This is a genomic window from Mesorhizobium sp. M0659 (assembly GCF_040320605.1).
Lineage (GTDB): Bacteria > Pseudomonadota > Alphaproteobacteria > Rhizobiales > Rhizobiaceae > Mesorhizobium.
In genome coordinates, this window is sequence record NZ_JAMYPY010000017.1 from 56,561 (window position 1) to 114,231 (window position 57,671).

The 57,671-nt window shown below is 58.7% G+C and carries 51 protein-coding genes and 5 pseudogenes (1 of these 56 cut by a window edge); 32 read left to right on the forward strand and 24 right to left on the reverse strand.

What is annotated here, in order from left to right; all coding sequences use genetic code 11:
- A protein-coding gene (locus NKI31_RS23880; RefSeq protein ID WP_352652691.1) for a hypothetical protein crosses the window boundary here: on the reverse strand, positions 1-340 show its 5' portion. The gene continues 5 nt to the left of window position 1, outside the view; the window shows 340 of its 345 coding nt (coding positions 1-340); its start codon is at positions 338-340; the stop codon falls past the left edge of the window.
- Positions 341-755: 415 nt separating this feature from the next.
- Between NKI31_RS23880 and NKI31_RS23885 the strand changes: the two genes are divergently transcribed.
- From NKI31_RS23885 to nadE, 5 genes and pseudogenes are all read left to right on the forward strand, one after another.
- Positions 756-1,133: a hypothetical protein gene (locus NKI31_RS23885; protein WP_023807591.1), complete on the forward strand. Its 378-nt coding sequence runs from the start codon at positions 756-758 to the stop codon at positions 1,131-1,133.
- Positions 1,134-1,201: 68 nt separating this feature from the next.
- Positions 1,202-1,303: pseudogene (locus NKI31_RS23890) on the forward strand (SDR family NAD(P)-dependent oxidoreductase); the annotation flags it as partial.
- A 192-nt stretch (positions 1,304-1,495) separates the two neighbouring features.
- Positions 1,496-1,615: pseudogene (locus tag NKI31_RS23895) on the forward strand (zinc-binding dehydrogenase); the annotation flags it as partial.
- 67 nt (positions 1,616-1,682) lie between these two features.
- Positions 1,683-1,937, forward strand: a complete 255-nt coding sequence (locus NKI31_RS23900) for a hypothetical protein (RefSeq protein ID WP_023704496.1) — start codon at positions 1,683-1,685, stop codon at positions 1,935-1,937.
- 699 nt (positions 1,938-2,636) lie between these two features.
- Positions 2,637-3,253: pseudogene (nadE, locus tag NKI31_RS23905) on the forward strand (NAD(+) synthase); the annotation flags it as partial.
- Between the two features lie 184 nt (positions 3,254-3,437).
- Here nadE and NKI31_RS23910 read toward each other — a convergent pair.
- Positions 3,438-3,908 (reverse strand): OsmC family protein, encoded by a 471-nt coding sequence (locus NKI31_RS23910; protein ID WP_352652692.1) that lies wholly within the window; start codon positions 3,906-3,908, stop codon positions 3,438-3,440.
- Between the two features lie 26 nt (positions 3,909-3,934).
- Complete coding sequence (locus NKI31_RS23915; protein ID WP_352652693.1) at positions 3,935-4,249, reverse strand: DUF1272 domain-containing protein; 315 nt, start codon at positions 4,247-4,249, stop codon at positions 3,935-3,937.
- A 57-nt stretch (positions 4,250-4,306) separates the two neighbouring features.
- On the opposite strand from NKI31_RS23915, the gene NKI31_RS23920 reads away from it, so the two are divergent.
- The 4 genes from NKI31_RS23920 (at position 4,307) to NKI31_RS23935 (ending at position 8,577) form a co-directional block, all read left to right on the forward strand.
- A complete protein-coding gene (locus NKI31_RS23920; protein ID WP_352652747.1) occupies positions 4,307-5,296 on the forward strand; it encodes a GlxA family transcriptional regulator in 990 nt (329 codons plus the stop codon).
- Positions 5,297-5,952: 656 nt separating this feature from the next.
- Positions 5,953-7,221 (forward strand): phospholipase D-like domain-containing protein, encoded by a 1,269-nt coding sequence (locus tag NKI31_RS23925; protein ID WP_352652694.1) that lies wholly within the window; start codon positions 5,953-5,955, stop codon positions 7,219-7,221.
- 31 nt (positions 7,222-7,252) lie between these two features.
- Positions 7,253-7,510 (forward strand): hypothetical protein, encoded by a 258-nt coding sequence (locus NKI31_RS23930; RefSeq protein WP_352652695.1) that lies wholly within the window; start codon positions 7,253-7,255, stop codon positions 7,508-7,510.
- Positions 7,511-7,767: 257 nt separating this feature from the next.
- The gene (locus NKI31_RS23935) at positions 7,768-8,577 is read left to right on the forward strand and encodes an SDR family NAD(P)-dependent oxidoreductase (protein ID WP_352652696.1); all 810 of its coding nucleotides are present in this window, start codon (positions 7,768-7,770) and stop codon (positions 8,575-8,577) included.
- A 152-nt stretch (positions 8,578-8,729) separates the two neighbouring features.
- On the opposite strand, the pseudogene NKI31_RS23940 reads toward NKI31_RS23935, so the two are convergent.
- Both NKI31_RS23940 and NKI31_RS23945 read right to left on the reverse strand, forming a co-directional pair.
- Positions 8,730-9,001, reverse strand: a pseudogene (locus NKI31_RS23940) (integrase); the annotation flags it as partial.
- Between the two features lie 782 nt (positions 9,002-9,783).
- A complete protein-coding gene (locus NKI31_RS23945; protein WP_352652697.1) occupies positions 9,784-10,011 on the reverse strand; it encodes a DUF1127 domain-containing protein in 228 nt (75 codons plus the stop codon).
- Positions 10,012-10,130: 119 nt separating this feature from the next.
- Here NKI31_RS23945 and NKI31_RS23950 point away from each other — a divergent pair, with 119 nt between their 5' ends.
- Positions 10,131-11,036, forward strand: a complete 906-nt coding sequence (locus NKI31_RS23950) for a transcriptional regulator GcvA (RefSeq protein WP_352652698.1) — start codon at positions 10,131-10,133, stop codon at positions 11,034-11,036.
- 250 nt (positions 11,037-11,286) lie between these two features.
- Here the strand turns inward: NKI31_RS23950 and NKI31_RS23955 are convergent, their stop codons facing one another.
- Together NKI31_RS23955 and NKI31_RS23960 are read right to left on the reverse strand one after the other, a co-directional pair.
- Positions 11,287-12,348, reverse strand: a complete 1,062-nt coding sequence (locus NKI31_RS23955) for a lipopolysaccharide biosynthesis protein (RefSeq protein ID WP_352652699.1) — start codon at positions 12,346-12,348, stop codon at positions 11,287-11,289.
- A gap of 433 nt (positions 12,349-12,781) precedes the next feature.
- The gene (locus NKI31_RS23960) at positions 12,782-13,534 is read right to left on the reverse strand and encodes a hypothetical protein (RefSeq protein WP_352652700.1); all 753 of its coding nucleotides are present in this window, start codon (positions 13,532-13,534) and stop codon (positions 12,782-12,784) included.
- A gap of 187 nt (positions 13,535-13,721) precedes the next feature.
- Here NKI31_RS23960 and NKI31_RS23965 point away from each other — a divergent pair, with 187 nt between their 5' ends.
- The gene (locus NKI31_RS23965) at positions 13,722-14,231 is read left to right on the forward strand and encodes a heme-degrading domain-containing protein (RefSeq protein WP_352652701.1); all 510 of its coding nucleotides are present in this window, start codon (positions 13,722-13,724) and stop codon (positions 14,229-14,231) included.
- 10 nt (positions 14,232-14,241) lie between these two features.
- Here NKI31_RS23965 and NKI31_RS23970 read toward each other — a convergent pair whose 3' ends face one another.
- From NKI31_RS23970 to NKI31_RS23980, 3 genes are all read right to left on the reverse strand, one after another.
- The gene (locus tag NKI31_RS23970) at positions 14,242-15,159 is read right to left on the reverse strand and encodes a glycosyltransferase (protein ID WP_352652702.1); all 918 of its coding nucleotides are present in this window, start codon (positions 15,157-15,159) and stop codon (positions 14,242-14,244) included.
- A gap of 65 nt (positions 15,160-15,224) precedes the next feature.
- Positions 15,225-16,349 (reverse strand): glycosyltransferase, encoded by a 1,125-nt coding sequence (locus NKI31_RS23975; RefSeq protein ID WP_352652703.1) that lies wholly within the window; start codon positions 16,347-16,349, stop codon positions 15,225-15,227.
- Positions 16,346-17,302 (reverse strand): NAD-dependent epimerase/dehydratase family protein, encoded by a 957-nt coding sequence (locus NKI31_RS23980; protein ID WP_352652704.1) that lies wholly within the window; start codon positions 17,300-17,302, stop codon positions 16,346-16,348. The genes NKI31_RS23975 and NKI31_RS23980 overlap by 4 nt, the downstream gene beginning before the upstream one ends.
- Before the next feature lie 203 nt (positions 17,303-17,505).
- Here NKI31_RS23980 and NKI31_RS23985 point away from each other — a divergent pair, with 203 nt between their 5' ends.
- The gene (locus tag NKI31_RS23985; RefSeq protein WP_352652705.1) at positions 17,506-19,104 is read left to right on the forward strand and encodes a hypothetical protein; all 1,599 of its coding nucleotides are present in this window, start codon (positions 17,506-17,508) and stop codon (positions 19,102-19,104) included.
- A 28-nt stretch (positions 19,105-19,132) separates the two neighbouring features.
- Here NKI31_RS23985 and wecB read toward each other — a convergent pair whose 3' ends face one another.
- From wecB to NKI31_RS24015, 6 genes are all read right to left on the reverse strand, one after another.
- Positions 19,133-20,257 carry a non-hydrolyzing UDP-N-acetylglucosamine 2-epimerase gene (gene wecB, locus NKI31_RS23990; RefSeq protein WP_352652706.1) on the reverse strand — a complete coding sequence of 375 codons (1,125 nt, stop codon included), beginning with the start codon at positions 20,255-20,257 and terminating at the stop codon, positions 19,133-19,135.
- Positions 20,250-21,260 (reverse strand): polysaccharide biosynthesis protein, encoded by a 1,011-nt coding sequence (locus NKI31_RS23995; protein WP_352652707.1) that lies wholly within the window; start codon positions 21,258-21,260, stop codon positions 20,250-20,252. Before NKI31_RS23995 ends, wecB begins: the two co-directional genes overlap by 8 nt.
- A 21-nt stretch (positions 21,261-21,281) precedes the next feature.
- Positions 21,282-22,154 (reverse strand): dTDP-4-dehydrorhamnose reductase family protein, encoded by an 873-nt coding sequence (locus tag NKI31_RS24000; RefSeq protein ID WP_352652708.1) that lies wholly within the window; start codon positions 22,152-22,154, stop codon positions 21,282-21,284.
- Between the two features lie 17 nt (positions 22,155-22,171).
- Complete coding sequence (locus NKI31_RS24005) at positions 22,172-23,467, reverse strand: glycosyltransferase family 4 protein (protein ID WP_352652709.1); 1,296 nt, start codon at positions 23,465-23,467, stop codon at positions 22,172-22,174.
- Positions 23,464-25,467 carry a polysaccharide biosynthesis protein gene (locus NKI31_RS24010; RefSeq protein ID WP_352652710.1) on the reverse strand — a complete coding sequence of 668 codons (2,004 nt, stop codon included), beginning with the start codon at positions 25,465-25,467 and terminating at the stop codon, positions 23,464-23,466. The genes NKI31_RS24005 and NKI31_RS24010 overlap by 4 nt, the downstream gene beginning before the upstream one ends.
- Before the next feature lie 682 nt (positions 25,468-26,149).
- Positions 26,150-26,821, reverse strand: a complete 672-nt coding sequence (locus tag NKI31_RS24015; RefSeq protein WP_352652711.1) for a GntR family transcriptional regulator — start codon at positions 26,819-26,821, stop codon at positions 26,150-26,152.
- Between the two features lie 138 nt (positions 26,822-26,959).
- On the opposite strand from NKI31_RS24015, the gene NKI31_RS24020 reads away from it, so the two are divergent.
- From NKI31_RS24020 to NKI31_RS24080, 13 genes are all read left to right on the forward strand, one after another.
- Complete coding sequence (locus NKI31_RS24020) at positions 26,960-27,547, forward strand: amino acid synthesis family protein (RefSeq protein WP_352652748.1); 588 nt, start codon at positions 26,960-26,962, stop codon at positions 27,545-27,547.
- Complete coding sequence (locus NKI31_RS24025) at positions 27,540-29,336, forward strand: alpha/beta fold hydrolase (RefSeq protein WP_352652712.1); 1,797 nt, start codon at positions 27,540-27,542, stop codon at positions 29,334-29,336. The genes NKI31_RS24020 and NKI31_RS24025 overlap by 8 nt, the downstream gene beginning before the upstream one ends.
- Before the next feature lie 5 nt (positions 29,337-29,341).
- Complete coding sequence (locus tag NKI31_RS24030; RefSeq protein ID WP_352652713.1) at positions 29,342-30,391, forward strand: LLM class flavin-dependent oxidoreductase; 1,050 nt, start codon at positions 29,342-29,344, stop codon at positions 30,389-30,391.
- Entirely contained in the window at positions 30,391-31,866 is a 1,476-nt protein-coding gene (locus tag NKI31_RS24035; protein WP_352652714.1) for an aldehyde dehydrogenase, read from the forward strand. The genes NKI31_RS24030 and NKI31_RS24035 overlap by 1 nt, the downstream gene beginning before the upstream one ends.
- 83 nt (positions 31,867-31,949) lie before the next feature.
- Positions 31,950-32,954, forward strand: coding sequence for an ABC transporter substrate-binding protein (locus NKI31_RS24040; protein WP_352652715.1), 1,005 nt, complete (start codon positions 31,950-31,952; stop codon positions 32,952-32,954).
- Positions 32,955-33,021: 67 nt separating this feature from the next.
- Positions 33,022-33,882 (forward strand): ABC transporter permease, encoded by an 861-nt coding sequence (locus NKI31_RS24045; RefSeq protein WP_352652716.1) that lies wholly within the window; start codon positions 33,022-33,024, stop codon positions 33,880-33,882.
- A 1-nt stretch (position 33,883) separates the two neighbouring features.
- A complete protein-coding gene (locus tag NKI31_RS24050) occupies positions 33,884-34,684 on the forward strand; it encodes an ABC transporter permease (RefSeq protein WP_352652717.1) in 801 nt (266 codons plus the stop codon).
- On the forward strand, positions 34,681-35,757 hold the full coding sequence (locus NKI31_RS24055; protein ID WP_352652718.1) for an ABC transporter ATP-binding protein: 1,077 nt from the start codon (positions 34,681-34,683) through the stop codon (positions 35,755-35,757). The genes NKI31_RS24050 and NKI31_RS24055 overlap by 4 nt, the downstream gene beginning before the upstream one ends.
- An 877-nt stretch (positions 35,758-36,634) precedes the next feature.
- Positions 36,635-38,296, forward strand: a complete 1,662-nt coding sequence (locus NKI31_RS24060; RefSeq protein WP_352652719.1) for a hypothetical protein — start codon at positions 36,635-36,637, stop codon at positions 38,294-38,296.
- The gene (locus tag NKI31_RS24065) at positions 38,280-39,506 is read left to right on the forward strand and encodes a PAN domain-containing protein (protein WP_352652720.1); all 1,227 of its coding nucleotides are present in this window, start codon (positions 38,280-38,282) and stop codon (positions 39,504-39,506) included. Before NKI31_RS24060 ends, NKI31_RS24065 begins: the two co-directional genes overlap by 17 nt.
- Positions 39,507-39,862: 356 nt before the next feature.
- Positions 39,863-41,365, forward strand: a complete 1,503-nt coding sequence (locus tag NKI31_RS24070; RefSeq protein ID WP_352652721.1) for a winged helix-turn-helix domain-containing tetratricopeptide repeat protein — start codon at positions 39,863-39,865, stop codon at positions 41,363-41,365.
- A gap of 187 nt (positions 41,366-41,552) precedes the next feature.
- Positions 41,553-42,386 (forward strand): thermonuclease family protein, encoded by an 834-nt coding sequence (locus NKI31_RS24075; RefSeq protein ID WP_352652722.1) that lies wholly within the window; start codon positions 41,553-41,555, stop codon positions 42,384-42,386.
- 240 nt (positions 42,387-42,626) lie between these two features.
- Positions 42,627-43,319: an SOS response-associated peptidase gene (locus NKI31_RS24080; RefSeq protein WP_352652723.1), complete on the forward strand. Its 693-nt coding sequence runs from the start codon at positions 42,627-42,629 to the stop codon at positions 43,317-43,319.
- Between the two features lie 202 nt (positions 43,320-43,521).
- On the opposite strand, the gene NKI31_RS24085 is transcribed toward NKI31_RS24080, so the two are convergent.
- Together NKI31_RS24085 and NKI31_RS24090 are read right to left on the reverse strand one after the other, a co-directional pair.
- On the reverse strand, positions 43,522-44,364 hold the full coding sequence (locus NKI31_RS24085; RefSeq protein ID WP_352652724.1) for a plasmid partitioning protein RepB C-terminal domain-containing protein: 843 nt from the start codon (positions 44,362-44,364) through the stop codon (positions 43,522-43,524).
- Positions 44,358-45,962 (reverse strand): recombinase family protein, encoded by a 1,605-nt coding sequence (locus NKI31_RS24090; RefSeq protein WP_502899199.1) that lies wholly within the window; start codon positions 45,960-45,962, stop codon positions 44,358-44,360. Before NKI31_RS24090 ends, NKI31_RS24085 begins: the two co-directional genes overlap by 7 nt.
- 115 nt (positions 45,963-46,077) lie before the next feature.
- On the opposite strand from NKI31_RS24090, the pseudogene NKI31_RS24095 reads away from it, so the two are divergent.
- Positions 46,078-46,481 (forward strand): annotated as a pseudogene (locus NKI31_RS24095) (type II toxin-antitoxin system HicB family antitoxin).
- Positions 46,482-46,679: 198 nt separating this feature from the next.
- Positions 46,680-46,997: a YMGG-like glycine zipper-containing protein gene (locus tag NKI31_RS24100; RefSeq protein WP_023690487.1), complete on the forward strand. Its 318-nt coding sequence runs from the start codon at positions 46,680-46,682 to the stop codon at positions 46,995-46,997.
- Positions 46,998-47,100: 103 nt separating this feature from the next.
- On the opposite strand, the gene NKI31_RS24105 is transcribed toward NKI31_RS24100, so the two are convergent.
- Entirely contained in the window at positions 47,101-47,370 is a 270-nt protein-coding gene (locus NKI31_RS24105) for a hypothetical protein (protein ID WP_352652725.1), read from the reverse strand.
- 158 nt (positions 47,371-47,528) lie between these two features.
- Between NKI31_RS24105 and NKI31_RS24110 the strand changes: the two genes are divergently transcribed.
- Positions 47,529-47,696 (forward strand): hypothetical protein, encoded by a 168-nt coding sequence (locus NKI31_RS24110; protein WP_352652726.1) that lies wholly within the window; start codon positions 47,529-47,531, stop codon positions 47,694-47,696.
- Between the two features lie 217 nt (positions 47,697-47,913).
- Here NKI31_RS24110 and NKI31_RS24115 read toward each other — a convergent pair whose 3' ends face one another.
- The 3 genes from NKI31_RS24115 to NKI31_RS24125 form a co-directional block, all read right to left on the reverse strand.
- A complete protein-coding gene (locus tag NKI31_RS24115; protein ID WP_352652727.1) occupies positions 47,914-48,819 on the reverse strand; it encodes a YihY/virulence factor BrkB family protein in 906 nt (301 codons plus the stop codon).
- Between the two features lie 130 nt (positions 48,820-48,949).
- Entirely contained in the window at positions 48,950-49,234 is a 285-nt protein-coding gene (locus tag NKI31_RS24120) for a hypothetical protein (protein WP_352652728.1), read from the reverse strand.
- Positions 49,235-50,244: 1,010 nt separating this feature from the next.
- Entirely contained in the window at positions 50,245-51,126 is an 882-nt protein-coding gene (locus tag NKI31_RS24125; protein ID WP_352652729.1) for a class I SAM-dependent DNA methyltransferase, read from the reverse strand.
- Between the two features lie 153 nt (positions 51,127-51,279).
- Between NKI31_RS24125 and NKI31_RS24130 the strand changes: the two genes are divergently transcribed.
- The 3 genes from NKI31_RS24130 (at position 51,280) to NKI31_RS24140 (ending at position 54,342) form a co-directional block, all read left to right on the forward strand.
- The gene (locus tag NKI31_RS24130) at positions 51,280-51,477 is read left to right on the forward strand and encodes a hypothetical protein (RefSeq protein ID WP_352652730.1); all 198 of its coding nucleotides are present in this window, start codon (positions 51,280-51,282) and stop codon (positions 51,475-51,477) included.
- Positions 51,478-52,449: 972 nt separating this feature from the next.
- Positions 52,450-52,653: a CsbD family protein gene (locus NKI31_RS24135; RefSeq protein WP_023673385.1), complete on the forward strand. Its 204-nt coding sequence runs from the start codon at positions 52,450-52,452 to the stop codon at positions 52,651-52,653.
- Between the two features lie 573 nt (positions 52,654-53,226).
- On the forward strand, positions 53,227-54,342 hold the full coding sequence (locus NKI31_RS24140) for an acyltransferase family protein (RefSeq protein WP_352652731.1): 1,116 nt from the start codon (positions 53,227-53,229) through the stop codon (positions 54,340-54,342).
- Between the two features lie 37 nt (positions 54,343-54,379).
- On the opposite strand, the gene NKI31_RS24145 is transcribed toward NKI31_RS24140, so the two are convergent.
- Positions 54,380-55,570, reverse strand: coding sequence for an acyltransferase family protein (locus NKI31_RS24145; RefSeq protein ID WP_352652732.1), 1,191 nt, complete (start codon positions 55,568-55,570; stop codon positions 54,380-54,382).
- A gap of 551 nt (positions 55,571-56,121) precedes the next feature.
- Here NKI31_RS24145 and NKI31_RS24150 point away from each other — a divergent pair.
- Positions 56,122-56,559 (forward strand): nuclear transport factor 2 family protein, encoded by a 438-nt coding sequence (locus tag NKI31_RS24150; protein ID WP_352652733.1) that lies wholly within the window; start codon positions 56,122-56,124, stop codon positions 56,557-56,559.
- A gap of 33 nt (positions 56,560-56,592) precedes the next feature.
- Here the strand turns inward: NKI31_RS24150 and NKI31_RS24155 are convergent, their stop codons facing one another.
- Positions 56,593-57,099 carry a GNAT family N-acetyltransferase gene (locus tag NKI31_RS24155; protein ID WP_352652734.1) on the reverse strand — a complete coding sequence of 169 codons (507 nt, stop codon included), beginning with the start codon at positions 57,097-57,099 and terminating at the stop codon, positions 56,593-56,595.
- Positions 57,100-57,671 lie beyond the last annotated feature (572 nt).

Sequence of the window (57,671 nt, forward strand, 5' to 3'; positions counted from 1 at the left end):
GCGAAGCAGGTTGAGTTGGCGGCGTTCCTGGCTGATCCCCGCCAGTGCTTGATCGCGGCGTGGGATCCTTGTCGAGCTTGGGATTTCGGTCCACCGGTTCGCCATTCACATCATCGGCCTTGGAGTTTGCAGGGTCCGTTTGGCCAGGATTTGGGCTGTAAGTATCTGGCGATGGAACCCGGCTGTTTTGTTGTGTCGCCGGTGTCTTAGCCTGCTCGCCATAGATTTCAGCGATCCCCCAGGCAATGAGCGCCAAGACAAGGCCGGCCAAGAGCACGCCAAGGACCGGTCGCCCCAAGCCACCCTGCCTGGCCCGCTTTTCCGGAATGTTTCTGCTCATGATCGCAACCTTGGGCTAAGAGGAGTGGCCCGCGCTCCAGGAGCGAAGACGCGAGACGGTCAAGAGTTCCGGACGTTGGCCATGCGGCGAACAGGGAACTCGCTGCACATACCGAACTCGCTGGCGCTGTTGATGTTCCCACGGAATACAAACAGCGCGCCGCCTGGAGCCGGACTGGCAATTTGGGTTGGAGTGGCTGGAACGAGCCAGTTCAAGGTCAACCAGCGGCGGTGTGCGTAAGCAGGCATTGCGAGCCAGACTGGAACTTTGCCGAATCTGCCGCGCTGCCGACCATGGCCGATTACAACGAGACCACCAATCCGGTGCTGACTGGTTGCAAGGCCCGCGTTGCCACCAGGGACATCTGTTTGAAGGCTATCTGAAATTTGCTCCTGGTTGTTGGCGATTCCGCCCGATGGAACATCCTGATCCGCTCGCGGTTGGGGAAGCCCGGGCCAGCGGCAGGAGCATCATCATGAACGTCGAACGTAACCCGGCCGAAGACAGAGGCGATATTCAGTCTGGGGTGACAGAGGACAAGACGCCGGGATTCGACCCGGCGGCGGCGCCTATGGAAACCGATGCCGAAGCGGCAGACACCGGCGCCGTGCCGGTTCCCGCAGCGACGGGCACGCCGGCTTTCGCTAATCAAGCAAGCTTCGCCAATGCGATGCGGCGGCCGGACGACGAGCGCGCCCCGGCCCCGAGTAAAAACGGCCCGGTGCTGGCCATTGTCGCGCTTGTCGTCGTTGCCGCCGTCGTGTTCGTTGTCGCCGCGATGCTGGCGCGATAGCAGATCCTGCGCTTGCGCCAAACCTCTGCCCTGCGAAGCGATCAGGGATGCGGTCGTCGCAGCAGGCGATCAGCGGCTGGAAAAACAAGCTGCAGGTTGCAGCGGCGCATGGCACGCCGGCCGGCACCCTGGCCGAGCAGCATTGCGGCATGGCCGAACCCGGCTCGGCCGCCAAGGTTGAGGCCGGATGCTCGTTCGAAGCAGGAACATTTCACATCAAGCCAAGTTCGGGCTTGCAGAGCTTGTCGTCAAGGAACAGCACATGAAGGCCCTCACATGGCACGGCAAAGGCGAGATACGCTGTGAACAGGTGGCCGATCCGACGATCCAGGATGAACGCGACATCGCTGCAGAAAGTTCAGAACGGCGATATCGACCCGTCATTCCATCGCGCTGGCCTCAAGGCCGGGCCCGAACTTTACAAAACCTTCCGCGACAAGGAGGACGGCTGCATCAAAGTCGTGATGCGCCCGCACGGCTGACCGTTCTGCCCCAGTGGCCCGACTTTGTTGTCCGGCCGTCTGCATGCTGAAAAGGCGAGAGTTGAAAATGGCCAAGGACAAACCCGTATCGACAAACCCGGCCGCCACACCTCCGGTCAGATCGCCTGATGCCGCCGGCCTGCCACATCCCCGTCGCGACGCTGAAAACAGCGATTCCGGCGCCAAGCCGACGGCGCCCAAGACCGCTGGCGCCCAGCAAGCGTCCAGATCGCCGCTCGACAGCCGCATTGCAAATCGCAATGCCGGCCGTCCTCGTCAGGCAGGCACGACGCCTCGGCCGACCGACGAACCGCTGGAGTAAAATGAAACCTAAGCTGCGGCGCGTGTATCCGCACCGCGGTGTGTGTGCAGTCGGGCTCTTCCTGCCCTGCCGACTGCGCCATACAGGTCTTGATCTCTCGTGGATCGTCGGGATCGGCAATCAAGACTTTAGCGGGAATTCGATGGTACCGTTGGCTGGGATCACCTAAGACCGTATGCTACTGAGTTTATTTGATTTTTCCCGGTTTCAAGGACCGATTTGTATCACAATAGGTATCACAATACGTAGCACATTTACTGATGCTTGGTGGGCCCAAAGAGAGGTACGCGGCGCATCTGTTTTGAGACAGTCGGCGTTGATGCTTGCCCAGCGTTCGGCGATGCGCGCGCCGAAACCCATCGCCTGCAGCACCTCGACATTGCGCCGTGTCGCCTCGGCCAATGCGTTGTGTGCCGCGGCATGGCGGTTCGCCTCTTTTGCGGGTTCTCGCGTACGGGCCTCGGCAAGCAGCGTCAGGACTGAACAGAATGACGGCGCTGACGAGCGCTGTCATGCCGATCCAGAAATGGAAGAGGAAACAGATGCCGAGATAAAGCGGAATCCACGGCAAAAGTGCGGTCGGGCCGGCTCTCGACAGGAACGACCGAACTTGGTCGAGATCGCGTAGCGACTGCATGCCATCGCCAGCGAGCTTGGTGCGCAGAGGCCGTCGCATCAGCGCCGTGTAGACCTGACCGCTCAGGCGTGCGTCCAGACCCCTTAGCCGTCCGGCTCCCATACGGCAGGCAGGCCGACGAGAGTGACGCCCAGCGGGCACGTGACACAATTCGAGCTGACGAGGTGCACAGGTCGATATCAAGCCAGCTGCCGACGCAATGCTCAAGTCGATCAAGCTTGCTGATGTTGAGCTCGGCGATGTCGGCCGAGTGGATTTCTTGCTAGGCAACATCAAGGCTCGTCAGCGAATGATCGCCCAGTTTGCGCTCGCGGCCACCAATCGAGGACTGGTCATCGGAGCCGACGACGCCGCAAAGGCCTTGATGGGTTTCTTCACCAAGTTCGGCGACGGAGCCGCGGATATTCTTCCGCTTTCTGGCTTAAACAAACGCAGGGTTCGCGCACTAGCGGCGCACTTGGGCGCTTCGCCAGCTCTCATAGACAAGGTGCCGACAGCCGACTTGGAGAACCTCGTCCCACTTCGCCCTGACGAAGGTGCATACGGCGTGACGTATGAACAGATCGACGATTTCCTCGAAGGTAAGGAAATCGACGACGCTGCACAAAGGCGGATCCTCCATGTTTACTCCGGCACAGCCCATAAGCGCGCACTTCCGGTGACCTCCGATTTCTCGTGATAACTGCCAGGTCGGGAGCCGACCTTCGTGAAGCATTACTTGGCTAGCGGAGACGTTGCGCTGCAGAGATGATCGAATGCCAGAACGGCGCCGACTAAAACCGTGCTGCCGGACGCCGCTCTGTCATTTGGCTTCGTTGCCGCAACAGCTGAAGCCTGCCGGGCAAGCGGAACCGGCGCATCAGTCAAGTTCTCACGTATACGGCCTCAATCATAATTGGGAAGTTCACCGAACGCGCGATGTAGCAGACTTCATGTATTCGATGATGGATAGCGTCAGCCTTGTCCAAATCGGCGCCGGCTTCGACATGGATTTTGGGTCTCAGTTTCACGCCAATGAATCGGCCGGCACCAGTTGGCTCGCTCTCTCCATGGCCGACAGGCTCATCTGAATAGGAATGCACGACAATTCCGGCATCGCTGGCGAAATGTAGGTACCAAAGCATGTGACACGCCGACACCGACGCAAGAAGCAGATCCTCTGGATTCGGCTGCGCCGGATCGCCACCAAGCAATGGATCATTTGAACAATGAATGACTGCCTTGCCGGGCGTTTTAACGTCCCATGTGCGGTCATAGCCGCGATAAGCTCTCGTACCCTGCCCGCGATTGCCGGTCCACTCGATCGCGCAGGTATAATCGTGTTTCTTGAGCATGCTGGTCACTCCATCGCACACTGTCTCTATCTCTCCTCGGGCGGCACCCCTCGCAATCGCTGGCTAAGTTCCCCAACTTCCTGCGCTGTCCACCTGGAATATCTACGCGCAGTACTGGCCGGATCAAAGCTTCGCCCCAGACGCGAGCCTGGTCGCCACTCACCGAAGGGCCGGAGGGGTCTGGTGGAAAAGTTGCCGCCGCAGGTCGGACAGACGTTTTGCAAAATCGTATCGACGCAGGCCGCACAGTAAGTACATTCATAGCTGCAAATGCGCGCGTTCAGACTTTCGGGCGGCAAGTCGCAATCGCACCATTCACAATTTGGGCGAAGCTCCAGCATAGGCTCCCCTTTCTGAATGTCTGGATGTCACAAACCAGGCATGGCATAAATGCCAACATGCCCTCGGATTCTGCCACCCCGTTAATCGTGTTCGTATTGTTCGACCGCACGAAATTGCTCGACGTCACGGGGCCTCTCCAGGTGTTCAATGACGCTAAGACTCCCAGCGGGGCACCAGCATACCGGACCCTGCTTGTCTCCGAATGTGGCGGTCCGGTCGTCACGGACACAGGCATCGCTCTCAGCACGCGACGTTTGACCGAATGCAAGGATGTTGAGATCGATACCCTTCTCGTTTCCGGAGGTGATGCCGCACTGCAAGTTGCGCAAACTAGTGCGCTCTGCGACTGGCTGATCGAGCAAAGCCGGCATGTACGCCGCCTCGGCTCCATATGCCTGGGCGCGTTCATCCTGGCCGGCTGCGGTTTGCTCGATGGCCGTCCGGCAACCACTCACTGGGAATATTGCTCGCAGCTGGCTGCGCGCTTTTCGCTGGTCGAGGTCAGATCCGATCCAATCTTCGTTCGAGCGGATCACATTTGGACTTCGGCCGGCGTCACAGCCGGCATCGACATGGCGCTAGCGATGGTGGAACAGGACCTTGGGCATACAGCAGCTCTGGCGCTCGCGCGGGACTTGGTGCTTTTCTTAAAGCGCCCCGGTGGTCAATCGCAGTTCAGCATCGAACTTCGGTGGCAAGCACACGACTGTGCCGGCCGGTTTGATGGCTTGCACAAGTGGATGCGCGACAATCTTCCTACCGACCTTTCTGTGCCCGCATTGGCCTCGTTCATGGCGATGAGCCCGCGAAATTTCGCCCGTGTCTATACGAAAACCACGGGACAAAGCCCCGGACGAGGCGTCGAGGCCCTTAGGGTTGAAGCAGCGCGGCGTTTGTTGGAGAGCAGCACTTTTTCAGTCCAGCAGATCGCGCACCGGGTCGGGTTCGGCGACGATGAACGGCTTAGGCGCGCTTTCGTCAAAGCTCTTGCGGTAGCGCCCTACGATTATAGGCGGCGCTTTAGCTCGCAGTTGCTACCGGAGTAGTGGCGCCGGCAGACTTGCGGGTGACGGTTGATTTTGATCCGGTTACCCCATGCAATTTGCCCCGGCTCAACAGCATCTTCCTGACCGTTGACCTTGGCATAAGCGCGATTACGCGCCATTAGTCAGCTTTCAGGAGCGGCTCCTGGAATGGGACACCAGCGATCCTCCTCTGCCCAGAGGAGTATAACCGCAAATTGCGCTAAGCTGTTGAGGCCTGGGTCCTGGCGCAGCAGCGCGATTTCCTCAGTGTACTCCGCTGTGCTTGGCGCAGCAAAGGCTATATGTCCGCGCTGACGATGTGGCGAACCCCTTCCGACGTCTTATCCTTGGCCTCACCAGCCTTGCCTTGGGCCTGCTGGTCTGTCTGGAAACTTTGTCTTGCCGTCGGGCGTCTGATTCGGTGGCCCGGACTCGGTCTTCTATCTCGATGTTAACGCGGCTGAGGCAGATGCTCTTCTGATCGCTGGCGATGCAGGGAACCTGCGCGGCCTTCCTGAGTTTTTGATGATGAAAATTCCATCGGTCGCAAGCGCTGACTCATTAATCGAGGCAGCGAACTCTCCTTCCATCATTGGCGTGGACCGGATCGAGCTGACAGGGTCCAACATGCGACCTCTAAGGTTTATAGCTGGCCTGCAACCTCGGGAGCGGGCCGTTTGCACAAACTGATCTATATTGCTGTTGCCGCCATCGGCAGCCTACTCACGCTGCTGGCCATTAATCTCACTCCCGAGGCCCGCGTTTTGCGATCGATCGTGCCATATCGATTCGATTCATCGGACCCCCAATTCGCCAGGACCATGAGTAGTTTCTCGCAAGGGCAGATGTTCAGGACGAATGCCGTCGAGACGCTCGTCAACGGAGACATGATATTTCCATCGATGCTGGAAGGGGTTCGAGCAGCTCGTTCGACCATTGACGTGGAGACCTACATCTACTGGTCGGGTGCTGTCGGCTACGAGTTCGCGACGGCACTGGCGGCGAAGGCTAAGCAAGGCGTTGAGGTCCGGGTCCTGGTCGACTGGGTCGGCAGTTTCCCCTTCGATGAAGACTTGATCCACGTTATGACGAGCGCCGGCGTCAGGTTCGAGCGTTATCGACCCATCCACTGGTACACGATCGATCGCGTAAACAATCGTACCCACCGCAAGCTGCTGGTCGTGGATGGGCGCGTCGCGTTCACGGGTGGTGTCGGGATTGCCGATAACTGGCGCGGAAATGCGCGCAGCCCTGATGAATGGCGCGACACGCACTACCGCATTGAAGGCCCGGCGGTGTCTGCCTTCCAGGCAGCGTTCGGGCAGAACTGGTTGGGAACGACCGGAGAGACATTGCAGGGCGAGAAGTTCTATCCTCCACCCGTGCCAGCGGGAGCGCTTGATACCCAATTGATTCTGTCTTCACAGCCGAACGGCTCCGCGGAAATGGAACTTATGATGTTGGCAGCGATGGCTGCAGCTCACGACCACTTGCGCATCGGCATGGCGTATTTCGTGCCGGACGACACTGCCCAACAGCAAATCCTGGATGTCAGGAAACGGGGCGTATCCGTTGATGTGATCGTGCCAAATTCGCTGACGGACGTGCCGCTGACAAGAAAAGCCTCGCGCTACTTCTGGGGCTCATTGCTTAAGGCCGGTGTACGAATCTTTGAGTTTCAGCCCACTATGTACCACCCCAAACTCTTGATAGTCGACGAAGCCTGGACGAGCTTTGGCTCAGCCAATCTAGACGAGCGATCCCTCCGGCTGAACGATGAAGCCATGCTGAACGTTTACGGCAAGGATTTCGCAGATACCCAAATCGATTTGTTTGATCAAGATCTTCGGAGATCCAGGCAAATCAGCCTGGACGAATGGCAAGCTCGACCATTGCGCGAGAAAATCGCGGACTGGCTTGCGGCCCGGCTCAGGTCGCAGCTTTAACGGCGTCTCCCGGCCAGCCAAGCGGCAAAGCGTGCGCGGCCTTCTTCCCGTTCCAGCCCATCCGACACCGATCCGCGATGGAGCCGGCAATCTGATCGGTGCGGTCAACATGCTGTTTGCCCTCACCGATCCCGAGCGGGCCAAGGAGGCCAGGAACCATCTGTCGGCCATCGGCCGCTCGGTGACCATGCTGATCCCGGATGACCATCAGGACGAGGAACCCCGGATCCTTGAACGCATCCGCCGTCGCGAAACATACGAAACGGTACTTGGGCGTTTGCCTGCGTAGGGCCGCCCGAACCCGTCACACCAGGAGCAATCCCTGCAAGGCGAAGGTCCCGGCGCAAACGCTCGTTGCTGGACCTAGTCGAGGATCGCCGCAATCTGCGCTCGCAACCGGCACTCTCGCCAATGCCCGCTTCGGCGGGGAAATGATCTGAGGCGGAACCGGGCGCATACCGACTTGGTGAGTACAAAACCGATCGCAGACGATATTGTTGGCCAATCAGAGATCAATTCATCGGCACGATACATTGGGAGGACGGCATGACCAATTCCACCGGAAGTTCTTTGGGCGTGGCTATCATTACCGGCGCATCCTCAGGAATCGGCCGAGTTTTTGCCGAGCGCCTGGCCAGCGACGGATACGATATCGTGCTCGTCGCCCGGCGACGCGACCGGCTCGAGGAAGTAGCCCGCGAGGTCAAGGCCCGCGGCGCCTCCGCGGAAGTCATCATCGCCGATCTGGCGCGCTCGGAAGGCGTCGACACGGTTGAGCGGCGGATCCGGGCCGGGGATATATCGCTGCTCGTCAACAACGCCGGTTTCCAGACCTACGCGCGGTTCGTCGACCTCTCGATCGACCGCGCCGGGGAGGAGGTCGCCGTCCAGGTAACTGCGGTCATGCGTCTGTCGCATGCGGCACTTCCTGCGATGATTGCACGCGGCGAAGGGGCCATCGTCAATGTCTCCTCCATGCTCAGCTTCAGCGGAAGCCTGAACCACCCGTTTTTGCCCAAGCGCTCGGTATATGCCGCCACGAAAGCCTTCATCACGACGTTCAGCGAGCTTCTCGGGGCTGAACTCCAGGGCACAGGTGTTCGCGTACAGGCACTTTGTCCGGCGGTCGTCAGGACAGAATTCCATGACATCGATGGCAAGCCGGTCCTCAGGCCCAAGGTGCCAGTGATGGAGCCGGCCGATGTCGTCGAGGCATCCTTGGCCGGCCTTCGGCAGGGAGACACGATTTGCATCCCGGCATTGGAGGAAAGGGACAGGCTCTCCGCCGTCGCGGACGCAAATCGCGCCTTGTTCGATGCCGGTCGCGGGTCCGAACTCGCGTCTCGCTATCGCTGACGCCAGTCTGCAGGTTGCCTGACGGTCAGCCTTTCTCAGGCTCATCTTAGGTTCCCAGTCCGATCATCCCAACGACGCGGGTGGCCCGAGCCGGTGCCAGCCCATGCTGGATTTGGGTGCTGACCGCAGCGATGGCAGCTCTCGCCGGTTGCCCCATTTGAGCGCCAGAGGACCATCGCGCGAGTACGGATTTCCGGTCCTATAACAAGGTTGCCTATTTTGATCTTCACGAGATCGCAGCCGCGCAACTTGCTATCGATCGCCAAATCGAAGAGCGCTCTGTCTCCCACATGCCGTTCCCGATCGAGGAAAAACGTATCGCCCATATCTGTCGAGGTTTCAGAGGGCGTTTCGTTCCGATCTTCTTGCCTGCATTCCATGCGCGCCGGTCGGAGGCGGCGAGGTCGTAGCAAGAATTTCCCATTTCGTTTCTCCTTCGGCCATGATCGGCCACCGCAGAAACGCCGGTAGACGGTTAGGGGGCCGATTCTAGTAAGACAGCTTTCACGAACTGCCCTGCGAAACCGGCCGCTAACCAGTAGAGTGCGTTGGACCGAATAGTCAGGCGATTCGGCTTCCAAGCGGATTTCTATGCCTATGCGCGTCGTCCGCTTCGCCCACGGCCGTACGCGCAGCGCCAAAACACTAGTACATTCGGAGGGTTTTGCGTACCTCTGCGCAGCGCCGCGATGCCTTCCCTGTGCCTGCCGTCCGTCAACAGGATGCGGCCCTGCATGCCTCGATCGGATCACCAGCAACCAGTCCTTTGCTGCCGGCCAGCAGCATCAGCGGATCGGCATGGTTGGAGCCGCATTCGAAGGCTCGGCGATACGCGCGGTCCGCTCCTGCAATGTCGCGAGGAGATCGCCAAGGCAGTTACAGCCGACGCTGTCCATCGGATCGCAGAAGCGCGTTTTCAACCGCCGTCCGCCAGTTCTCGATCGAGCCCTGCGGATCGTTGCTGAAGCCGTTGGCACCCTCGAACAAATAGGCATTAGGCACCGAGGTCAGCACTCGTCGCAAATCTGTCGATCCTGGCCTGGTGTGGTTTGTCGCAGGTAGGGTGCGCCTATTGGAAGCGATCAGGCGCTCGACCGCGGGCTTGGCTGGCGCTGCCCTAATCGACTCGCGACTTGCTTCGCTGATTTGACGAAGACACGACCGATCGCGCGCGGTCCGGGAGGATGTCGACCTCAGTTGAGAAAATTAGGCCTGCCACGGCCACTTTGCACATTCCTTGCGAACCTGCGCAGGTCTCAGATCCACGTCTGCCAACTGATGGTCTTCGAGTTCGGCCAGTTGTTCCCGTTGGCGATGTATCTCGATCCAGCGCGCCACCGACGCCATCGAGCGCACCAATTTTTCCAGGACGCGATGGGCACTTTCCTGTGGCGGTGAACGCTTCGGCGTCTCAATCAGCAGGGGGTTCAGCATTTCTAATCCTTCCGCAGTGCGCTGGTTGACGCATGGTGGGGAAATGCTCCAATCTTCCCGAGGATGCAAAGCATGGTTTCTCGCGCTTGGCCCAATTTTTCTCATGACATGGTGCGAAATTGGCCCGCCGACTGCCATCACTCAACGGCCTCAAAGCCTTCGAGGCGGCGGCGCGCCACGAAAGCTTCACCAGGGCCGCGGACGAACTTTCCGTGACGCAGGGCGCGGTGAGCCATCAGGTGAAGGCCCTCGAACTCGAATTGGGCGTTAGGCTGTTCGATCGCGAGCGTCAAAAGCTGAAAATTACACGGGCCGGCCTCTCCTATCTGGAGGTGGTGCGCGATGCCTTCGACCGCATCGCTCTCGGCACGGAGCGCATCCAGCATTTATCTCGGGCCGGAGCGTTGACGGTCAGCACGTCGCCCGACTTTGCCGCCAAGTGGTTGGTGAACCGACTTGGCAGGTTTGCCGAGGCGCATCCGGACATCGATCTCAGGATTTCCGCAACCATGCATCACGTCGACTTCGCCAGAGAGGACGTTGATCTTGCCGTGCGGCATGGCGATGGCAATTGGGCGGGGCATGATGTTGTTCGCCTGTGCTCCGAGCAACTGTTCGCAGTCTGCAGTCCCAAACTTCACCGACGGATTCGCGAGCCGTCCGATGTGCTGAAATTCCAGTTGCTGCACCTTGATGACCGAAAGGACTGGTCGGAATGGCTCGAGGCCGCTGGCGTCGTCGATGCCGAACTCTCCCACCGACCGGTCTTGAACCGCGCCAGCATGGTCATAGACGCGGCTATCGACGGTCAGGGTATCGCGCTCGCCCGCACCACGCTTGCGGCGTGGGACCTCATCAATGGGCGCCTCGTAAGACCATTCGACACAGATCTGCGACTGTCCAAGACCTACTGGATCGTCTGCCCCACGGCCACGTCGGCGCTCCCCAAAATCACGACATTCCGCGACTGGCTGTTGGCCGAGGCCGCCGATGACGTACGTTACCTTAAAACTCTAGCTCAATAGGCCCCGCACTTTCAGACTCGCGACCTCCAGTGCGGTTCCCACTAAACGTCCGCTTTTAGGCGCAGGCGCAGCCAATTTGATGACCGACATGGTGCGCAAAGCAGTCACTGTCAGCAGCCCAGTGTACGGGGGGATAGGGATGTTATGGGTTATACTGGAACCGGGCGCTCATCGCTTCAATGAACTGCCGTCCGAAGATGAACATCAGCGATGAAGATGTTTGGCTCTCTCGGCCTAAGGTTCATATTGCCTATGTGTGTGGGTGCGGAACAGGTTTCCTGCGCAACAGCGCCAAGACTGTAGCGTCCACGTTGAACCTTTCCCGAACCCGCTTGGCGAAGAAATAGACTTGGAGCACGTTGCACACCGCCGCTGCAGCGGCGAGCCAAAAAGGGCCTCCAGCCAAAATGCCCAGGCAACATAGAGCAACAGTTGCGACACCCGTGACAAGGGTGATGCGAAAGGCGACCCTTTCGTCGCCCAGGACCATTAGCAAAATACCTGAGGAACCGCCGAGAACGTGCCCGAGTTGGCCGGCACCTAGTATCAGTGCGAGCCAGAGAGAATTTTCATAATGTGGATTCCAAAGATGGACCAGGGTGTAGCCAAGAGTTGCAAGGCCGGCATACATTAGAAAAGTTAGTAGGGTCGCCACTGAAACCAAGGGCCGCAGCGCTTTCTGGAGACCCGTGTGATCGTTAAGCGTCCAGAGGTGAACGGCTGTGGGTGCAAAGGCCGAATTGGCGATGCTCAACGGCATGATGAGCACTGTCGAAATCCGCAGGGCGATGCCGTATTGCGCGATCTCCTGAAGACTGCTGAACAGCGCCAATAGGATCATGTCCACCTGAGACAGCCCAAACAACACTAAGGTGGTCGCTAGATTGGGCAGGGTCCGGTGGATGATTGCTCCCGTGCCAATGGGTTCTTTGGCTGACTCGCTCCAACGTCGGCAAGACGAAGAAATGCTGAAGGCTCCAACTCCCGCAGCAATCGCATATCCGGCAAGGCTGCATAGGAGCACCTGATGCAAATCTGGTTGCAGGCGAGTCGTTAGGGCGAAAGCCAGGAAGAGAGCGACCACCGTGCTCGGAAACGCCATAAGAAAGGCTGAACTCCTGATCGAATGAACTGCTCTGAGCAATTCCACTTGCACAGCTCCAAGTGCGGCGCATGGGACCTGCAACGCAACTATCGCCAGCACCCCGTGCCAAATCGCGGCGTCTTTCCCGAATGCAATCCATGGATCGGCAAGCCAAAAAGCGCATGCGACCAGGAGGCCAAATCCGCCTACGATGCCTTGGATCTTCATGATGACGTCTCGCGCACGCCCAAAATCGCCTTGAGCTGCAGCGGCTGAAACGAGTGCTGGGGCCGTAAACGTAAGACCCATCATCGCCAGAATTGCGAACCCAGATGTGAGAATCTGAGCGATGAAGTATATGCCGACCTTGTCTTGCGATAGGCCGAGAGGGAGAAGAAGCGAACTGCCTAGCCCTGCCGCCAGTATTGCTACGCGGCCTGCAGCCGCGGCCCCACTGGCCCTCAACATGGAAGGCAGATTTGCTCTTCTAAGCGGGGCAGAGATTGGGTCGGTCTGCCGGCCGTTCATTCAGTTGCCACATGGCCTGAAACGATGCGAAATTGACAGGGTGAAATCGTTAGCGGAAAAGAGTGACCCGACATCCTTAGCGGCAGACCTTGGCACACAATGCAGGGTTCGGTACTCCAATTCGGAACAGCGATCATCCAACGAAAAACCTAGCCCATTGCGTCCGGGCGAAATGGTCCTTCAACTCCGCGTAGTTCTCGAGGATATCGGATTGAGAACCGGACCGCTGCCTCCTGAAAGGGCTATGCAGCGGAACTTTGCGCAAATTGAGGAACTCCAGCGAGCGAAACACACCCGACCCGTCGACCAACTCTTCGTAGGTAACATGCAGGTTGGGCAGAGTCTCTACTGTCTGCGCGAGTGTCGAATCCCACTCTGTCCATTTTTGAAACGCTTCCGCCACATCTGCCGGTTCGGCCGCAAAATGGGTGATCTTCATTGAACCGCGGTCGGACCTCCAGGCGTTGTTAATCTGCGCTAGCTTGAATGATATGTATTGGTCCAAGAGATTGTCTCGTGAGAGGCGGATAACTTTGTATCCAAACGCCTCAAACGCTTCTCTCGCTTCTGGATGCTCGACCAGTGACAGATACGGCATTTTGAAGCCGATTGCGGCGCTTTTTTTCTTGTGCAGCTTTCGACTCAGATATGCCGCGACGTCTCGTTGTCGAGAATTTCTATACGATATCGTGCGACGCCTTACCAAATCCGCTAGCAAGCGAACGGTGGGAGAGAATAACTCACCCTCGCAAGTTGCGTCCGGGTGAGAGTCGATTAGGCCCTGCAAATAGCTGGAACCCTGTCTGCCAACGAAAACTATTGCAAAGAATGTTTGGGTGCCCATCGCCGTGCGATTCGAATTTATGATGCGGTCGATCGTTAACAACGTCTAGCAATCGCCATGGGCTTTTAACAGCCTCTTTGACAGTCAAAGGGAGGTCGCGTGGCTTTACCCACAAATGTCTGCAAGCTTCAAATATATGATGGTGTCGCGAGGCCGTGCGTTTGTAGCGGGCATTGTGCATCGGAATGATGTCATATAACGGCGAGTTGCATTGGATGGAGATGAGGCTATGGAGCCAAATCCAGGAGTTGCACGGGACATCGCAAGAATCGTCCACCAGGAAACGGCTCTTATTTTCGAACGTTTCGACGAAATGATTGCGTTTGAGATCGGCTGCGCAATCCGAGCCGACGCTCTTGTCGAGAAGCAACCCATCGTCGTGGAGCTCCGATTGTGGGACCGGGGTTTGTTCTATGCCGCTCTTCCGGGGGCAGCCCAATTCACTGCGGAATGGGCGCGACGCAAGCTCAATAGCGTCAGAATGTTTCACAAGAGTTCGTATCGCTTAGCTCTTGAGCAACAGCGTGCCGACCGGACCTTTCCGCCAGGATATGGCCTTGATCCGGCTGACTATGTTTTGGCCGGCGGAGCTTTTCCGATTCGTGTCCGAGCGGTGGGCGTGATCGGCGCCATTTCAGTCTCAGGTCTAAGTCAACGCGCCGACCACGAGTGTGCAGTGTCTGCTCTCGGCGCACATCTCGGTAAGGAAAGGAGTTCGTTGGCGCTAGATCCTGAATAGGCGACAGGATTTACTTCGCGGAAAACGCGCCGCGCGCTATTAGCAAGATATGTTTCAGTGCCTTCAGCGACGCCAGCGTCGGTGGATGCAAGGAAGCCGCGGCGAGCCGGCGCAGGGCAACTCCTGTTCGACCGGAACGGCCATGGATCGCTGCTGAAAGAAGACTGGCGTTTGCCCTGGTCTCGCGCTCCCACCTCCGAATGTCGTCGGGTAAGTCTTTCCGCAGAAAGAAGGCATCGATCATCAGTTGAGGTTCGTTTCCTCTCTCGAATGAAACAGAACTGTAGGTCGTTGATGCGCTATGCATTCTAAATTCAGCGAGCACCTCCGGCAGATGATAGAAGCTGCCTTCCAACCCCATCCGGAGGAAAAAATCGAGATCGGGTATCTGACGTAGATCCGAACGCCAAGCTCCAGCTCTTTCATAGGCGCGGCGCCGAAAGAGCGCACCAGGGCCGGGCAGGCAATGGAGCCTCGCGTAGAGAGCGCGTCGCGAATAATCTGGAGGTCGCAGCGTCGAGCGAAACACCGAACGTTCGTTTATGATGTGAAAGTCAGGGTAAACGAGCACGATTTCAGGACGTGCCATCAACTCCTCGACACATCGTCGAATAGCGGCAGGGAGAAGACGGTCGTCTGCGCTAACATAGCCAAGCACCTCCCCGGTGCTCATCGCCCATCCTTCCGTCATGGCTGCACTCTGGCCAGCGTTGGCTTGCCTGTGCGATTTCACTTTCGCGCCGAAGCTGGCCACGACATCGCTTGTGCCGTCAGTGGAGCCGTCATCCACCACGATGATCTCAAGGTTCGGGTAGTCTTGGATCAAGAGACTTTCGATGGTCTCCCCGATATATCCCATCGCATTGTACGCCGGGACCACTAAAGAAACGCGGGGCGTTGTATCGAGATTCTGTCTTGGTGTGCTCATTTTAAGAAATTGTTTTTCGTTTCTTCTTCTTCTCTAAGCGTTGTCATGCCCCGACGAGAAAATTCCTAATCTAGGCGATTCGCGAGCATGCTTCGGAAGTGTGAAATTAGGCGATCCACGATCAATGGCCACGTAAACTCTCCGCGAACGTAGGTTTGAAGGCTTCGTCCCTTCTCGTCTAGAGAATGACGATCCGCCAACATCGACCGGAGGCCACCTCGGAGCCCCTCCACAGTCGCCGGTACGACGAGGCCACCACCGATGCGCTCAACTTCGTCAAACCCACATTGATCGGTAAGCAACACCGGCGTTCCAGCAACACCAGCCTCCAGCGCGACAAGCGACATAGCCTCGGCGCGCGATGGCACGGCAAGCAACAGAGCTCGCCTATAAAGTTCGCTTCGTTCAATCTCGCCCAGATACCCCGTGAAGACGACCCGATCACCAAGTCGCCTCTCGCTGACGAAGGTCTCCAGGCTGGAGCGCATTCCAAAGTCAGGTCCTGCTATCACCAACCGTACATCGCCGTATTCCGACGCCACATCTGCGAAGGCTTGGACAAGTAGGTCTGGGCCCTTCACCTCGGCAAGACGTCCCACGAACAGGATGTAAGGTGCTTCCAGTCTAGAAGGCGAATGGGAGACGGCCTCGGCATCCTCCTCCACCCCGTTGGGGACGACGGCTACACGGTCTTCTGCAAGCCGAAATCGTTCAAGAATTTGGCCTCGCTCTAGCGGAGTAACCGCAACCAGCAAGCTGGCATGGCGAATTACCCGCTTTCCAAAGAGGATGTGAAAAAGACGCGCTATCGGGCGCGGGTGCTCGAGGCCAACGAACTCGCCAGCAGCGGAGAATGCGTAGGGCTTGCCGAACTGCGATGCCAAAAACGCGGTGGCGATCGAAAGAAGGTTCCAATAGCCAAGAATGTGCACAGCATCTGCTCGGCGCACGCTTTGGGCGAGCCGAAGAGGGTTGATAAACGGCACCGTGAAACGCAGGCGAACTGAACCCGTCGCGTATACCCGGATGCCGCGCTGGCGAAGGTTTTCCGCCAAGTCACCGTCCTGCATGGTAGCGATCTCACACCGACATCCCTTCGCCGCTAAGTGAGCCGCCAGGCGTCGCGTTCGTTCTGCGGTTCCTCCGCCTTTTTGGGAATCGAGGGATATGGTGGTGAGAAGTATGTTCATTCGGCGCGCCTTCCGATCTCGCCGGCCAGATGCTGAGCATATTGCTCCAATCGGTCCGCGAATGCCTCGGAAGGCAACCCGAGCTCGGAGGCCTTTCTGTGTGAAAAACGCCGGTCAATGTTCCGATCCGGCAGGCCTCGCATACGAAGGAGCAACCTCAGTAACGATCTCGGCGCTGTAGCGCCAATCTTGGGTAGGTCACGATGAAACGCCGCCGCAAGACTATCCTGAACGAAGGCAAAATTGTTTTTAGGGTCGTGGTCGTCCGTAACGAGCACCACCTGAGGGCCAAGGCGCTTTTGGTCAAGCGACAATTGAACCAGTGTCCGGGCTACAGTCTCGACGCTCACAAGGTGCATTCGTCTGGTGCCATAGAGTGAGCGGCGAAGCGCGATTTTCCACTGCGGCGCCTGGCTCATTTCTTCGGCCAAGCTGACCAGATTGCGGCCACCGCGGCCAAACACCGCCCCCAATCGCAACACGATTGTCTCGGGGAATGACCCCCTTATTACCGATTCCACAGCAATATGTTCGGTCTCATAAGGCGACAGCGGCTGGGAGTTCGTACTCTCGTCAATGAAGTGGTCTTTTACGCCCGCATAGACATCAATGCTGCTCGCGTGGATGCAGCGATAGATCCCGGATTCCCGAAAGACCGACTTCAGGCTTTCCATCGCACCGCGATACCAGCCGCTGCCATCGGGGCGCAGAAGGTTCACCAGAACATCATGGCCGCGAAGCGCGCTCAGCACTTGAGCTGGGTTAGCAAGATTGACGTCGTTTAGTTCAATCCCCCGCAAGCCGAGCCATTTTGGCCGCGACCTGTGCAAAAGATATCGGCTGGGACGAGCCGCGGATGACTCAGTCCAACACCTAGCAAATGCTTCACCGACGAAACCAGTCCCTCCGAGCACGACCACGCGTGGCTCGTCTTCGAATCGGTCGTCCTTCATGAAGGGGCTTCTTCAGGATTTGATGTGCGAGTGTCATCGCGTTGATTGTGTCCGGCTACGGCGAACCAAGCCAATCCGCATATGGCCAATAGCATAAGGCTGACGCTTTGCGCAACGAGGGCCGCAGCGCGCCCATTGAGCCAATTGGGGAAAAGGAAAGTCTCTCTTGGGCCGCACGTTTATTTCGGCCTATAGACATGAGCATGACTGAGTCTCTGCCAAAATTCCAATCCTCCAGGATCGTAGGTTTCGCACTGGCGACAGGAGCAATCGTAGCCCTCCCTCTGTGCTCATTGCTTTTAGCGGGCAATCCCGGTCCCTCGGTGCCTATCATCCTGTGGTTCTATGCTTCCGGTTGCGCCGCTCTCGTCGTATCGCTTGCATTCCCCTCCTCTTTTTTCGTTTTCTTATTGTCTTTGTTCCTCTTCGTAGGGTTCATAGCCAAGGCAATTGCAAACTTCGTATATGGCGTTGCGCTAATAGAGCCCATTAGCACTTTCACTTCGCAGTGGGATCAGGCTCTGACTTTTGCCGCCAGCGGCTTGTCCGGCGTGTGCTTGGCCAACCTTCTGGCCGCTCTTTTTCCCTCTTTCTCCAACACGTCGATGGCTTCGGGACCTGCTCGTCTCGCTAACTGCGTCCTCGTTGCTTTTGCGTCCCTCCTAGTCATCTCGATCGCCGTATATTGGGCCAATTACTCGTTCCATATCCTCCGAATCGGCTACCCCCTCGGCATCGACATAGATGCTCGGATCTATGCGGTCGCCGCCTTCATCATCACGTGGGGTGCCCTTGTCGGCGGACTTACCGCAGTCCTCTGGCTCATAGAGCTCAGAAGATGGCCGTATGCTTCCTTGGTAGCTACGGCCACGTTTCTTGGTGTGCTTGCCGCGTTGTCGATGGGCAGCCGAATCCAGCTTCTCCTCTACGTCCTAGCTGCAGTTGCAGTCATCGTGTTCCGCCGCCAGCAAGTTCGGGACTGGATCGCGATTGCCCTGGCGATGTGTTTGGCCGCGATTGTTTTTGCAGGCTCACTTGCGGTGGTCAGTTTCGAGCGCACGTTCGATTTTGGGCAGACTGCGCCCTCGTCCCGGTTTGCACCCCCGGCCCTAGAGCCCCTCGCTCCCCCCAAATCGGTCGATGATGTTGCGTCGCCGGAGGCAAATTCCATTTCGCCGAAGGTCTCTTCCACACCAAAAGAGGAAACGAAACCGCCGGCATCCCAAACGACATCGTTGAGCGACAAGGTGGAGGCCGTCACAAGCGACCGTTTTGCCCTCCAAGGTTTATTTCACCAACTCCGCAACCTAGCGATCATGCGATGGGTCGGGCTGGAAGGCGTTATGACAGCAGCGGCCAATCCGGAGCAGCTCAGCATCGACTTGTTCTTGAAAGTCATGTCTGAGGATCCCGCAGCGGGCTCTCACGCAATCTACCAAAAGATGTCCGGAGATCGTTACGGAAACGTCGAGTACTACACGTTCCTGACCCTTCCTGGCCCTATCGGTATAGCAAGCCTGTCTGGATCGCCGCTGATTGTGATGGCGTTTATGTTTGCACTGACGCTTTTGGGCCACTTGATCGAATGGGTAGCTGCTCGCTTGACTCAAAATGTGGCAACCGCGGCTGTGACAGGAGTGTCGCTGGCATATCTAACCGTCCAGATGGGGTTCCCGTGGACGTTACTGATTTATGCCATCGAACTCCTCCTTTCGGTTACGTTCGTTGGGGTCGTGTGGTGGGTCACAAGAGGGCTGACGTCAGCTAGTCAGGTTGAGAGCGCGCGCGGTGCGCTGCAATGAGTTGAAACTGCGAAACACCAACCTGCCGCTATTGTTTTCTCCAAACTCGTCTATTTACGAAACCGGTATAGCTTAGGACAATTCGCATCACCTTGTCAGACACGTTGTCGGGTTGGTAATCGCTTGGCAAACGCAATAGCCGATCCGCACCGCGCGGCTGGGTTTCGAGGATGCGAATTCCGTCATAAACCCGCTCGAGTTCCAGCCCCACCATCATAACAGAGGCTTCTTCGAAACCTTCCGGACGTTCATGCACTTCTCGCAGATTCAGAGCGGCGAAGTTGAGGATCGCGCTCTCTTCCGTAATGGTCCCGCTATCCGATAACACAGCGCGCGCAGAGCTTTGGAGTTTCACGTAATCAAGGAAACCAAAAGGCTTTTCAAATCTGGCCTTCGGATTGCGATCGCCACCAAGCGCATCAAGTCGCTTTCTCGTTCGGGGGTGGGTCGACACTATCACGGGAACATCGTACCGTTCCGCAATGCCGTTGATGATCTCTAGAAGTCGTTCTAGCCGTTCCGGATCGTCAACGTTCTCTTCGCGATGTGCGCTGACGACGAAGAAATTCCCCCCGGTAAGCCCAAGGCGGCTGAGCACATTCGAGCTATCGATCGCCGCATGATAGTACTCCAGAACTTCACGCATAGGACTTCCGGTGACGATTATCTGGTCAGGTGGAATCCCTTCCCGCAACAGGTAGTCGCGAGCAATTTGGCTATACGGCAAATTGATATCGGAAATGTGATCAACGATACGGCGATTGATCTCCTCGGGCACCCGGAAATCGAAACACCGGTTCCCCGCTTCCATGTGGAACACTGGGATTTTGCGTCGTTTCGCTGCGATCGCAGCAAGACAGCTATTCGTGTCGCCTAGGATCAGCAACGCATCCGGATTGTGTTTAACCAGGGCTTCGTCAGCGGCAATAATCACCTGACCTATCGTTTCGGCGGCTGATCTGCCGGCTGCATTGAGGAAACTATCTGGTGTTCGGATACCAAGCTCCGAGAAGAACACTTCATTCAGTTCGTGGTCGTAGTTTTGTCCTGTATGTACCAACGTGTGCTCGAAATTCGTATCAAACTTGGCGATAACTCGCGACAGCCTTATGATTTCGGGGCGTGTCCCAACGACTGTCATCACTTTAAGCACTGATGGCCTCCTTTATGAGGTCAAGCTGGCTCAACAGTTTCTTCACCTGCTCAATATTTAAACGCTCGGTGTTGTGAGATGTGTAATCTTCCAGTGTCGACAGCTCTTTTTCCCCCTCGACAAAATATTTGTCGTAGTTCAAATCCCGTGAATCGGCTGGGATTCTGTAGTAACTGCCGAGGTCTTCCGCCCGAACCATTTCTTCTCGAGACACAAGAGACTCGAATAATTTTTCACCATGCCGCGTGCCGATGATCTTGATAGGATTGTCGCGCCCAAGGACTTCTCGCATCGCGTTGGCCAAAATGCCGACGGTGGATGCCGGCGCCTTCTGAACGAAGGTGTCGCCAGACCGAGCATGCTCGAAGGCATAGAGTACCAAGTCCACGGATTCGCTAAGAGACATCAGGAAGCGAGTCATGTTGGGATCGGTCACTGTGAGTGGTTGACCGCGCAGGAGTTGATCCAAGAACAGAGGGATAACCGACCCGCGGGAAGCCATGACGTTTCCGTAGCGGGTAGCGCAGACGACCGTTCCGACGGATTCGCTCAGACGGGATTTGGCTATCATAACTTTTTCCATCAGAGCCTTGGACATGCCCATAGCATTGACCGGATAAACCGCCTTATCGGTGCTAAGAACAACACACTTCTGCACACCATTGCTAATCGCTGCACGCAGCACATTCTCGGCCCCGTTGACATTCGTTTTGATCGCTTCCATCGGATAGAACTCGCAGGAAGGAACTTGCTTTAGCGCCGCGGCATGAAAAATATAATCAACACCGCGGACTGCATCGTCGACGGCATGATAGTCACGGACATCTCCAATGTAGAACTTGACGCGATCATCTCTGAGCGCCAACCGCATATCCTCCTGCTTCTTCTCATCGCGGCTGAATATGCGGATTTCCGCGAAATCACGCGCCAGAAACCTTGAAAGCACCGCGTTTCCGAAAGAACCAGTGCCTCCGGTTATGAGCAGCGTTTTGTTAGAAAACATACTCTTTGTTCTCGATTTGGATTAGCCGAATTCATGCATTGCCCGAATAAGTTCAGGCCATTCCGGGGGATCGTAGCCCGTGGCCTGGCGGAACCGCGATGAGTTAAGCGATCGATCAATTGACAATCCCTCATCAGGCTCGATCCGAATTTGCTTGGCGTAAATTTCGGCCACTAGCCTGAGGAGATCGTACTTGCTGATTGCTTGCGCGGAGACATGGTAGAGGCCTCTGAGGTCAGGACGCGGAACAACGAAATCCCGGATGATTCTGGCGAGCTCCACCGTGGGCAGACCAGAGAAGATTGCTCGCGTAAAGCCTCTAACAGTTCCTTCCTGAGCGAGAAACCAATCGATCAGGCTATGTGCGCTACCTAGCTCGCGGCCGATAATCGAGGTCCGCAACGTGACGGCGTTAACGTAGTCCACCTCTCCGAGAAGCTTGCTCTTTCCATAGAGGTCATATGCATTGGGGCGGGAGTTCTCACTGTAACTTCCGTCTGCGCCGTCAAACACACAGTCGGTGCTTACGTGAACGAGACGAGCTCCTGCGATTTGACAGAGGCGCGCCACCCGATGGGGAAAGATCGAGTTTATGGGTATCGCCGCCAAAGGGTCGCTCGCGGAGGAAAGCTGCTTGACTAAACCAATACAGTTTACCACGACATCAGGGCCGACCTCAGCGAACAGTTTAGCGAGTGCGTCGTGGTTTTCGGCATCGGGGAGAGTAACTAAATTTCCTCTGGTTTCCTCCGCAAATAGGCGGTGATGCGATTGCGAGCGGGTTGAGCCAAAAGCCCGGTAACCAGGGCTGCTTAAGAAAAACCTGAAGACCGCATTGCCGAGCATACCCGAGGCGCCAAGCACTAGCACTTTGAGAGGATTTCGCTTGTCCATCGCCTATTCCTACTTCGTCACCGCAAGCGGGTACGCCGGTCAACGGCATACCGAAAGTGGCTAATGAGTTCACGTGCAAGGGGTGCCGGAGCTAGGTGCGCGTCGTAATAATGGCGTCCGGCCTTTCCCATGCATTCCCTTGCTTCCTCCGGCATGTTTTTTAGCCGCACCATCGCCTCTGCAAGTCCGATAGAATCTTCCGCGGGAACCGCAAGGCCCGCGTTGGAGTCCTGAATAAGCTCCGCGGCCTCACCATCTAAACAGGCCAGGATTGGACGCCCCGCGCCAAGATAGGTCGGAATTTTACTTGGTATCGTCAGGCTGAGGGCTTTCGACCGATTGAGTGTAACAAGCAGGGCAGATGCCTGGGCGAAGATGCTCGGCATCACCGCAGAGGGAAATCGCCCGGCCAACACCACGTTAGTCAACCGACGTTTCTCGATCTGCTGTCTAAGCCATTCAGACCGGATGCCACTCCCGACGAAAACTACCCGTATATCTGGATCTTGAACGTGACTGGCTGCGTCTAGCACGGTTTCCAAGGCCTGGGCTGCGCCTAAGTTACCCGCGAATACGATATTAAACCCTGCAGGCAGGCTCAACGGAGGGATTTCCTCGATATCACCTCGCACCGGCGGCAGATCGCCCGGATTTGGATGATACGCGATTGGGATGTTGTCTCCCGCAACGGCCTTGATTTTCCCTATAAACCCGCGAGATTGCACTAAAAGAAGGTCGGCTCGCCGGTATATGAAGCTTGTTAGCCGCTCAACCGCCGCTAGCGCCAACCTGTTTCTGACAAAGCCCGTTTCTTCAAGACTCTCCGGCCACAAATCTTGTACCCAAATGACATGCGCTGCACCTTTGATTTGGCGGAAAACGGCCCCTACCAACCCTTGCAGGATGGGCGAGATCGCGTAAACAAACACAACGTCGCACGGCTTCCCTCGTGTGAGATATGGGCCCAGCACCACTCCAAACATCACGAACGAGAGGTAGTTCCAAATGCGCCGAAATCCTCCTCCGCGGCCTCGAAGCACCAACGGAACCCTGTGAATCATATAGCCCGAAGGGTGCAGTTCGGTGCCCAATCCGAAAGCACTGTACCCTTTAAATATCTTGCCATGGGGGTAGTTCGGCTGCCCAGACAGAACTTCAACGTCGCAGCCTTCGGAGCGTAGTGAATCCACCACCTCGTTGATTCTGAAGTTCTCGGGCCAATAGTGTTGGCTGACGACCAGCACCCGCAGGCCTGCACCAAGCCCGCCACCTGCTATCTCAACATCCTCTGGTACCAGCCGGGCGTGCTTCATTGCCGAAGCGAGCGGGCGCTGCTCATTGTCGCTTGAATTTCGGATCCCGGAGTGAACTCTGGTACCGTTGATTGGAGAAGACGCAGCGCGCCCTCTACATTCAGGTCATCTATCATGCGTTGCATCTCATCGAAAATGCGCTCGATCACGGCCCGCTCGATCGATCGCGCAGACGCGGCCAAGATTCCTGGCGAGCCCGTCTCACTCAACTTTTCATTGCAGTCGAATAACTCCTCGTAGAGCTTTTCCCCAGGACGTAGCCCGGTGTAAGCAATTTGAATGTCGACATCTGGACGCCGCCCAGACAGACGGATCAGGTTCTTTGCTAAGTCGGCAATTTTCACTGGTGAGCCCATGTCGAGCACAAAGATTCTGCCGCGCTCGTGAATTATGTCCGGTTCATGAGCTGCGGCCGCCTGCAGCACCAGCATGCATGCTTCCGGGATGGTCATGAAGAAGCGCACGATCTCCGGATGAGTTACGGTTAAAGGCCCGCCGGCTTTTATCTGCTGTTCAAACAGAGGGACGACCGACCCAGCCGATCCCAAGACATTGCCGAATCGCACAGTCATGAAACGGGTGGATAAGGTCGCCTGGGCGAGATCCATCGCCTGGCAATACATTTCCGCCATGCGCTTGGTGGCACCCATAACGTTCGCAGGGTTCACCGCCTTGTCCGTCGAGACCATGATCATCTTAGAGACGTTCCAGCGCAGCGCAGCATCGGCCACGTTCCGCGTACCGATGACGTTGGTAAAAATGCCCTCGATCGGTTGAGCCTCAACCATCGGTACGTGCTTTAAAGCCGCGGCATGAAAGATAAGATTGGGGGCATGGGCTTCAACGACGCTGCTTATAGCCTCCCTCTCACGTACATTGCAGAGTACTGCATGAATTCGTGAAGCGGGATGTTTTTGGCTCAGCTCGGATTTGATGCAGTAGAGCGCGTATTCATTGGCATCCACAAGTACGAGGTTTAGCGGGGCGAGATCGGCTACCTGCCGCGCTAACTCTGACCCTATTGAACCCCCGGCTCCAGTGATCATCACGTTTAAGCCACCTATCATGGCGGCGATTTTTTGCGTGTCTGACCCGACGGGCGCCCGCTGCAGAAGATCCTCCAACTTTATAGGCCTGAGTTCGATCTCTGCGTCGATGCTTTTCATGTCGAGCATGTTAGGGAGTGTCAGCAACTCAATCTTATGCTGCGCCGCGACGTCTACCAACTCCTCTAGTTTGGCGTATTGCTGATATTCATCTCGTGATCGAGTAAGGATTATCGATTCGACCCGGCGGCCCCGCGCCTCGAACCGCTCCAATATTTGCGGCAGCTTTTCTAACGGGCCCACCACTGGGACACCACGTATGGCCCTACCAGTTCTTCGGCCGCGTTCATCGAGAATTGCTAGTACCTGGAAAGAGGCACGTTGCCTCTCATTGTTTGTTCTTATGAAAGCTTCGGCGTTATCGGTTGCTCCGATGAGTAGAACGTTTTTAGCGCTTCCCTTCGCAACCTTTCCCCTTCTTACGTCGTGCTGATTCCGATAGGCTCGGTACACAGCACGCGGTCCGGCCAGAAGCACGATTGTAAAGGCCCATGCAATGAGAATCGAAGAACGCGGAATTGAATTCAGTCGGTTCACCAAAAACTCTAGGACCGAGAAGATGGCGATAGATGCGGTGGCGACACCCGCAATTGCCAGGAAATCTGAAAGCGACGCGTAACGCCATATACCGCGATTCAATCCAAGGAAAAATCCAGTGGTGCTGACTACGCATCCAAACAGGGCGGCAGCAGCGACGAAGCTCCAAACGTTTGCCGAAAATCCGGTGATATCCAGCCTTAACGCGAATGAAAGCAACAACGCGGCTGCCCCCATCAAGCCGTCGTGCAGCAGGGCCAGTCCTCGCAACGTCAACAGCCGCGAGATCACGTGAGAGGTCTTGGATCTCGTACCTGAAGAGGCAGCTTCAATCCCGTCGAGAACAGGGCGATGCACTAGATCACTTCCTGAAGGCTCAAGTTCCGAGCTCTGTCGATTGATCTCAAGCTCGATCGCTCACGCGGTGTCCGGGCCGGCAGCGGTGCCTGAGACGTTGGCTGCTGCGGCCAAAAAAAGGAAAGCGTCAAATGGGGCGGTTCCATCGTAAGCAATTTGTCCTAGTATTTTCTTCTTAGCGACACGTAAGGTTGGCACCAAAGCAGCTGCTCTGATTCTGTACCGCAAATGACGTGGTCATCCAATACTTAATTCCCGTCGTTCGCCACAATGACAGGAGCATCACCGGCACAATTTTGTTGCAGTGAGGCTGCGTTTGACGCGACAATCCTCCCTGGAACGTCCATCTGAATGAGCAGTCTTAAGGGCCGCTATCACGTGGCGAGTGAAACTGCGAGGGCTCAGAGAGTGGGAAGGCTCGGGAGTCTGCGCGAAGGTCGGCATCAAACTTCCAGGCCAGCTCTTTCGAGCTCGCGCAAAAACTGAAACGAGGCGGTGTGCCGCGGTTGCCGTCGGGCAAGGCATTGCCATTTTTAGCGACGTCGTGCTCATATGGGTTCTTGGCCAGTGAAAAAACGCAGTCAGCCGCGTCCTCAGGCAAGCTTTTTACCCAAAGGGAAGGCTATTGCCGGAGGATATTCGTGATCGTGCCGCACCGCCGCGGCAGCCCTCATGGGATCTGTCACCGCGAGCGCAACAACTGTTGCGCGATAGACCAGGCTTGTTCGACATGATGTCGGGCGGCCGCCTCAGCTTTGTCAGGGTCGCGCGACTTGATCGCATTCATGATCGCGGTCATTTCGTCTATCGCCGGTTCCCGGCGATTGGTTGAAGTTATGGTCATCGACCGCAGCTGGTTGATGCGGACGTTCAGCCCTGAGACGATTTCCCAGGCGATGCGCTTATCGGCCGCTTCGAACAGCGCCTTGTAGAATTTGGTGGTCGCCCGCATCACCGCGACCGGCACCCCTGACGCCCAAGCGTCGAAAAGGTTGGTCAAGGCACCGTCGAGCACGGCAATCTGCTCATCTGTTGCCGACATGGCGCAAGCCCGCGCCGCGATGCCCTCCAGCAGCGCCCTTAACTCGTAGATCTCGTCGGTGCGGCCGAGATCCGGCTTCGCCACGGCAGGCCCATGGCCAGGTATCATCTGCACCAACCCCTCCGCCTCCAATTGCCGCAAAACCTCGCGCACCACCGACCGGCTGACGCCGAGCTGATCGCAAAGGGGCCGTTCGACCAGCCTTTCGCCGGGCTGGAAATGAAAATCCATGATCGCCTCGCGCATGCGCTCCAGCGCCAGCGTTCGCAATGTCTTGGCAGAGCGGTCGATCCGCAGCGTATCCTCTGACATTTCCTCTCCGCTTCCTCGTGCTGCCACAAAACAGATTCGTTGGCCAGTTGACAAGGTTCCTGGCGCTCCATAGCATGGTATACCATAATACGCGATAGAGATGACGGCGCGAAATGCGCCATGCAACCGAGGATTGTGGTGAAACCAGCCATTCGAAAGATCGTCACCTACATTGAGAACACGCTCATTGAAGGCGGCAAGGCAGCACCGCAGCCGCTGCGCCTGATCGGCGTCGCCGCGGTGCTGACCAACCCTTGGGCCGGCCGCGGTTTCACCGAGGATCTGTCGCCGGAGATCCGCGCCATCGCTCCTGTCCTCGGTGAACTGCTGACGCGCGAGATCATCGCCGTCGCAGGTTCGGGCGAAGCGATCGAAGGCTACGGCAAGGCCGCCATCTGCGGCACGGCGGGCGAGATCGAGCACGCATCGGCGCTGATCCATACGCTGCATTTCGGCAATCATTACCGTCGCGCGGTTGGCGCCAAGACCTATCTCGCTTTCACCAATCTGCGTGGCGGGCCAAACACGCCGATCATGATCCCGCTCATGGACAAGAATGACGAGGGCCGCCGCTCCCATTATCTGACCGTGCATTTCCAGATCGGCGATGCGCCTGCGCCGGACGAACTGGTGGTGGCGCTCGGCGCCTCGATTGGCGGGCGCCCACACCACCGCATCGGCGACCGCTATCAGGACCTGAAGGAGGTCGGGGATCTGCATGGCTGATATCGTCGCCTCGGAATGGGTCCGGGACACGGCTCCCGACGGCACCGGCTTCATCCGAGCCGGCTCCGGCACGCCTGTGCTGCTCATCCACGGCGTCGGCATGAATGCCGCGATCTGGCGCGATCAGATCGCGTCGATGCAAGACCACTACGACCTGATCGCCATCGACCTGCTCGGCCACGGCAACTCACCGCTGCCGCCAGCAAGCGCCAACCTGTCGGACTTTGCCGAGCAGGCGATCCGCCTGTTCGATCATCTCGGCCTCGCCTCCGTATCGATCGTCGGCCATTCGATGGGTGCGCTGGTCGCCTTGGAAATCGCACTTCGCGCACCGTCGCGCGTTCGCTCCATAGTCTGCCTCAACGCGGTCTTCCGCCGCCCCGAGGCACTGGCGCGGGCCGTGCGCGAGCGAGCGGCGGCACTCGGCACGCATGGCGATGCTTCGGCCGTCGCGGCAACGCTTGCCCGCTGGTTCGGCGACCCGCTGCCGGAGAACTTGGCCAGCGCGGCCGAAACCGCACGCGCGGCGCTTGAAGGCGTCGACCCGGAAGGCTACGCGCGCACCTATCGCCTTTTTGCCCGCGCCGATGCCGAGCATGCCGACGCCTTGCCCGGGCTCAGCGCACCGGCCCTGTTCATGACAGGGTCGCAGGACAGCAATTCGACCCCGGCCATGTCTGCGGCGATGGCGAGGCTCGCGCCCCGCGGTCAATGCCTCGTGCTCAGCGGAGAAAGGCACATGATGGCAATAGCCTCTCCCGAAAAAGTGACTCAACACATCATCGCCTTCCTGGACACGGCGGCCGACTCCGGCACGAAGGCGCAAACCGATGCCGCGTTCGACAACGGCGAATTCAGGCGGGCACTCGGCTCGTTCCTGACCGGCGTCACCATCGTCACCACGGTTAGTGCGGAAGGCGAGCCGCGCGGCTTCACTGCAAACTCCTTCACCTCGGTCTCGCTCGATCCGCCACTCGTCCTTGTCTGCATCGCCAAAAAGGCGTTGGGGCACAGCGCCTTTTCGACATGCAGAGGTTTCGCGATCAACATTCTCTCGGAGAGCCAGAAGACCGAATCCGGCATTTTCGCCTCCAAGGCCGCGGACAAGTTCGCTTCCGTTGCCTGGCAGTCCGGGCTAACCGGCAATCCGCTGATCGACGGTTCCGTCGCGGTGTTCGATTGCGGCATGGAGCAACTGGTCGATGCCGGCGACCACTCGATCCTGATCGGTCGCGTCCGAGATTTCACCCACAATGGAGCGCAGCCGCTCGGCTATTTCCGTGGCACCTACGTCACGCCCGGCCTCAGCCAGGAAGCCCTTGCGGCTGCACCTCACGGCACCGAAGTCGGCGCCATTCTCGAAAATGAAGGCCGCGTGCTGTTCTTCGAAACGGCGAACGGCTTCCACGAATTGCCGGCGGGTCGAGGGCTGGGCTCGCCCAAGGATGCCCGCAGCCTCAAGGGATGCCTTGCCGCCAAGGGCGTCGACGCTCAACTCGGCTTCCTGTTTGCGGTATGGGACGACGCGGCCGATCCGTCGCGCTCGCACGTTTACTACCGGGGGACGGTCACCGCCCCCGCCCCCGGCGACAGCCAGGTCAGGCTTGTTGATATAGACCATGTCGCCGATCTGAAGATCGCCGATCCGGCGGTTCGCTCCATGCTGACCCGCTATGTCCGTGAACGCACGGAAGATGCATTCGGCGTCTATGTCGGCAACGAGGTCGAAGGCGAGGTCCGGCCGCTCGCCAGGGCTGCGTCTTCCCAAGCTCTTACTGGTCGCAGGTGACGCCGATGAAATTCTCGCTCTTCGTCCATATGGAGCGCTCGGATCTGGCAAAGCCGCATTCCGAGCTTGTTGCCGAGCTGGAGGATCTGGTCGTGCTGGCGGAACAGGCCGGCTTCGAGACCGCCTGGATCGGCGAGCATCACGGGATGGAATTCACCATCTCGCCCAACCCGTTCATCAACATCGCCTATCTTGGCGCCAAGACCAGCACGATCCGGCTCGGCACCGGTACGATCGTCGCGCCGTTCTGGCACCCGATCAAGCTTGCCGGCGAAGCGGCGATGGCCGACGTCATCACCGGCGGCCGGCTCGACATCGGCATTGCGCGCGGCGCGTATGCTTACGAGTACCAGCGGCTTTTCCCCGGGCTCGAAGCGTGGGGCGCGGGCCAGCGCATGCGCGAGATGGTGCCGGCGATCCGTGGCCTGTGGGACGGAGATTTCGAGCTCTCTGGCGAGTTCTGGTCGTTTCCCTCGACCACCTCGTCGCCCAAGCCGCTGCAAAAACCTTATCCGCCGATCTGGGTGGCGGCGCGCGATCCCAACTCGCACGATTTCGCGGTGGCCAACAAATGCAACGTGCAGGTGACGCCGCTCGCCTCCGGCGATGGCGAAGTGACTAGCCTCATGGAGCGCTTCAACACCGCCTGTGCTTCCCACCCGGACATATCGCGGCCGGAAATCATGCTCTTGATGCACACATTCGTGGCCGAGGACGCAGCCGACGCCGATCGGCTGACACGGGACCTGTCGCAATTCTACTGCCAGTTCGGCGCCTGGTTCCAGAACAAGAAGCCAGTGCGCCAGGGCGTGCTGGATGCGCTGACGGAGGCCGAGATCGCGGCCATGCCGCAATATGCGCCGGACAAGATCCGGCAAAATCTGGTGATCGGCGAAGCCGACGAGGTGATCGCCAGGCTCAAGGCCTATGAGGCGCTCGGCTACGACCAGTATTCTATCTGGATCGACAGCGGCCTTTCGCACGAGCGCAAGAAGAAATCGCTGCAGCTGTTCATCGACAAGGTGATGCCGGCCTTCCGGGGACCGCGAACGTGATGAGCACCGGCGAATTCAGGAACTACATAGACGGCAACTTCATCGAAGGGGCAGCGACCTTCGACAGCATCGACCCGTCGACCGGCGCAACATGGGCAAAAATGCCCGCTGCATCAGCTGCCGACGTCGACCGCGCTGTCGAAGCCGCCCACCGAGCACTGCGATCCGGCCCATGGGCAGCGATGACGGCGAGCGCCCGCGGCAAGCTTTTGGTGCGGCTCGGCGATCTCGTCGTCGCCAATGCCGATCGGCTGGCGCAATTGGAGACGCGCGATACCGGCAAGATCATCCGCGAGACCCGCGCCCAGATCGCCTATGTCGGCGACTACTACCGCTACTATGGCGGTCTCGCCGACAAGCACGAAGGCTCGTTTGTTCCCATCGACAAGGCGGATATGGAGGTGACGATCCGGCCCGAACCGATCGGCGTCGTTGCCGCTGTCGTGCCGTGGAATTCGCAGCTCTTCCTGTCCGCCGTCAAGCTCGGGCCGGCGCTCGCCGCAGGCTGCACCGTCGTCCTCAAGGCGTCCGAGGATGGCCCTGCCCCGCTGCTGACCTTCGCCGAACTCGTCCACGAAGCCGGATTTCCCGCAGGCAGCGTCAACATCCTGACCGGCTTTGGCCATGATTGCGGCCACCGCCTGACCAGCCATCCGCTCGTCGCCCGCGTCGCCTTCACCGGCGGTCCGGCGACCGCCCGCCAGATCGTCAGGAACACGGCTGAAAACCTTGCTTACACGACACTCGAGCTCGGCGGCAAGAGCCCGGTCGTGGTGTTTGCCGATGCCGATCTGGACAGTGCGGCCAACGCCGTCGTCGCCGGCATCTTTGCCGCCACCGGCCAGAGCTGCGTCGCCGGCTCGCGGCTCTTGGTCGAGCGCTCGGTGAAGGACGAGTTTCTCGTCCGGCTCAAGCGCAAGGCCGAGGCGATCCGGATCGGCGACCCCCAACATACCGAAACCGAAATGGGACCGCTCGCCACCGCGCGCCAGCGCGACTGGATCGAGAAGATCATCACCGAAAGCCTGGCCACGGGCGGCCGGCTGGTCACCGGCGGCAATCGCCCTGAAGGCAAGCCGGACGGCTTCTACTATGCGCCGACGATCATCGAAGCGCTCGATCAGAGCCTCGCCTGCGTGCGCGAAGAACTTTTCGGTCCGGTGCTCAGCGTGATCGCCTTCGACACGGAAGCCGAAGCGCTGGCGCTTGCCAACGACACCAAGTTCGGCCTGGCGTCCGGCGTCTTCACCACCAACCTCGCCAAAGCGCACCGCATGGCGCGCGGCATCCGTGCCGGCGTGGTCTGGATCAACACCTACCGGGCCGTCTCGCCGCTGGTTCCGTTCGGCGGCTACGGCCAGTCCGGCCTCGGCCGCGAAGGCGGCATGGACGCCATCCGCGATTACACGCGCTCGAAATCGGTCTGGATACGCACCTCGGACGACCCGATTCCCGATCCTTTCGTCATGCGGTAGCCGCCGCTGGCCGGGGAAACGCGATCAAGGCGAAAACGCCGGTCGCAAACAGACAACAACGAAAACAAACAGAGGAGAACGACATGAAACTGATTTTCGCCGGCATCCTTGCCGCCCTTCTGGGAACGACGGCCGCCAAGGCCGAGGAGATGGTCTTCACCAGCTGGGGCGGGACGACCCAGGAAGCGCAGACCAAATCCTGGGCCGAGCCCTTCACCGTCGCATCCGGCATAAAGGTTCTGCAGGACGGTCCAACCGACTACGGCAAGCTGAAAGCCATGGTCGACGCCGGTAGCGTCAACTGGGATGTCGTCGACGTCGAGATGGATTTCGCCATCAAGGCGGCCAAGGACGGCCTGCTGGAACCGATCGACTTCAAGGCGGTGCCGAAGGCAGATCTCGATCCGCGCTTCACCACTGACCACGCCGTCGGCAGCTTTTACTATTCCTTCGTGCTGGCCTGGAACAAGGGCGTCGTCTCCGGCGAGCCGGCCGGCTGGGCCGACATGTTCGACACCAAGAAATTCCCGGGCAAACGCACCTTCTACAAATGGTCGGCGCCCGGCGTCATCGAGATCGCCTTGCTCGCCGACGGCGTTCCCGCCGACAAGCTCTATCCGCTCGACCTCGACCGCGCCTTCAAGAAGCTCGACACCATCAAGTCCGACATCGTCTGGTGGAGCGGCGGCGCGGAATCGCAGCAGCTGATTGCGTCCGGCGAAGCAGCGTTCGGCCAACTCTGGAACGGCCGCGTTTTCGCACTTCAGCATGACGAAGCCGAGGTCGGCGTTTCCTGGGCCCAGAACCTGACGGCGGCCGACGTCCTGGTGGTGCCGAAGGGCGCCAAGAACAAGGACGCCGCGATGAAGTTCCTCGCCGCGGCAAGCAGCCCCGCCGGCCAGGCGAAGTTTGCCGAAGCCAGCGGTTATGCGCCCATCAACACCAAGGCCAAGGCCGAGATGGCGGCCGACGTCGTGAAGTCGCTGCCGGACGCCCATGTCGACGGCCAGATCAATCTCGACATGAACTATTGGGCCGAGCACCGCGACGAGATCGCCACGCGCTGGTATGCCTGGCAGGCGAAATAAGCCTGTCCCTTGAACTGCAAGGGGCGAGACGGTCAGCACCGTCTCGTCCCACAGCCGGATCGCTGCCATGTCGGTCGAAACACGCCAGAGCCCATCAACATTTCGCATGCCGGCAGGCTTCAACGGCCTGCTGCCGGCGCTGATCCTGATCGTTCTGTTCTTCGTCGTCCCCGTCGTGGCCCTGCTCTTGCGCAGCGTCACCGAGCCGGCGCCCGGCCTGCAGAACTACGCGACCCTGCTGGGCGACAGCACCTATGCCAGGGTGTTCTTCAACACCTTCCTGGTCGCGGCGGTAGTGACCGCCGTCACGGTGCTGGTCGCCTTTCCGGTCGCCTGGATGCTGGCGATCATGCCCTCCGCGCTGGCCTCGATCATCTTCGGCGTCATCATCCTGTCGATGTGGACCAATCTCTTGACCCGCACCTATGCCTGGATGGTGCTGCTCCAGCGCACCGGCGTCATCAACCGGACGCTGATGGCAGCTGGCGTCATCGACCAGCCGCTGCCCCTCATCAACAACCTGACCGGCGTTACCATCGGCATGGTCTACATCATGCTGCCTTTCATGATCCTGCCGCTGGTCGGCACGCTGCGCGCGATCGATCCGATGACGCTGCGTGCCGCAGCCCTATGTGGCGCCAGTCCTTTCCAGGCTTTCCGTCGTATCCTTTTGCCGCTGTCCCTGCCTGGCATCGCGGCCGGCGCCCTGATGGTGTTCGTCATGTCGCTTGGGTATTTCGTCACGCCGGCGCTGCTCGGCGGTACGTCCAACATGATGCTGGCCGAAATGATCGCGCAGATGATCCAGTCGCTGCTCAACTGGGGGCTGGGCAGTGCGGCCGCCTTCATCCTCCTTGTCGTCACCATGGCGCTCTACGCGCTGCAGCTGCGCCTTGTCGGCGTCAGGCGCATGAGCGGAGGCGTCTGAGATGCTGCTCGACTATGACCGCATGGGTTGGCTGAAAATTGCCCTGCTCGGCTTCACCGCGCTGGTCGCTGCCTTCCTGCTCTTGCCGGTGGTTTTCATCGTCCTGCTCTCCTTCGGCTCGTCGCGCTGGTTGGCCTTTCCGCCGCCCGGCTGGACACTCAAATGGTACCAGGAGCTGTTTGCCGATCCAGCCTGGCTGGAGGCGGCACTGACCAGCGCCCGGATCGCCACCATGACGGCGATCCTTGCCGTGGTGATCGGCCTGCTTGCCTCCTTTGCGCTGGTTCGCGGACAGTTCCGCGGCCGCGAGATCCTGCGCGGTCTGCTGCTGACGCCGATGGTTCTGCCGGTGGTGGTCTTCGCCATCGCCATCTACGCCTTCTTCCTGCGCCTCGGTCTCGGCGGCACCACCATCGGCTTCGTCATCGCCCACACTATTCTGGCGCTGCCCTTCGCCATCATCCCGATTGCCACGGCGCTCGAAGGCTTCGACAAGTCGATCGAGGACGCGGCGATCGTCTGCGGCGCCAGCCCGCTCGAGGCGAAGTTGCGCATCACCTTGCCGTCGATCAGGATCGGCATCTTTTCCGCCGCCATCTTTGCCTTCCTCGCCTCGTGGGATGAGGTCGTGGTGGCGATCTTCATGGCCAGCCCCACCTTGCAGACCTTGCCCGTCAAGATCTGGGGCAGTCTGCGGTCGGATTTGAGCCCGGTCATCGCCGCCGCCTCCAGCCTGCTTGTCGGCCTCACCCTTGCCCTGATGGCGGTGACGGCACTGCTGCGCCGAAAGTTCCAGACATGACCCAGCCCTTCCTTTCCATCCGCAAGCTGCGCAAGGCGTTCGGCGCATTCACTGCGGTGCATGACGTCACCCTTGAGATCCCCAAGGGGGAATTTCTGACCTTTCTCGGGCCATCGGGCTCGGGAAAATCGACGACCCTCTATGCCATTGCCGGTTTCCAGGACCCGAGCTCCGGCGACGTGCAGCTGGCTGGCAAGTCGCTGCTCGCCGTCCCGTCGCACAAGCGCAACATCGGCATGGTCTTTCAGCGCTACACGCTGTTTCCGCATCTGACGGTGGCCGAAAACATTGCCTTTCCGCTTCGGGTTCGCCGCCGGTCCGAAGCCGAGGTGAAGAAGAAGGTTGCCGACATGCTGGCGCTGGTGCGGCTGGAAAGCTTCGCAGCGCGCTTGCCCGGCGCACTGTCGGGCGGCCAGCAGCAGCGCGTCGCCCTGGCCCGGGCGCTGGCCTACGACCCGCCGATCCTGCTCATGGATGAACCATTGTCGGCGCTCGACAAGAAGCTGCGCGAGGAAATCCAGGCCGAGATCCGCCGCATCCATCGCGAGACCGGCGTCACCATCCTTTACGTCACCCACGACCAGGAAGAAGCGCTGCATCTCTCCGACCGCATCGCTCTGTTCCGGGACGGCCGCATCGAGCAGACCGGCAGCGGCGAAGATCTTTATCTGCGGCCGGCGACCGACTTCGTCGCCGGCTTCATCGGCAATTCAAATTTCCTCGCAGCCGAACATCTCGAAACCGCCAATGGCGCGGCAACGATCCGGCTGGCGGACGGTTCGGTCGTATCCGGCGTCAGCGTCAACGGCGCTTTCGACAAGGGTCAAAAAACCAGGCTGATGATCCGCCCGGAAGCGTTTGGCATGGAGCGAAAGCCGACGAGCGCGGAGCTCGCTGTCGAGATCGTGGATGTCGCATTCTATGGCGAACGCCGGCGCATCGTCGCGCGCACCGCCAACGGACAGGAAATCGACATCAGGCCGACCTCTGCCGCCATGCAGTCGCATGAACCGGCGCAGGCTCGCCGGCAGGTGTTTTTCGATCCGTCGGCGGCGTTCCTGTTTCCAGCCTGAGCTTTCGAAAAAGTGACCTTAGGAAACATCCTGTCCAGGTTCGCAGATTGCCGGAACTGCGGTCGAGTGGGCAAAGCCGCCGAGCAGCGCCTGGCGCAGCTCGTTCCGCAAGCAGCAGCGCCTTGGCGCAAATCTTGCCGACAACCATCATGGACGCGGCGGTTGGCTGCCAGTCTGCGCCAAATCGGCTTTGTTAAGTATTTCAATGGAGCGATTTCGGCGCACAGGAGTTGAGGACCGTGATTGTCAATTGTAGGTAGAAACCGATGTCGCTACCTATGGGTGTTTTGGTTGTCGAAGACGAACCTCTAATCCGCATTGACATCGCGGACTTTCTTCGGAGCGAAGGATTTCTGGTTTTCGAGGCTTCCAATGCCGACGAAGCCATCGCCATACCGAAACAGGTGTAATGATCGAAGCGATGTTCACCGACATCGACATGCCGGGCAGTATGGATGGCCCGCGCCGCCGCCTGGATCATCGGAGCCGACCGCTGGCCGGAAGCGACATGGCGAGACCTCGAGGCGCAGTTCGGCAAGAATGTCGTCGCCTGGAGTTGGCGACGACTGCCGCAGCCACGGCGCCACCGTTGACCTCAGCTTCGAACATTCTAAAGACGCGCCCCCAAAGCCGGCAGACAAGGCTGAGGACAAGGCGCGTTCGGCTGAGCCGCTGTGAGTGACGAAGCGCTTGCCGGGATAAGGCGCCATCCCAAATAAATCAGTCTTGCAGACGCAACAAAGTCTTTGTCACGGCCCGCGGGCTATTCACCTCGTTGCAAGTTACGCTGTATCTAGCGGCAAATTTTGCTGCAATGGCCAGCGTTGCATGTCAAGATGGGCTGGGAAAAGGGCGGGGATTTCACATGCACACGGCAATGAGCCAGAAACTGGCGAGCTATGGCCAGTGGACGTATCGCGGTGCGTGGGCACTTGAAATCGTTGCGGCGATCATCGGCCTAACAACCGGCGTCGCTCTGAGTTACCGCGGCTTCGTTGCCAATGAGGCGGCGAACTCGATGGATCTTGTGCTTGCAAGTGCCCCGTTCTTTATGATCGCGATTGCCGAGCTGACGAAGATCCCAATCGCCACTCTTCTGTTCGGCGCCTCGTGGATTTGGAAGCCCGTTATCTTGGCTTTTCTGCTCGTTTTGGCCGGCATCACTTTTGAGACAGTCCTTCTGGGATTGGAGCGTGCCAGCACAATGCGCGAGGTGCAGTATGCCAACTTCGCCAACCAGACTAAAGCCCTCCAGCAAGAGCTCGACAATCTGAAGGTGGCAGACGAAAGTTTGCGAAACTCTGACGACGAGGCAAAGGCCCGAAGTGATCTGGAGCAGCTCGGTGGATTGGCTGACACCGAGCGCGACAAATTGCGCGCACGGATAACAGAGGTTGACGAAGAGCTGCAGGCCGCAACCACCCTGTCGCCAGCGGCAGCGCGAGCCAAAGAGTTTCTTGAGGAGAAACAAACAGCGCTAAGCGCGCTGGTGGAACGGCGCGATCGAGAAATCAAGGACGCCGTGGAGCAGTTCGAGAGACAGCGGGATAGCTACGTTGATCGTATAAAGAGCGCGCGAGAAACAGGCGATCTTGCGTCAGTGCAGCGCAACGAAGAAGGGCTGAACAAATTAGCCAATCCGCGGCTGAAAAAAGAGGCCGAATTCGCGCCGAAATTGGCTGAATTGGAGCCCGCAGTCGCCGCGGCCCGCGCGGAATATGAGAGGCTGCGAAAAGATAGTCCTCCGATGACTCTTGAAGACAAACAGCGCCTTGAGGCCAGGCGCAACGATCTGGAGAAGCTCTACGACGGCACCGCAGCCGATTGGGATCGTAAGCTTGACGAGGCACGTACTGCGCTAGCGGCCGCTCAGGAAACCGCAACTCGCAAGTCGGAGACGCTCGCCAAGAACCAGCAGCGGCAAGAGGCGATCGCAACGGAACTCAGCCGCCTGGAAACAGAGCGCCTGCCAGTTGCTCGTAACGACCAGATCCGTAGGCTGGCAGCTCGCTGGTACGGGTTGAAGCCAGAAGACGTTACAGACGCTCAGGCTGGCACGGTATCGACGATCTGGTTCGCCTCGCTTGCATTCATCGCCGCATTAGCGGGGCCGATCACGGCGATGGTCGCGCTGGCCCTGCAACGCATCGGCGCACAGCCCGAAGTTCAGCGCGATAGCAAACTCTCGCGTTTGTTGCGTCGAATGCTGTTACGCTGGCGGTGGCGCCGTGTCCGCAAGGTACCCGTGCAAGTGCCTTTCGACAGAGAAGTAGAGAAGCGCATCGAGGTTCCTGTGGAAGTCGAGAAGATCGTCAAAGAGATCCTTTATGTGCCTATCCTTACTGACGACCCGGAGGCGTTGCGCCGGGCGTTGGATCGGGAACTGCCTCCGGAAGTAATCGATCTGGTAAAGGTTTCTGCAAAAGGACAATACGACCAGAAAGAGATGGAGAAAGCCCTCGAAGGTGAATTGCAACTAGATTTCAAAGAGCCGGCAACTGGGGCGAAGCGAGGCGGTAGACGTGCTCGTACGACATAACACCAAGCTGCTCGAACAGGCGATCGATCTGCAGATCAAACGGTCGGCGATTCCAACTCTGCAGGCAGAAGCAGCTGCGCACGACAAGATCGCTCGCGCCAACGCATTTCGGCGAATGGCTAGCGGTGCTGCCATCGCAATGGCCGCTATTGGGATCGGCGTGGGTGTATGGCTGGTCTTTGATCGCGACCCCGCCGTGATCCAACCGGAGCCGCCGGTCGCCCAAACCGATGCGCCAAACCCGAAAGAGAACGAGCCAAAAGAGACGAAGAAAGCGGACGATAGACTTTCGGGCGGCGACACAATCGCCGAGAAGGATAAGACGGATAAGCCGAAGTCGCCACCAATCGAGCAACCGACGCCGCCGCCCGCAGACCCCGCAAATCCAGATACGTTCGATTTCGTAAAGTTCGCCAATCGCCAAGTCACCTACGCTGGCAGCACTTGGCAACTCGAGTCCGGTCACCACTTTGACAGTGAGAAAGCTCCAACCTGGGACACCGCCTGGTGTTATACGCGCAAGCTGGCAATCACCGGAGTCGAGGTTCAGGTAAGCCTTGTCAACCGACCCTCACCTACATCGACGCCATTGGCACCGGTGTCGTCGAGCGAGACACTCGCATCGGTAGGCCTTGACGACAAGTCGGCGCGTGAACTCGCCAGCCGTTGCCTCTGGCTCGACGAGGCCAGGTTCGCGCCAAGCGATTTCGACATGGATAAGGAACGGAAAGAAGCAGCTGCTGCGGCCGACGAACTGTCTGTGCAGCAGGACGGATGGGACGCTATCGGAAACGATCTGCCGGGTATGCCAGCGTGGGATGTCTCGCTTGAACAGTGCCAAGCCCAATGCGAAGCGGATCGCCGCTGCCTAGCTCTCACCTATGATAAGAAACACGCAGCCTGTTTCATGAAGAGTAACGGATCAATTCTGGTTAGGAGTCCCGATGCAGTGATGGCAGCGAAGGGGGCAATCAAGGCGAATCTCCAGTACTCCAGCCTCGTTTTCGGGAAGGACACGGTAGTCGTTGGGGGCGCTTACGCGAATGTCCGGAGTGGCTATGCCGACTGCGTATTGGCCTGCGCCGCTGATCAGAGATGTCTAGGCTTCAATTTTGACGGTCCGAACAAGATGTGCGCTATGCTCGACACCGTGACCTCATCGTCTCCCTTCAGGGGCGTGACGTCGGGCGTTAAGGAGACCCGCAGTTGAATGGCACCGGCCCGAAAAGTGGGTAGAGAACGGAGTCATGACCGAACCAGGCCGCGATATTCGTCGTCCAGTCGCTTCTGCCGGCCGCTGTCCTGGCCCTCACGCGTACTGGCGCCTGGCACCGCCGCATGCATTGCTCGGCCATGCTGCTGGAAAGGCCCCGTTGCTTCTCCACCCATGGCCCGAAATGGCCGCGCAGCAATGCCGCCTTGTTGCGCAGCGGCCAGCGCCCGATCGCTATCTTTCTGATCGATGGACAGGTGGCCGCGTTCTGGGCATAGGCTTCGAAAGCGACCCGGGGATTAAAGCGGTGCCGACACTGTTCCGAAAACCGCCGGAACGTCTAATATGCTCAGATGCAGGGGACACGCATCGCTTTTGGTCCGTTCGTACTCGATCCCGACATCGGGACGCTCCTGAAAGAGCAGATCCCGATCGTTGTTGGGCATCGTGGGCTGACGCTGCTTGCTGCGCTTACGGCCCGGCCCGGCGAGATCCTGACCAAGGCCGAACTGATGGACGCTGCCTGGCCGGGAACCGACGTTGAGGAAGGCAACCTTACGGTCCAAATAGCGACACTGAGAAAGGCACTCGGTCCGGCTGACAACGGCGGCGAGTGGATCGCCACGGTGCCTCGCGTCGGCTACCGCTTCACCGGGACTGTCGAACCGGTGGCGAGCGCATCCCGCAGACCGATACCAGCGTCCGGCAAGCCGTCGATTGCGGTCCTGCCTTTTGCCAATTTGAGCGGCGATCAGGACCAGCAGTATCTCAGCGATGGCATAACCGAGGACATAATTACGGAGCTGGCCAGGTTCCGCTCCCTCCTTGTCATCGCGCGCAATTCATCTTTTCAGTTTCGCTATCCGGCATTGGACATTGCCGAAGTCCATCGCAAACTCGGAGTTCGCTACCTCGTCGAAGGCAGCATACGAAAGCTCGGTGATCGCATTCGGATCACCACACAGTTGATTGACGCTACCACCGGTACCCACCTGTGGGCCCAACGGTACGACAGGGCCCTCGACGACATCTTCGCATTGCAAGACGAGGTTGCGGCTCTCATCGCCTCGATGGTCGAAGGCCAAGCGGAGGCCGATTCGACGAGCAGGACCAGACGCAAGCCTCCGGCCGATTGGGATGCATACGACTGCTACCTGCAGGGGCGCGCACGGTTCTACCGGTATGAACTGGACATGGCCGAGCCCCTCTTCGTCCGGTGTGTCGAGCTCGATGCGACGTTCGCTCAAGGCCACGCCTTCCTCGCGCAGGCGCTCGTCGGCAGATTTTGGTACGACAACGATCCGCGGACGCTACAGAACGCCTGGGACTCGGCACGAACGGCGCTCGCTCTCGACAGGAGCGATGGCGTCTGTCACCAGAGCATGGGCCTGGTGCTTACGCACATGCGCCAGCACAGCGACGCGGGAGTGCATTTCGAGCAAGCGCGCTCATTAAACCCGTTGGACGTGAACATAGCGGGGGACTACGCAAGCTGGCTCAACTACGGCGGCCGGGCCGAGAGCGCGCTGAACGTGCTTGAATCTGCGCTGCTGCGCGACCCGTTACCTCCAATATGGTTCTGGGAGGTGAAGGGCAGCTCCCTCTTCCTGCTAAGAAGGTACTCGGAGGCCGTCGGTTCGTATCAGAAGGCCGGCGACCAATTCTTCATTCATGCCTTTCTCGCAGCGGCGTACGCTCATTTGGGCGAGACGCAGAAGGCGCGTGCTGAAGTTCAGGAAGCACTGATGAGGAAACACGACCTGACTATCCGGCTGATTTCACGTCTCCCGTTCGCCCACCAAGTCGACCTCGAGCTTTTCACGTCAGGCTTCAGAAAGGCCGGTTTTCCCGCGTGAACGCACCTTCGGGAGCGCGCCGGTCAGGCCCGACAGCCGAATGCACCCCAACAGGTCATCGAACCCCCTTAACCGAGATCGAAGTCGAGGGCGTCGGCACGCATCGGCTTCCGGGCTAGCATTCCGCGCGCCTCGTCTTCTGGACTCTTCGTTGAAACAGTCGCATCCTCTCTGCGGGGATGAGGGCGTGGACAAATACCGATACGACAATCGATCTGATCGCTGGCGAAAGCGAACCGGTGCCAAGCATAGCCGTGCGCACCGATGGGCGAATGTGCCGCGGCGCCTGATTTTGGTAACTGCGGTAGCGGCTGGCGCTCTGGTCGCGCAAACCGCCATCCAGCACAGCGAAAGTTTGCCAGAGATCAATGCATCGAATTGGTTCGGCTCGAAGCCGGCGCCGATCGCCGGTGTCGCGTCTCTGATCGACGGCGACACGATCGAGATCCACGGACAGGGCATCCGCTTCAACGGCATCGATGCGCCCGAGAGTAAGCAATATTGCGAAGACGCTAAGGGCTTCGAATACGCCTGCGGGCGCCATGCTGCCCAAGCCTTGGACGAGTTCCTAGCTGCATCGCGTCCGTTGCATTGCAGCTTTGTTAACCGAGACCGGTACGGCAGGCTTGTTGGGGATTGCGATCGCGCCGACGGTCGCAACGTCCAGAGCTGGCTTGTCGAGCGGGGCTTGGCACTAGATTGGCCGCGCTACAGCCACGGAGCCTACGCAAGACAGCAGGCGAAGGCCCAGGCGGCGAAGGTCGGTCTGTGGGCTGGAGCGTTTCAGGCGCCATGGGATTGGCGCGCAGAGCATGCGAACGGCACCACCAGGCCGTCAGCAAAACAACCACTCGGCATCATGCGTAATGGGCAGGTGGCGCAGAGCTATTCTTGTCAGCCACGGCGAACCTGTCCCCAGATCAGCTCATGCAACGAGGCGAACTGGTATTTGGCCAACTGCTCTTGGGGCGGCAAGCTCGACCGCGACAAGGACGGGATTCCTTGCGAGAGCCTTTGCTAAGTCCGCAGTGAGAGGGGACATTGCATGATCGTTGTCGACTTTGCCCTTTTTGGCTCCACAGCGCACACCAAGGGGAACTCTGCGGTCGCCCAGAGCCTTCCGCAAGGGTACTGGCGAAGGCAATCAATCGGTCACCGCCGCCAAGATACGCGACGTCTGGCGCCGCAGCCACGAGTATAGGAGAATTCCGACCTTGGCCCGCTCAGCGTGCCTGAACTCCTGCGCAACTGGGGCAGAGCCATGTGCGGACGCTACACCAAATATCTGTCGTGGTCGGAAATCCACCGGCTCTACAGACTGACGGCGCCGGCCGAGACCGGACGCAACGACGAACCGCGCTACAACATTGCGCCCACACAGGATGTGCCGTTTGTCACTGCCGGTGAGGATGGCAACCACCGGCTGGGTGAAGGGCGCTGGTGGCTGGTTCCTTTCTGGGCAAAGGAAATGCCCAAGGCGGCGATGTTCAATGCGAGGATTGAGGGCGTCGACACGGCGCCCGCCTTCCGCGATGCCTTCAAGTCCAAGCGCTGCCTAATCCCTGCCGATGGCTTTTATGAGTGGACCATCTCACCGGCTGATGGGAAGAAAGACCCTTGGCACATCTACCAGCCAGGCCACGCGCCCTTCTCGTTCGCCGGTCTTTGGGCTTACAATTCCAACCTCGACATAACCAGCTGCGCCATCGTCACAGAGCCTGCCGCAGAACCGATGAAGCAGCTGCATGATCGACAGCCTCTCATTCTCGACCAGGCATACTATGACGCCTGGCTGGACCCGGCGACGCCCAAGGACAGCCTCAAGGAAATTCTCAGCCACGACATCGACGGTCAGTTGCAGTTCAATCGCGTTGGGCGTGAGGTGAACACGAGCGCCGTCAACAAATTGCCCAACGACCATCCCGGCCTAGTCGGGCCGATCAACCCGTTATGAGCGACGAACCAACACGGCTTGCCGAAGGCTTGACAGCGGCCCCGCGCGGCCGAGAGCCGATCGAAAATCGCTTTGCGAGCATTCTGGCTGCGGCAGGCTCGGCGGGTTTGGCTTTTCGAGGCCTGGACAGAAGTCACATTGGTTCTGTTGTTTGCATCCCGGTGACGGCGATCGGTTTCTATAGGAGTTGACGTCCGACCATCTAGCGCCCCTGTTCGAGGCATGGCATCGAGAAGCTGTGAAACTCTTCAAAATGCCCCGGAAAGTTCCGGGCGAGATACCGCACCACTTTGGAATTATCCATCATCCGGTCGAAAAAGCGGTTGGCTGCGACAAGCTCCAGGCCGACCTGACCATGCTGTTCCGCGGCGCTGAGAACCGCAAGGCTTAGCGCGCCGACATCGAGCACCATCGCGCCGCGCTGGTCTTCAGCCTGTGTGGTGATGGTTGAGAGATTAAAACCCTCCGCCAGCAGGGCTTGAGGTGTCAGAGCGACGAGTAGTCTCGTGTAGGTGATCCTGACCCGGTCCATCGCCACCATCAGCCGGGCAATCTCCAATTGCCTGGCTGGCAGCACCTTCTGGAGCAACCCGAAGGTTTGTGTTTTCACCGGCGCGTCGCGAAGCAGGTCGAGGACATCAGGGCAAATCCCGTTAACGGATTTCCGGTTCTCGCCTGTCTCGGAAGCGGGTTTTCCGGCAGGGCAGAACATTTGCGGCTCGCCGGTCGCGCCACGCACCCTATGTGCCAGTAGCCTTGGCATTGTCCCGAGGCCCTCGGACACCAGTGTGGCGCAAAACTGCTTGTCGCGCATCATCAGGTGGAGCGCCGCGACGATCCGGTCCAGGCTCTGTTCAGACTTTGCCGCTTGCGTGACGAAATCGCGCATGCGTTTGCATTCCGTATCGTAGGTCGCCAAAAATTCGTGTGAACGAAGCCTCTTCTTGGACCCTAATGCGCCAGCAACAATATTGCTCGCATGTCTGTCGCCACCGTTTTCCAACGCACGGTAGGCGGCGTCCTTGGCTAAGCGCTTGACTACCAAGCCACCCCCCCGACAGGCTCTCGCTCTGCCAGCCTGATAATGGGGTCGAGCGTGGGAAAAATATAGCTGTCCAGCGGTATCCCATTGATGGCATGCAGTTCCGATTTGCCCGCGATCTCATGGGCAGGCGCAATCAAATAGTCCCGAATGGTCAGGTCGCCGGGATTCATACGGATCAGGACGAAAATGTCGGGTAGCGGCCGTTTATCGGCCTTGGAAAACCAGCGTGGATAGCCGAAGCCGGAAACCCTGCATCGGCCCATTGTAATCGCCACCGTGATCTCCTCGTTTATCCGCAGGAGGTCCATCGCCATGTCATGGGCAGCAACCCCGCCCTGCCTATCAATCGCGCCCACAAGATCCTGTATAACCTGCAGCCTCATTGATTCCAGGTGCCGGTTCACGCCGATGAAGCGGTAGTTTTTCGATGGCTCGTATCCGATCAGTTCATAGGCTTTGACAATGGTTCCAAAACGCCACTGGTAGCGTTGGGCCGGCGGGCACCCGGGATCGGCGTCGATCATGGCCAACGACAAGGCGCCACGGCGAGCCAGAAGTGCCCTAAGGGCGGCCAGCATCTCGTCGTTGCTCATGTGGCGATAGATGGTCTTGAGCACGGTCTGCGCCCGATCGAACAGTTTGCGGTCGACGATCGGCTCCAGGACGTTTTCCACCCGCACCCACTGTTCCGGGGGATTGCGGACTTGATGGCTTCTCAGCCGGGCCGAATGCTTGTTCCAGACGCTGTTGCCAATGTAATTTTCGTTGGTCAGCACCGAGTGCACGGATTCCCGCGTCCATGGTCGCCCCAAATCGCTGAGCACGCCGCGCTTGTTGAGCAGTCTTGCCATCTCCAGCTCTGTCTTGCGTGTTCTGACAAAGTGACTGAAGATCCACCTCACGGTCGCAATCTCGTCAGGCGGGCCGAGCACCAAAACTATTCGATCCGTCTGCTGGCTCTTGTATTCGTGGGATGAAAGAATGCCCTTTGGGCGACCGAGTTGGTCGACAAGCAGGCGCCGCAGGCCAAAGCCGGCCTTCGCGCCTTGCCGGAAGCCCAGCCGAATTAACCTCACCTGGCCGATGAAGACTTTTTGCGAGAGCATTCTGCTCTGCTCGGCAGCCATGCTCCGTTTGATTGCTTTGAGGACGTCTGACCCGATGCTGCCGTCGTTTGCGAATTGCTCCGCGCAAAATTCGATACGGACGCCGGCCATCTGGCATCGGTATTCGTAGGCTGCGCTTTCATCAATGTTCTGAAAACGCCCCCAACGGCTTACATCATAGACCACAACCGTCTCAAAATCGGCTCGCCCACTTTCGACATCGGCCAACAGCTTCTGAAGACCGGGGCGCCCTCCAAGGTTTAAACCGCTGCGACCGAGGTCCTCGTAAGTGGCGACAATGTCGTAAGCCATGATATCGGCATAGTCGCGAATGGCGTCCGCTTGGTTGTCGATCGAGTAGGTCTGGTGTTCCGTCGACATGCGCACGTACTGCGCGGCGCGAACTCTAGGCACAGTCTGGTTCCCGCCATCTAACTTTGGCACTTTCCCCACACTCTCGACCGTTGCCCGGGCAATGTCTGCCTGGGGCATGCCCAACCTACTAGGCAGCTTCCTACGGTCCCATTAGGAATACCTCGACAGTTTGTGTCGAATGGCTCGATAGTCTGATCGAGCCTTAAAGCCGCTCCTTGGGGGAAACCGACCCGTGCGTCACTATATCGGACTGATCCACAAGCAAGCGGACAGCGATTTCGGCGTATCCTTTCCCGATTTTCCGGGCGTGGTCACCGCCGGCACCAGCCTGGACGACGCCCGCGCCATGGCCGAAGAGGCCCTGGCCTTCCATCTCGAAGGCCTTGTCGAGGATCGCGAAGCCATTCCCGAGCCATCATCCCTGGAAGATGTCATGTCGAACAATGACAATCTCAGCCGGGTCGCCGTCCTGGTAGCGCTCAAAGCCGAGACCACACAAAGGTGGTGCGCGTCAACGTCACCATTCCCGAAGATGTCCTCGACCAGATAGATCGATCTGCGGAACGCCATGGCTATAGCCGGTCCGGATTCCTGACCGCCGCCGCGAAAAAGGCGATGCGCGACGAGCCAGCCTAGCTGCTCCTCAACGGATTCAAGCCGAGGCGCTACCGACCTGTTCGCGCAAGCCGTTTCCGCTTTGGCAACCATTGTCTTCAAGGCCCGAGAAACCACGTCTCATTTCGTGAGCGGGCGTGCCGCCGTTTGGCCGCAATGCGCCAGCAACTGGCAACCATTCGCCCCGATCCGCGTTTGGGGCTCCAAAGGAGTTCCAAGATGATCATCAGACAAACCATTGCCGCCGTGCTCATGACTGCAGCACTTGCAGGCTGCGCGACCCAGACCGAACAGCAGCAGAGGGCAACCACAGGCGCACTCATTGGCGGCGGTGTCGGCGCCCTCGCCGGCCAGGCACTGGGCGGCAACACCGAAAGCACGGTCGTGGGTGCCGCCGGCGGCGCCTTGCTCGGCGCTGTCATCGGCCAGTCGACCACGCCGCAGCGCCGCGGCGAACAGCTTTGCCGCTACCAGGACCGCCGCGGCCGGATCTACACGGCGCCTTGCGATGATCGCTATTACAACAACGACTATTGATCCAGCCTCCCTGGGAGTGGGGCTCTCTAACCTTTGCTGCCGCCCTTCCAGGGACCCGGGATCCGTTCGGCGTTTCACAATATGAGAACGCCCGCTCAGTCCATTACACACTCTGCCTGATGAGCTTGCGCTTGGTGCTTGCAAGGATCCCATTTCGCGGAAGCGACGTGAAGCGCTGGTTTCTTGGCGCCAACAATGACATCGCATTGCCGCAGCTGAAATTGCCGACAGCGACCATCGGCTGCGGCTGAAGAGCGGGGGTGACGGTCACGGTGCCAAGCATCAAGGCGCCAAGCGCGCCTTGGCCAAGCCGAACGGCTTGCGCTGCATGCACAAAATGTGGGACAATTGTTTGGTGGAGATTCTCGCTCACACTATCCAAAGGCCTCCTTCGGAGGCCTTTTTCATGTCATGGTGGCGGGCAACTGAGTGCCACAACGATTAGGTGGCAGTCCCTGCCTAGGCGAAGAGTTGCACTGCCGCCAAGGTCCTTCGACCGCTTTCACGTCGTAAGCTTGGAGAACAATCCCGATGCTCAACAGCATTGCGGGCTCGCTCGATGCTGCAACTGCAATTGCCATTGTTCGGCTCCTGATTGACCTCATGAACCTGTACCGCTCCGCTGCCGCCAAGAAGGCGCCGGACGGCAGGCGCGCGAGATCAAAGCCGATACGCAAGCGCCGTCCGCGTCGCCGCTGAACCGCGTCTTCCCAACCAACTCAAACTGTGACCGCGATGGTTTGGCCCACCAGCGACCCGTGCACTCATCATGTGGCGTCGACCGTATCCAGCTCGCGTGCCCTGCTCGGTGATGCGGTCGGCGCCGACGGGTGATGATGCGGGTGGCGTCGCGAAGGCAGCCAGCCGGCGCGCCGCGCGCCTAGTCGATTTCGTCGTTAGTGGCGTGTGTTGCATGTCAAGCACTGTGAAGCACAGCATCCAGATCGGACCTGCTGCCGTGTCGAATGGAATAGGCGCGAGTGATTTCCGCACCAAAAAGAAAAATTTCCGCCGAGTAGTAAGCCCACAACAGGATGACGAGGAGCCCACCGGCGGCCCCATATGAGGCCGCGACCGCGCTGGAGCCTATATACCAACCGATAAGCGATTTCCCGAGGGTGAACAGGGCAGCGGTCACAACAGCGCCAATCCAGACATCCCGCCATTCCAGGGTTCGATCAGGCAAGACCTTGAAGATAGCGGCGAAAATGGCAGCGAGGAGGACAAAAGAAACGACCGCGTTGATAACGCCCAGGACAAGTGTCCCGAACGGCAACTGTGCGTTGATGAGGCTGCCTAGGGCCGAAATCGCCGCGCTCGCGACTAGAGAGACGAGCAACATGAAGCCAAGTGCGGTGACCAGTCCCAGACTTACCGCACGTGCGCGCACCAGGCGCGACAACGAACTGCCCTGCGCTTCGACCTTCCATATCATGTTCAGAGACTGCTGTATTTCGCCGAAGACCCCGGAAGCGCTCACAAGCAAGGTGATGATGCCAATCACCGCCGCCCAGGTGCCGCCGGATGGCTTTTCGGATGCGCTCTTCAGTGCGGTTTGAAGGATGTTTGCGCTTTCTGTACCCATCATCCCTGTGATTTGGGCGGACAATGCCGCTTGCGCTGCCTCGTGACCGAATGCGAGACCCGCAATTGCAACCACGATGAGCAGAATTGGCGCCAACGATGTTGTGGCATAGAAAGCGATTGCTGCGCCATGGCTGAGAGCGTTGTCGTTGACGAACCCAACGACGGCTTCTCGCACCATTGCCCATGCATTTGTGACCGCGCGATGCATTTGCGCCCCAGTCGAATTGGCGTTCACTAGCAATGCACCAGCACATCTGATGTTCCGGTTGCGGGCTACTAACGTCCTCAGCGGGAGCAGGCAACGTCAATGATTATGTCTCATCCCGTAGCGTTGCGTTGCAAAGACCGTAGCAGTCGTAACCTGTTCACGCATTGAGTTCACGAGTTTCCGACTGTCGGATGGCTGTTTTACGGTCGGGAATCGGAACAATTTGAGAGGCGAAAGCTGTGACAATGAAAAGCCCGCCACCGTGAGCCAGACCAGAAAACTCGTATTTTAGCACCGACGAAACAAAGCTCGCTATTCTGCGTTGAGGCTCGTCGAACAACGGAGCTTCACGAATGGATCCGGCAACTGCAGCTGTGATGATTTTGCTTTCTTGCAGTCCCGCCCAGGGAGTCTGCAAGCCACTCGATACATCACCGGCCATGTTCGGATCCCTTGACATATGCCAGTTGGCGTTAGCCGTGAGACTCGAGGGCGCTCCCAACGGGGAGATCGTCGGGCGATGCAGTTCGATCGACCCCTCCGCTACAGGTTCCGTTCCAGCCGGGTATAGCACGATTGTCGTCACGCGGGGCACAGGGGCGGGTGCGGTGAGCAGTCGCTACATCGTGCCACACAAAAACTGAAGCCAGCCACCGTGAGGCAGCGGGCTATTCATTCTCGACCGGACAATTATAGGCCTTGCCCTCCCTCTATGAAGCCATACTCGGCATCGTTGGCTTCGCGCTCGTCGTCCGCTTCGCCATCGTCGTCGCCTTCCCTGTCATCGGTCCCGGTGACTTCGATGCCACCGGACAGATACGGTTCAAGATCCGTGTCGGGGCTCTACTAAGTCGAGCAGTGAGATCAGGCGTTCAATCTCATCTTCCATGTCCGAAAGGCAGAGGTTCGTGGCTGGATAGCGAAGAAGCGCACACGGCTTTCCTTCATTCGCATGGTTCGCAGAGATTAGCATCATCACATACTCTCATCTGATCCGGCGTCGTCTCCCTCAAAGCAGCGCCGGTAAGGCTCGGCGCCGCGGCCTATATGTTGGCCTTGGAAGGCGCGGTCGCGGGTTAGATTCGTCTCCTTCGTTCGTTTGGATGTTTCGCTGGCGTTGGCAGGAGGCGCATATGTTCGCCAGCCGGCGGATACCACACCGCCCCACCGGTCAGGCCCAGCGCGCCAGCTGCAAAGTCCGCATACGGCTGCTGGGCCGCTGGCGGGCAGCGGCTACTTGCTGACGATGCAATCCACCAAGCCAGTTTTGATCAGCTCGCACCCAGTGAAATTGCGCACCAGGGCCTTGGCTAAATCGCGCCATTGACACTCAGGCGCAGCCGTTTCCGTTACTGGCCTCGACACGTGCTTCACGCGGCCAATCGCCGGCGAGATCGTCTGGCACCGCATCCGCAGGGCCGCGATCCTGGTGGAGGCAAGCGGGATCAGCGACTATTGCTTTCTGGCGACCACCAAGAAATTTTGAGCAAAGCGCGCCGGGACACCGGCTCTCCTGCTTAGCGTCTCAACAGGTCCAACCAACTTTTCGCAAAGCTTTGGTAGCAGCCACCCGGGCCGCGGTAAGAAGCCGTAGCCGATGACCCGCTCGACTGCAAAGCCGTTTGCAACCAGCAACTGGCGATATGCGTGGATGCTCAACGTACTACGCACGACGCGCCCACTACATCGGTTGAGAAAGCGGCAGACCAGCCCCATCGGCGAGGTTGCGTTCATGTGGATGTTCGAGACCAGCAACCCGCCGTCCTTCAAATGCTCATGAATGGCCGATAGTGCGGCCTGCCTAAGAGAGTCTTCTGCGTTTAAGAAGAATCGGAAAGCCGTCACCACGTCGAATCGTCTGGCCAGGGGTTCAACGGTCAGATCGGCTTTAACCAGCCTGACGTTGCCTGCAACATGCGCGCAGGCGAGCATGGATTGAGAGACATCGACGCCGACGACCTCGCCAAACAGTGTGCTTACTACATTTGTGACGCGGCCTGTGCCGCATGCGAAGTCGAGGCAGCTAAGGCCCGGTCCGCCAAGAGGCTTCAGAATGCTTTCGATGAGGGGGCGTTCGACGCGCAACCACAACGCGGCATAATAGCCGGAGCGGAAAGTTTTGACGTAGTCGGTCCCGTAGCCTGTGGTCTGATGGCTCGATCGGTAATCGGTATAAGCGCTTCCTTCAAATGACTGCTCGGCCAAAACATGACCGTGAGGATCGCCCATCGCGGCCTCCTTTCTGGATGTGCGCGCGAAATAGATTTCAATTTTCCTAAACAAGCTTCGTGCGTTCGCATGACCCAACAGCGCGACGGCCAAGGTTTCAATCACGATGAGCCTTAGCACGAGCCGCTGCGCCGGAAGGAGGCACATTACCCCTCGTCTCTGCCACGCTGCCCCTTTCATAGGTCGCTGCTATGTTCCTCTTGTTCTCTCATCGCAATGAAGGACGACATTTTCGAGCGCTTGTAGGACTCCTGCTGCATGGAAAAAGCTGTAGGCGTTTACCGGTGCCCGGGAAATCCGCCGTTTGTCTGCATCGTGGAGCGGGGCAAAGCAAGTTACCTCACTCAGGCCGCCTACCGCGAAGCGGGGCACAAGCCCGACTTCGACGCATTGCCGTGGGAGACCGAACATAGGGCGGCCAAAGAAAAGAAGGGTGTCCAGAACGGCGGTGGCTGAAGCACCACCGGCGTCATTAGGACCTAAGTCGGATGCCGCGTGCAGAGGTCGGATCGCGGAACATCTGCCATAGAGCCACGTTCGGTGCTGTTCGCGTCGTTGCCGCAGTTAGGGGATCGGCCGGTCAAACGCGTTGTTGGGAGACTGTCTTAATGGCAATCTCGGATGAGTTGAGGGACGAGTACCTGGAAATTAAATGCCCAAACTGTCCCGCGATGACTGTCAAAAAAGGGGTCGTGGCTGAAGGGAGTCTCGAACTTCAGCTGTGGGCGCTGTGGTGCGTCGAAGTGACAGAAACCTGCGGCGAATGGTCCGTTCGGGTGGCCGAGGAAGACCAGGAAATTACCCCTCATTCGAGCTTGAATCGTTCGCCCTGTCGTTTGCGGAAGGCCACCGGATACGCCTGCATCTCGACAAGTTCGTTCGCCTGTAAAAGAGGCTAAGTCCGGATGAAAGACAGGTGGGAACCTGGCACCATTTCATTGAAAAGCGCCCGCCGGCGCGCCGGGAACGGACTGGAGACCCATAATCGACCTTCGTCGAGATGCGGCGCGTCCTCGAGGCTTCACGGAAGCTCCTGGAAAAAATTGCCGAGCGCATTTCCCCCCAGCCGCCAAGTTAAGGCGGCTTCTATTGGAATCCGCTCACCTTTGTCGCCAGCGCGCTGGCAGATCCGTCAACCGGCTACCCACAGAAGCAGTGCGACACCGACCCCATAAGGGATGAACACAGCCGCCAACGCGACCCAGATGCCCGGATCGGCGAGCACGTGCATTTCCTTGCGAAGCTGTTCCATAGGACCCAACGGCAAAAGGCCGGCTGTGTTCCCAAAACGGAAAAGGCCGGCGCACACAAGCGGTCCATGGGCATTAGGTTCCATTCCTAGATCACCAGCAAGCGCGCTAACCTGCAGCGGAACCTGACGGCCACTACGACCGTTATTCGAAAGGACAACGAAAGGAGATCGCCATCATGGACTGGAACCGCGTCGAAGGAAATTGGAAGCAATTCAAAGGTAAGGTCAAAGAGCAATGGGGCAAGCTCACTGATGATGACCTCGACCGCATAGCCGGCAACCGCGATCAGCTCGAAGGTACGATCCAGGAACGCTACGGCATTGAGAAGGATCGCGTGCGGCGAGACGTCGACGACTGGTATGGTCGGCAAGACTCGTAGGATACGACAGTTGAACCTTTTCAAATAAAGGGCGCCGTCATGAACCGCGCCCTTTTCGCGTTTTTGGCATCCGTGCACCGTTCGGCTCGGCCTTGAACAAGCGATTTTTGGGAACGTGTCGGCTTCCAGCCGCGTTGATCTCCACAATGGAGATTGTAGAAATGTCCATCCACAAACAAGATTATCGAACGAACAAGGCTGACTACCTGATAGCGAAAAGGCCAGATCTGGTTGGGCGGACGAAGCCGAAAAAGAAGACATTGCAGCGTGACGATCAGCGTTCCGCAAAGTTATTGGAAAACCCCTCCGCATTACCCGAGAGGCCGGCCTCACGCCGTTAGAGAAATCGCAGAAGGTCAAGAGGAACATTTTAGCGATTTTGAATGTTCGACTGTCTATGAACAGCCGAACCGTACTCTCAGCAGACCAATCCAGAGCAGCACGAGGCCTACTGAACTGGTCGCGTGTGCGACTTTAGTCGACCTAGGTCTGTGAGTTGAGTATGCGCCGCAAAACTTTCTTGTGCATGCAGCAATCGGTGCGTAGATGGCAGAGTGAAGCTAGCGAGAACGGATGACCACAGCGCGAGATTCAAGGGCGGAAACGGCCCACTTCGACGCCCTGCACGGTCTCAGGGGTATCGCCGCCGTTTTGGTGATGCTCGGCCATTTCACCGAATTCACGGGCCGGCGAGTTGATCTGGCGCCGTCAGGCTTCCTCGCCGTCGACCTGTTTTTTCTGTTGAGCGGCTTCGTGATCGCCCACGCCTATGACGACAAGTTCCGAAAAGGCATGTCATTTTGGCAATTCGCGGAGACCCGTCTTCTCAGACTCTACCCGCTATACTTCGCCGCGATCGGCCTGGCCGTGATCGGCGTCGGTGCAACCATCGCAACGCAGGGGCTCAGCGCGTATTCGCGGCTGGATCTGCTTGCAAGCTTTGGCTTTACTGTTCTTTTTCTACCCACGCCGCCATCGCTGTCGACGTTTCCCGAGCTGCTTTTCCCGCTCAATGGCCCGGCATGGTCTCTGTTTTATGAACTGGTTGCCAACGCCATTTTTGCCGTGCTGGCCACAAGGCTGGCTGCGCGTTCTCTGGCCCTCATTGTCGGTGTTGCCTGCTTCGCCCTGGTGCTGATGGCCTGGCATGGTTTCGTCCTTGGCGGCGGCGCCCACTGGGACGACACGATCGCAGCTCCGGCCCGGATCACGTTTTCGTTCTTTCTCGGGGTCTTTCTCAACCGCTATGCGACCGGGGACAGCCGGGGCGGCAATCTCACCATGCTGCTTCTCCTGGCGCTGTGCGGAGCGCTCATGACCTTCAGCCCCGCCGAACATCTCCAGATATACAGCCTGGCGGTCATGGTCCTGATCTGGCCATGGCTCGTTCTCGTGGCCTCTCGACTGCGGCTATCCGGGTTCTGGCGCTGGATTGCTCTCTTCTCCGGCAACATCTCTTACGCCATCTACGTTCTTCACACGCCGCTCATCCGCCTTTCGAACGCCGCGGTCGAATCTGTGACCGGAACCTCATGGAACGAGCACGGCTTGCCGTTCATCCTGGGAACATCAATTCTCATCATCTCGGTCTCCGCATTCGCCCACTATGTCTACGACACGAATATCCGGATCCTGTTGCGGCAATGGCTTTCACTTCGGCGCGCCCGAGAGGGCGTGACACAGTTTTAGCTGGATTTCAGTTCGAGGAGACCGGCTGGCTTCGCGCCTACTCCGCCGGCATCGCCTTGCGCGCCGGCGCGCCCTTCCGGCCAAAGCCCCGGACGACGAAGCGACCTGCCTTCTGGCCGGGGACCTCGATCAGGTTGTAAGTGATCCAGGACAGCAAGGTCACGGTCGGCAGGACGACGGCAACGACGATGGCGAAGCGCAGCGGCGCCGCCAGTTCGTCGCCGTATCGGCTGATGACGAAGGCCGCGACGGGCTGCAGCACCAGCAGATGGATCAGGTAGATGCTGAAGGAAAGCTCGCCCATGAGATGGAAGAACCGGTTGCTGAGCGTCACGGCGATCGCCTTGGCCACCGTTCCCGCCATTCCCGGCAGCATGCGGTAGAGAACCAGGGCAAAGAAGCCCAGCACCAACGCTTCACGCACCAGGAGCTTGCCCAATCCGTAGTCGCCGCCAAAGGGCAGCGCCGCCAGCAGCACCGCCAATAAAAGGTAGAGCAACGGCCGCGGCTGGCTTTGATGCACGACACCCGCCAGCAGCATGCCGCACAGGAAGATCTGCATTTTCAGCGGCAGGAACGACGGCATCGGAAAATGGACCGACAACTGCCGCATGGCAAACACGATGATGCAACCGAGCGCCGCGACCAGGATCGCGCTCCGTATCCAGCCTAGCCAGCGCACCAGGAGCATGACGGCCGGGAACGCGGCGTAAAACTGCATCTCCAGCCCCAGGCTCCAGTCGGGCAGCGGTGTGCGATAGGCGAGGTTCGGCAACAGGCCGAACAGGAAGGTGAGATGGGCAACGATGTTCTTCAGGCTGCCGTCGAGGTAACGTTCCGGCGCCTGGTGCGATCTCGACAGGAAATCATCGATGACGATTCTGGACTCGTAGAGATAGGGGCCAAGCGCCAGCGCCAGAAAAAGCATGACGTAGAACAGCGGCGCGATCCTGAAATAGCGGCGCGTCCAGAATTTCAGCCAGGTTTCCGGTCTTTGCCAGGGCTCCTTGTCCTGGCGCAGCTGATAGTGGAACACCATCAGGAAGCCGGACAGCATGATGAACAGATCGACGCCGAGATCCGGCTCGCCGAGGATCGGAATTCGCCAACCGGTCAAAAGCAGGCAGTGCCCGACCAGCACCCAGATCGCGGCGAGCGCCCGAAGCCCGTCCAGGCATTCGATGCGCGACGACCTCATATCCGTGATGCTGGTTTCGTAACTAGCCATGTTGCACTGCAGCATGGCGGATGAGGCGCGATTGTCAACCATCAATCACGACAAGGGCGGGACCAAAAATAGTCGCTTCTGATAGCCGAGCCTCGTTCAATCCGATTCGGTGATATCGAGCACGATCTTGAGGTCGAGCCGAAGTTAAACCATCGTCGTGAATCGTTGCCCAAGAACAGACGGCCGCTTATGAACGTCATTTTTTGAACGTCGCCGCGAATGGCGGCTTTAGGTATGAATGGCAACAGCCATGGACGGCTGGAATTGGGCGCATTGCTGACCGGCAGCCTTGAGGCCGAGAGCTGAACGTCCACTGTTAGCTGGCGGCAGGATCCAATCACGGATGCGTTTGTCCCCACCGGCATCAGTTGTAATGCAACTTTGTTCTAAAACAGGAGGAAGCGGTTCTGTTTCGGATGGCATGCCAATGATGTTGCGGAAAGCACATTATTGGACCAGGTTTTGGAGCAGCTATCGCAAAGGGTGCAGCGTTCCAATCGGCCCGGGAAGCCTCTGCTAACCCCTGAGTATGATCTGAGGAGGTTTCTGCAATGGACACAACCGTTGAGAGCGACTGTAACGCCATACGGGCTCTGATCTCGCGCCAGTTTGCAAGCATGAGTTGGAAGGCGGCGGGCGAGCCCGACTGGGAGAAATTCCGATCCGATTTTTTTCCGGATGCGCAAATGTTTCCTTCATCGCGGCCGGCCCGGCCCCAATCCCTCCCCGCGTTCATCAAGCGAATGAGTTCTCTCGCAGGAAGCGACCTGTTGTCGCTTAATGAAAGGGTTCTTGGCAGCAAGATACAGGTGTTTGGCAATGTAGCAGTGGCAGTTATAGCCTGTGAGAATGTCGAAAACGAGATCAACTTGGAGCGAGTGGTTGAAATGATGCTTTTGGTGAAGGATCAGGGCAACTGGAAGATTGCGGCGCAGGCTTGGGACAAGGCAGGGGAGGACACGAGCCTGCCCACAGATATATTGGATTAATGAGCCGATAGCCGCCAGCCGGGTCACGCGCTATTATTTTCCTGCTGCGTCCGGTGAACCCGCTCTGGTCATCAAGTAGTCGTGGAATTGGTGTGGACCCATCATTACAGGCTCCAGACGCTCGATCGAAAACCCCTGGGAACGGTAGAAATCGATCGCGGATTGGTTTTTTTCAGCGACAAAGAGCGCTTGCGGATACCCTACGCCGAAGTAGTTGCGAACTGTCTCGATCAGGAGTTTGCCCAATCCCAGCCCTCGGGTTTCAGGCAGAAGATACAGCTTCTTGATCCACAGGGTTCCGCCTTGGACATACGCGGAGGCATAACCTGCGTCCTTCCCGTCTGTCGTAGTGATCCAATAGCTTTGCCGTCGCTCGTGCATGTCCGCGTAGAGACTGGGCATGGAATAGATATCGGCTACGATGCCCGCCGCCAGGTCTGCGCCGATCAGGGGTGTATAGTGGGCCTGCCAGATGACCAGGGCTAGGTCCCGGACCCGATGGAGATCGGTCGGGGCAACCAGTAAAATGTCAATGACCACCTAGACGCCTCCCAAAAGCGACACAAAGCAGAAGTTACTGTTTGAAACAGAATTGGCAAATTCCGTATGGGCCTGCCCCCTAATTCCGAGAGGAACCTTAACCCGGAACCACGCCGATCGAAAGAATTCTCACACATGTCTGCGATTGAGTCGCTCGTGCCGAGAACTCGTAGCAAGCAGTACAGTGACCGGGTCATACTGTGAGATAACCATAACACTTCTCCCATTGGTCGACATGGCCAATGTGGAGATAGTGACGCGGTCGATTGCCGGCTGGCGGGTTGCTGAACGGCCCCGCGGGGACAATAAACAGATGACCGCGAGGAATGTGATGGACAGTGATCTAGCAGCTCTAATCCGGCGAAATGTGGAACCATGGCTTTCCCACCATCGGAAAAGGAAGCGGCCATCTACGCGGAGGTGAGCGCGTTGCCGCGCGTGGTTGTTTACCGGCCGCCCGCAGAGGATCTATTGGCGGCAGGCTTTGTCCACTACGACTGCCACCGCAATTGCCGTGACCAAGCAGCCAATGATTCAAGCGGCAAAAGCAGGCATGTCTCTGGTTGGCTGCC

What these genes read in the sequence shown, in the direction of transcription:
- NKI31_RS23885 (WP_023807591.1), top strand. Translation starts at nt 756, where the DNA reads ATGGAACATCCTGATCCGCTCGCGGTTGGGGAAGCCCGGGCCAGCGGC.
- NKI31_RS24130 (WP_352652730.1), top strand. Translation starts at nt 51,280, where the DNA reads ATGGAAAAAGCTGTAGGCGTTTACCGGTGCCCGGGAAATCCGCCGTTT.
- NKI31_RS24045 (WP_352652716.1), top strand. Translation starts at nt 33,022, where the DNA reads ATGTCGGTCGAAACACGCCAGAGCCCATCAACATTTCGCATGCCGGCA.
- NKI31_RS23970 (WP_352652702.1), bottom strand. Translation starts at nt 15,159, where the DNA reads ATGAGCACACCAAGACAGAATCTCGATACAACGCCCCGCGTTTCTTTA.
- NKI31_RS23995 (WP_352652707.1), bottom strand. Translation starts at nt 21,260, where the DNA reads ATGTTTTCTAACAAAACGCTGCTCATAACCGGAGGCACTGGTTCTTTC.
- NKI31_RS23955 (WP_352652699.1), bottom strand. Translation starts at nt 12,348, where the DNA reads ATGAAGATCCAAGGCATCGTAGGCGGATTTGGCCTCCTGGTCGCATGC.
- NKI31_RS24110 (WP_352652726.1), top strand. Translation starts at nt 47,529, where the DNA reads ATGCTCAACAGCATTGCGGGCTCGCTCGATGCTGCAACTGCAATTGCC.
- NKI31_RS23965 (WP_352652701.1), top strand. Translation starts at nt 13,722, where the DNA reads ATGGAGCCAAATCCAGGAGTTGCACGGGACATCGCAAGAATCGTCCAC.
- NKI31_RS23935 (WP_352652696.1), top strand. Translation starts at nt 7,768, where the DNA reads ATGACCAATTCCACCGGAAGTTCTTTGGGCGTGGCTATCATTACCGGC.
- NKI31_RS24120 (WP_352652728.1), bottom strand. Translation starts at nt 49,234, where the DNA reads ATGGCCGGTGATGTATCGAGTGGCTTGCAGACTCCCTGGGCGGGACTG.
- NKI31_RS24005 (WP_352652709.1), bottom strand. Translation starts at nt 23,467, where the DNA reads ATGAAGCACGCCCGGCTGGTACCAGAGGATGTTGAGATAGCAGGTGGC.
- NKI31_RS23900 (WP_023704496.1), top strand. Translation starts at nt 1,683, where the DNA reads ATGGCCAAGGACAAACCCGTATCGACAAACCCGGCCGCCACACCTCCG.
- NKI31_RS23980 (WP_352652704.1), bottom strand. Translation starts at nt 17,302, where the DNA reads ATGAAGGACGACCGATTCGAAGACGAGCCACGCGTGGTCGTGCTCGGA.
- NKI31_RS24080 (WP_352652723.1), top strand. Translation starts at nt 42,627, where the DNA reads ATGTGCGGACGCTACACCAAATATCTGTCGTGGTCGGAAATCCACCGG.
- NKI31_RS24055 (WP_352652718.1), top strand. Translation starts at nt 34,681, where the DNA reads ATGACCCAGCCCTTCCTTTCCATCCGCAAGCTGCGCAAGGCGTTCGGC.
- NKI31_RS24070 (WP_352652721.1), top strand. Translation starts at nt 39,863, where the DNA reads ATGCAGGGGACACGCATCGCTTTTGGTCCGTTCGTACTCGATCCCGAC.
- NKI31_RS24140 (WP_352652731.1), top strand. Translation starts at nt 53,227, where the DNA reads ATGACCACAGCGCGAGATTCAAGGGCGGAAACGGCCCACTTCGACGCC.
- NKI31_RS24030 (WP_352652713.1), top strand. Translation starts at nt 29,342, where the DNA reads ATGAAATTCTCGCTCTTCGTCCATATGGAGCGCTCGGATCTGGCAAAG.
- NKI31_RS24150 (WP_352652733.1), top strand. Translation starts at nt 56,122, where the DNA reads ATGGACACAACCGTTGAGAGCGACTGTAACGCCATACGGGCTCTGATC.
- NKI31_RS23920 (WP_352652747.1), top strand. Translation starts at nt 4,307, where the DNA reads ATGCCCTCGGATTCTGCCACCCCGTTAATCGTGTTCGTATTGTTCGAC.
- NKI31_RS23910 (WP_352652692.1), bottom strand. Translation starts at nt 3,908, where the DNA reads ATGCTCAAGAAACACGATTATACCTGCGCGATCGAGTGGACCGGCAAT.
- NKI31_RS24100 (WP_023690487.1), top strand. Translation starts at nt 46,680, where the DNA reads ATGATCATCAGACAAACCATTGCCGCCGTGCTCATGACTGCAGCACTT.
- NKI31_RS24060 (WP_352652719.1), top strand. Translation starts at nt 36,635, where the DNA reads ATGAGCCAGAAACTGGCGAGCTATGGCCAGTGGACGTATCGCGGTGCG.
- NKI31_RS23915 (WP_352652693.1), bottom strand. Translation starts at nt 4,249, where the DNA reads ATGCTGGAGCTTCGCCCAAATTGTGAATGGTGCGATTGCGACTTGCCG.
- NKI31_RS23985 (WP_352652705.1), top strand. Translation starts at nt 17,506, where the DNA reads ATGACTGAGTCTCTGCCAAAATTCCAATCCTCCAGGATCGTAGGTTTC.
- NKI31_RS24025 (WP_352652712.1), top strand. Translation starts at nt 27,540, where the DNA reads ATGGCTGATATCGTCGCCTCGGAATGGGTCCGGGACACGGCTCCCGAC.
- NKI31_RS24135 (WP_023673385.1), top strand. Translation starts at nt 52,450, where the DNA reads ATGGACTGGAACCGCGTCGAAGGAAATTGGAAGCAATTCAAAGGTAAG.
- NKI31_RS24050 (WP_352652717.1), top strand. Translation starts at nt 33,884, where the DNA reads ATGCTGCTCGACTATGACCGCATGGGTTGGCTGAAAATTGCCCTGCTC.
- NKI31_RS23945 (WP_352652697.1), bottom strand. Translation starts at nt 10,011, where the DNA reads ATGCTGAACCCCCTGCTGATTGAGACGCCGAAGCGTTCACCGCCACAG.
- NKI31_RS23975 (WP_352652703.1), bottom strand. Translation starts at nt 16,349, where the DNA reads ATGAACATACTTCTCACCACCATATCCCTCGATTCCCAAAAAGGCGGA.
- NKI31_RS24035 (WP_352652714.1), top strand. Translation starts at nt 30,391, where the DNA reads ATGAGCACCGGCGAATTCAGGAACTACATAGACGGCAACTTCATCGAA.
- NKI31_RS24000 (WP_352652708.1), bottom strand. Translation starts at nt 22,154, where the DNA reads ATGGACAAGCGAAATCCTCTCAAAGTGCTAGTGCTTGGCGCCTCGGGT.
- NKI31_RS24090 (WP_502899199.1), bottom strand. Translation starts at nt 45,962, where the DNA reads ATGCCCCAGGCAGACATTGCCCGGGCAACGGTCGAGAGTGTGGGGAAA.
- NKI31_RS24145 (WP_352652732.1), bottom strand. Translation starts at nt 55,570, where the DNA reads ATGGCTAGTTACGAAACCAGCATCACGGATATGAGGTCGTCGCGCATC.
- NKI31_RS24040 (WP_352652715.1), top strand. Translation starts at nt 31,950, where the DNA reads ATGAAACTGATTTTCGCCGGCATCCTTGCCGCCCTTCTGGGAACGACG.
- NKI31_RS24015 (WP_352652711.1), bottom strand. Translation starts at nt 26,821, where the DNA reads ATGTCAGAGGATACGCTGCGGATCGACCGCTCTGCCAAGACATTGCGA.